At 38.6% G+C, this 57,671-nt stretch carries 53 protein-coding genes, 3 tRNA genes and 3 pseudogenes (2 of these 59 only partly in view); 26 read left to right on the forward strand and 33 right to left on the reverse strand.

Going from position 1 to position 57,671, the window contains the following annotated elements; translation table 11 throughout:
- From F3G88_RS10710 to F3G88_RS04030, 17 genes and pseudogenes are all read right to left on the reverse strand, one after another.
- Positions 1-646 (reverse strand): annotated as a pseudogene (locus F3G88_RS10710) (methyl-accepting chemotaxis protein) (its annotated part extends 32 nt beyond the left edge of the window); the annotation flags it as partial.
- A 580-nt stretch (positions 647-1,226) separates the two neighbouring features.
- Entirely contained in the window at positions 1,227-1,727 is a 501-nt protein-coding gene (locus F3G88_RS03955; protein ID WP_149715424.1) for a PAS domain-containing protein, read from the reverse strand.
- A 27-nt stretch (positions 1,728-1,754) separates the two neighbouring features.
- The gene (locus tag F3G88_RS03960; RefSeq protein ID WP_012001751.1) at positions 1,755-2,990 is read right to left on the reverse strand and encodes a type II secretion system F family protein; all 1,236 of its coding nucleotides are present in this window, start codon (positions 2,988-2,990) and stop codon (positions 1,755-1,757) included.
- A complete protein-coding gene (locus F3G88_RS03965) occupies positions 2,987-4,738 on the reverse strand; it encodes a GspE/PulE family protein (RefSeq protein WP_103558076.1) in 1,752 nt (583 codons plus the stop codon). The genes F3G88_RS03960 and F3G88_RS03965 overlap by 4 nt, the downstream gene beginning before the upstream one ends.
- The gene (locus F3G88_RS03970; RefSeq protein ID WP_009293846.1) at positions 4,738-5,277 is read right to left on the reverse strand and encodes a hypothetical protein; all 540 of its coding nucleotides are present in this window, start codon (positions 5,275-5,277) and stop codon (positions 4,738-4,740) included. Before F3G88_RS03970 ends, F3G88_RS03965 begins: the two co-directional genes overlap by 1 nt.
- Positions 5,274-6,149 (reverse strand): CDC27 family protein, encoded by an 876-nt coding sequence (locus tag F3G88_RS03975; protein ID WP_149715425.1) that lies wholly within the window; start codon positions 6,147-6,149, stop codon positions 5,274-5,276. The genes F3G88_RS03970 and F3G88_RS03975 overlap by 4 nt, the downstream gene beginning before the upstream one ends.
- The gene (locus tag F3G88_RS03980) at positions 6,142-6,969 is read right to left on the reverse strand and encodes an ATP-binding protein (protein WP_012001747.1); all 828 of its coding nucleotides are present in this window, start codon (positions 6,967-6,969) and stop codon (positions 6,142-6,144) included. The genes F3G88_RS03975 and F3G88_RS03980 overlap by 8 nt, the downstream gene beginning before the upstream one ends.
- On the reverse strand, positions 6,962-8,488 hold the full coding sequence (mshL, locus tag F3G88_RS03985) for a pilus (MSHA type) biogenesis protein MshL (protein WP_149715426.1): 1,527 nt from the start codon (positions 8,486-8,488) through the stop codon (positions 6,962-6,964). Before mshL ends, F3G88_RS03980 begins: the two co-directional genes overlap by 8 nt.
- On the reverse strand, positions 8,466-8,876 hold the full coding sequence (locus F3G88_RS03990; RefSeq protein ID WP_103558081.1) for a hypothetical protein: 411 nt from the start codon (positions 8,874-8,876) through the stop codon (positions 8,466-8,468). The genes mshL and F3G88_RS03990 overlap by 23 nt, the downstream gene beginning before the upstream one ends.
- On the reverse strand, positions 8,876-9,523 hold the full coding sequence (locus F3G88_RS03995; RefSeq protein WP_012001744.1) for a hypothetical protein: 648 nt from the start codon (positions 9,521-9,523) through the stop codon (positions 8,876-8,878). The genes F3G88_RS03990 and F3G88_RS03995 overlap by 1 nt, the downstream gene beginning before the upstream one ends.
- Positions 9,520-11,040: a PilN family protein gene (locus tag F3G88_RS04000; RefSeq protein ID WP_149715427.1), complete on the reverse strand. Its 1,521-nt coding sequence runs from the start codon at positions 11,038-11,040 to the stop codon at positions 9,520-9,522. The genes F3G88_RS03995 and F3G88_RS04000 overlap by 4 nt, the downstream gene beginning before the upstream one ends.
- A 60-nt stretch (positions 11,041-11,100) precedes the next feature.
- Positions 11,101-11,970: a GTPase Era gene (gene era, locus F3G88_RS04005; protein WP_021086219.1), complete on the reverse strand. Its 870-nt coding sequence runs from the start codon at positions 11,968-11,970 to the stop codon at positions 11,101-11,103.
- Positions 11,967-13,289, reverse strand: coding sequence for an ATP-dependent protease ATPase subunit HslU (gene hslU / locus F3G88_RS04010; protein WP_103574604.1), 1,323 nt, complete (start codon positions 13,287-13,289; stop codon positions 11,967-11,969). The genes era and hslU overlap by 4 nt, the downstream gene beginning before the upstream one ends.
- Positions 13,290-13,297: 8 nt before the next feature.
- Positions 13,298-13,831 (reverse strand): ATP-dependent protease subunit HslV, encoded by a 534-nt coding sequence (hslV, locus tag F3G88_RS04015; RefSeq protein ID WP_002940451.1) that lies wholly within the window; start codon positions 13,829-13,831, stop codon positions 13,298-13,300.
- Positions 13,832-14,278: a 50S ribosomal protein L9 gene (gene rplI / locus F3G88_RS04020; protein ID WP_009293837.1), complete on the reverse strand. Its 447-nt coding sequence runs from the start codon at positions 14,276-14,278 to the stop codon at positions 13,832-13,834.
- Between the two features lie 23 nt (positions 14,279-14,301).
- Positions 14,302-15,525 carry an argininosuccinate synthase gene (locus tag F3G88_RS04025; protein ID WP_149715428.1) on the reverse strand — a complete coding sequence of 408 codons (1,224 nt, stop codon included), beginning with the start codon at positions 15,523-15,525 and terminating at the stop codon, positions 14,302-14,304.
- Between the two features lie 181 nt (positions 15,526-15,706).
- The gene (locus F3G88_RS04030) at positions 15,707-17,245 is read right to left on the reverse strand and encodes an inorganic phosphate transporter (RefSeq protein WP_149715429.1); all 1,539 of its coding nucleotides are present in this window, start codon (positions 17,243-17,245) and stop codon (positions 15,707-15,709) included.
- Between the two features lie 130 nt (positions 17,246-17,375).
- On the opposite strand from F3G88_RS04030, the gene F3G88_RS04035 reads away from it, so the two are divergent.
- The 4 genes from F3G88_RS04035 to F3G88_RS04050 all read left to right on the forward strand — a co-directional run bounded on the left by F3G88_RS04035 (position 17,376) and on the right by F3G88_RS04050 (position 19,111).
- Entirely contained in the window at positions 17,376-18,278 is a 903-nt protein-coding gene (locus F3G88_RS04035) for a Ppx/GppA phosphatase family protein (protein ID WP_103574602.1), read from the forward strand.
- A gap of 30 nt (positions 18,279-18,308) precedes the next feature.
- Entirely contained in the window at positions 18,309-18,740 is a 432-nt protein-coding gene (locus F3G88_RS04040) for a GatB/YqeY domain-containing protein (protein WP_103574601.1), read from the forward strand.
- A gap of 194 nt (positions 18,741-18,934) precedes the next feature.
- A tRNA-Gln gene (locus tag F3G88_RS04045) sits at positions 18,935-19,009 on the forward strand.
- A 27-nt stretch (positions 19,010-19,036) separates the two neighbouring features.
- A tRNA-Met gene (locus F3G88_RS04050) sits at positions 19,037-19,111 on the forward strand.
- A 576-nt stretch (positions 19,112-19,687) separates the two neighbouring features.
- On the opposite strand, the gene F3G88_RS04060 is transcribed toward F3G88_RS04050, so the two are convergent.
- From F3G88_RS04060 to F3G88_RS04070, 4 genes and pseudogenes are all read right to left on the reverse strand, one after another.
- Entirely contained in the window at positions 19,688-20,686 is a 999-nt protein-coding gene (locus tag F3G88_RS04060; protein ID WP_103574600.1) for a hypothetical protein, read from the reverse strand.
- A 34-nt stretch (positions 20,687-20,720) separates the two neighbouring features.
- Positions 20,721-22,184 (reverse strand): annotated as a pseudogene (locus tag F3G88_RS04065) (DNA translocase FtsK); the annotation flags it as partial.
- 267 nt (positions 22,185-22,451) lie between these two features.
- A pseudogene (locus F3G88_RS10715) lies at positions 22,452-22,868 on the reverse strand (DNA translocase FtsK 4TM domain-containing protein); the annotation flags it as partial.
- Positions 22,869-22,957: 89 nt separating this feature from the next.
- Positions 22,958-25,273: a flagellin N-terminal helical domain-containing protein gene (locus tag F3G88_RS04070; RefSeq protein ID WP_149715431.1), complete on the reverse strand. Its 2,316-nt coding sequence runs from the start codon at positions 25,271-25,273 to the stop codon at positions 22,958-22,960.
- Positions 25,274-25,414: 141 nt separating this feature from the next.
- Here F3G88_RS04070 and F3G88_RS04075 point away from each other — a divergent pair, with 141 nt between their 5' ends.
- The 11 genes from F3G88_RS04075 (at position 25,415) to F3G88_RS04125 (ending at position 35,391) form a co-directional block, all read left to right on the forward strand.
- Positions 25,415-26,161: a YaaA family protein gene (locus tag F3G88_RS04075; protein WP_148784640.1), complete on the forward strand. Its 747-nt coding sequence runs from the start codon at positions 25,415-25,417 to the stop codon at positions 26,159-26,161.
- A gap of 124 nt (positions 26,162-26,285) precedes the next feature.
- A complete protein-coding gene (locus F3G88_RS04080; RefSeq protein ID WP_087584370.1) occupies positions 26,286-26,588 on the forward strand; it encodes an HU family DNA-binding protein in 303 nt (100 codons plus the stop codon).
- Positions 26,589-26,659: 71 nt separating this feature from the next.
- Positions 26,660-26,746 (forward strand) — tRNA-Leu (locus F3G88_RS04085).
- Between the two features lie 65 nt (positions 26,747-26,811).
- Positions 26,812-28,572 carry a response regulator gene (locus F3G88_RS04090; RefSeq protein WP_149715432.1) on the forward strand — a complete coding sequence of 587 codons (1,761 nt, stop codon included), beginning with the start codon at positions 26,812-26,814 and terminating at the stop codon, positions 28,570-28,572.
- Between the two features lie 94 nt (positions 28,573-28,666).
- Entirely contained in the window at positions 28,667-29,572 is a 906-nt protein-coding gene (locus F3G88_RS04095) for an AEC family transporter (protein WP_021090876.1), read from the forward strand.
- A gap of 63 nt (positions 29,573-29,635) precedes the next feature.
- Positions 29,636-29,962: a hypothetical protein gene (locus F3G88_RS04100; protein WP_021085558.1), complete on the forward strand. Its 327-nt coding sequence runs from the start codon at positions 29,636-29,638 to the stop codon at positions 29,960-29,962.
- 9 nt (positions 29,963-29,971) lie between these two features.
- Positions 29,972-30,634 carry a response regulator transcription factor gene (locus tag F3G88_RS04105; protein ID WP_002940533.1) on the forward strand — a complete coding sequence of 221 codons (663 nt, stop codon included), beginning with the start codon at positions 29,972-29,974 and terminating at the stop codon, positions 30,632-30,634.
- A complete protein-coding gene (locus tag F3G88_RS04110; RefSeq protein WP_002940530.1) occupies positions 30,627-31,796 on the forward strand; it encodes a sensor histidine kinase in 1,170 nt (389 codons plus the stop codon). The genes F3G88_RS04105 and F3G88_RS04110 overlap by 8 nt, the downstream gene beginning before the upstream one ends.
- A gap of 126 nt (positions 31,797-31,922) precedes the next feature.
- Positions 31,923-33,398 carry an aldehyde dehydrogenase family protein gene (locus tag F3G88_RS04115; protein WP_103569504.1) on the forward strand — a complete coding sequence of 492 codons (1,476 nt, stop codon included), beginning with the start codon at positions 31,923-31,925 and terminating at the stop codon, positions 33,396-33,398.
- A 126-nt stretch (positions 33,399-33,524) separates the two neighbouring features.
- A complete protein-coding gene (locus tag F3G88_RS04120) occupies positions 33,525-34,247 on the forward strand; it encodes a metallophosphoesterase (protein WP_149715433.1) in 723 nt (240 codons plus the stop codon).
- On the forward strand, positions 34,228-35,391 hold the full coding sequence (locus F3G88_RS04125) for a hypothetical protein (protein ID WP_149715434.1): 1,164 nt from the start codon (positions 34,228-34,230) through the stop codon (positions 35,389-35,391). The genes F3G88_RS04120 and F3G88_RS04125 overlap by 20 nt, the downstream gene beginning before the upstream one ends.
- 27 nt (positions 35,392-35,418) lie before the next feature.
- Here F3G88_RS04125 and F3G88_RS04130 read toward each other — a convergent pair whose 3' ends face one another.
- Both F3G88_RS04130 and F3G88_RS04135 read right to left on the reverse strand, forming a co-directional pair.
- Positions 35,419-36,240, reverse strand: a complete 822-nt coding sequence (locus F3G88_RS04130; protein WP_103573825.1) for a YihY family inner membrane protein — start codon at positions 36,238-36,240, stop codon at positions 35,419-35,421.
- Positions 36,241-36,243: 3 nt separating this feature from the next.
- The gene (locus F3G88_RS04135) at positions 36,244-36,966 is read right to left on the reverse strand and encodes a plasminogen-binding N-terminal domain-containing protein (protein WP_149715435.1); all 723 of its coding nucleotides are present in this window, start codon (positions 36,964-36,966) and stop codon (positions 36,244-36,246) included.
- A 114-nt stretch (positions 36,967-37,080) separates the two neighbouring features.
- Here F3G88_RS04135 and F3G88_RS04140 point away from each other — a divergent pair, with 114 nt between their 5' ends.
- The 7 genes from F3G88_RS04140 to F3G88_RS04170 all read left to right on the forward strand — a co-directional run bounded on the left by F3G88_RS04140 (position 37,081) and on the right by F3G88_RS04170 (position 44,954).
- Positions 37,081-38,250 (forward strand): peptidoglycan DD-metalloendopeptidase family protein, encoded by a 1,170-nt coding sequence (locus F3G88_RS04140; RefSeq protein WP_149715436.1) that lies wholly within the window; start codon positions 37,081-37,083, stop codon positions 38,248-38,250.
- A 9-nt stretch (positions 38,251-38,259) separates the two neighbouring features.
- Positions 38,260-39,627 (forward strand): magnesium transporter, encoded by a 1,368-nt coding sequence (mgtE, locus tag F3G88_RS04145; RefSeq protein WP_149701649.1) that lies wholly within the window; start codon positions 38,260-38,262, stop codon positions 39,625-39,627.
- Positions 39,612-40,196, forward strand: a complete 585-nt coding sequence (locus tag F3G88_RS04150; RefSeq protein WP_149715437.1) for an NUDIX domain-containing protein — start codon at positions 39,612-39,614, stop codon at positions 40,194-40,196. The genes mgtE and F3G88_RS04150 overlap by 16 nt, the downstream gene beginning before the upstream one ends.
- A gap of 163 nt (positions 40,197-40,359) precedes the next feature.
- Positions 40,360-42,477 (forward strand): RNA degradosome polyphosphate kinase, encoded by a 2,118-nt coding sequence (locus F3G88_RS04155; protein ID WP_223228761.1) that lies wholly within the window; start codon positions 40,360-40,362, stop codon positions 42,475-42,477.
- Positions 42,478-42,734: 257 nt separating this feature from the next.
- Positions 42,735-43,367 (forward strand): nucleoside recognition domain-containing protein, encoded by a 633-nt coding sequence (locus F3G88_RS04160; protein ID WP_021085148.1) that lies wholly within the window; start codon positions 42,735-42,737, stop codon positions 43,365-43,367.
- Between the two features lie 3 nt (positions 43,368-43,370).
- Complete coding sequence (locus tag F3G88_RS04165) at positions 43,371-43,826, forward strand: YjiG family protein (RefSeq protein ID WP_002942766.1); 456 nt, start codon at positions 43,371-43,373, stop codon at positions 43,824-43,826.
- A gap of 9 nt (positions 43,827-43,835) precedes the next feature.
- Positions 43,836-44,954 carry a M20/M25/M40 family metallo-hydrolase gene (locus tag F3G88_RS04170; protein ID WP_149715439.1) on the forward strand — a complete coding sequence of 373 codons (1,119 nt, stop codon included), beginning with the start codon at positions 43,836-43,838 and terminating at the stop codon, positions 44,952-44,954.
- Between the two features lie 58 nt (positions 44,955-45,012).
- Here the strand turns inward: F3G88_RS04170 and F3G88_RS04175 are convergent, their stop codons facing one another.
- Positions 45,013-45,435, reverse strand: coding sequence for a UbiD family decarboxylase domain-containing protein (locus F3G88_RS04175; protein ID WP_223228727.1), 423 nt, complete (start codon positions 45,433-45,435; stop codon positions 45,013-45,015).
- 69 nt (positions 45,436-45,504) lie between these two features.
- Between F3G88_RS04175 and F3G88_RS10235 the strand changes: the two genes are divergently transcribed.
- Complete coding sequence (locus tag F3G88_RS10235; RefSeq protein WP_188117461.1) at positions 45,505-45,651, forward strand: hypothetical protein; 147 nt, start codon at positions 45,505-45,507, stop codon at positions 45,649-45,651.
- 151 nt (positions 45,652-45,802) lie between these two features.
- On the opposite strand, the gene F3G88_RS04180 is transcribed toward F3G88_RS10235, so the two are convergent.
- The 4 genes from F3G88_RS04180 to F3G88_RS04195 are packed head-to-tail and all read right to left on the reverse strand — an operon-like array spanning position 45,803 to position 49,325.
- A complete protein-coding gene (locus tag F3G88_RS04180) occupies positions 45,803-46,603 on the reverse strand; it encodes a 3'-5' exonuclease (RefSeq protein WP_149715440.1) in 801 nt (266 codons plus the stop codon).
- On the reverse strand, positions 46,600-47,247 hold the full coding sequence (gene rpe / locus F3G88_RS04185) for a ribulose-phosphate 3-epimerase (RefSeq protein ID WP_103601974.1): 648 nt from the start codon (positions 47,245-47,247) through the stop codon (positions 46,600-46,602). Before rpe ends, F3G88_RS04180 begins: the two co-directional genes overlap by 4 nt.
- Before the next feature lie 9 nt (positions 47,248-47,256).
- Positions 47,257-48,630, reverse strand: a complete 1,374-nt coding sequence (locus F3G88_RS04190; RefSeq protein WP_149715441.1) for a prephenate dehydrogenase — start codon at positions 48,628-48,630, stop codon at positions 47,257-47,259.
- Positions 48,627-49,325 (reverse strand): hypothetical protein, encoded by a 699-nt coding sequence (locus F3G88_RS04195; RefSeq protein ID WP_149724235.1) that lies wholly within the window; start codon positions 49,323-49,325, stop codon positions 48,627-48,629. Before F3G88_RS04195 ends, F3G88_RS04190 begins: the two co-directional genes overlap by 4 nt.
- A gap of 199 nt (positions 49,326-49,524) precedes the next feature.
- Between F3G88_RS04195 and rpmB the strand changes: the two genes are divergently transcribed.
- From rpmB to F3G88_RS04210, 3 genes are all read left to right on the forward strand, one after another.
- Positions 49,525-49,716, forward strand: a complete 192-nt coding sequence (rpmB, locus tag F3G88_RS04200; RefSeq protein ID WP_002942221.1) for a 50S ribosomal protein L28 — start codon at positions 49,525-49,527, stop codon at positions 49,714-49,716.
- Positions 49,717-49,738: 22 nt separating this feature from the next.
- Positions 49,739-50,869 (forward strand): potassium channel family protein, encoded by a 1,131-nt coding sequence (locus tag F3G88_RS04205; protein WP_149715442.1) that lies wholly within the window; start codon positions 49,739-49,741, stop codon positions 50,867-50,869.
- Between the two features lie 127 nt (positions 50,870-50,996).
- Complete coding sequence (locus F3G88_RS04210; RefSeq protein WP_002942218.1) at positions 50,997-51,203, forward strand: DUF465 domain-containing protein; 207 nt, start codon at positions 50,997-50,999, stop codon at positions 51,201-51,203.
- A 108-nt stretch (positions 51,204-51,311) separates the two neighbouring features.
- Here the strand turns inward: F3G88_RS04210 and htpG are convergent, their stop codons facing one another.
- The 5 genes from htpG to F3G88_RS04235 form a co-directional block, all read right to left on the reverse strand.
- Positions 51,312-53,168 carry a molecular chaperone HtpG gene (gene htpG, locus F3G88_RS04215; RefSeq protein WP_149715443.1) on the reverse strand — a complete coding sequence of 619 codons (1,857 nt, stop codon included), beginning with the start codon at positions 53,166-53,168 and terminating at the stop codon, positions 51,312-51,314.
- A gap of 732 nt (positions 53,169-53,900) precedes the next feature.
- Positions 53,901-54,440, reverse strand: a complete 540-nt coding sequence (gene mog / locus F3G88_RS04220) for a molybdopterin adenylyltransferase (RefSeq protein ID WP_002940911.1) — start codon at positions 54,438-54,440, stop codon at positions 53,901-53,903.
- Between the two features lie 13 nt (positions 54,441-54,453).
- Complete coding sequence (locus F3G88_RS04225) at positions 54,454-56,106, reverse strand: ATP-dependent metallopeptidase FtsH/Yme1/Tma family protein (RefSeq protein ID WP_149715444.1); 1,653 nt, start codon at positions 56,104-56,106, stop codon at positions 54,454-54,456.
- The gene (gene mtaB / locus F3G88_RS04230; RefSeq protein WP_149715445.1) at positions 56,093-57,331 is read right to left on the reverse strand and encodes a tRNA (N(6)-L-threonylcarbamoyladenosine(37)-C(2))-methylthiotransferase MtaB; all 1,239 of its coding nucleotides are present in this window, start codon (positions 57,329-57,331) and stop codon (positions 56,093-56,095) included. The genes F3G88_RS04225 and mtaB overlap by 14 nt, the downstream gene beginning before the upstream one ends.
- On the reverse strand, positions 57,331-57,671 hold the end of the coding sequence (locus F3G88_RS04235) for a mechanosensitive ion channel domain-containing protein (protein ID WP_103573081.1). Its footprint extends 1,249 nt past the window's final position; only the last 341 of its 1,590 coding nucleotides appear in the window; its start codon lies beyond the right edge, outside the window; it ends in the stop codon at positions 57,331-57,333. Before F3G88_RS04235 ends, mtaB begins: the two co-directional genes overlap by 1 nt.

Here is a 57,671-nt window from a genome sequence, read left to right on the forward strand (position 1 = left end):
TAAATATCTCTCTACTAAGATCTTCGAGCTTTCTAAATTCAGTAACAAAATGTTTTAAATTTTTCTCGTTATAGCCCTTGCCAGCTTCTGTCAAGATGGCTTTGATGTTTTTGTTAAACTCATCAACTAAATGGCGTGATTTCTCGTATGTTTTAGTGTGGCTAAAGCTCTTTGCGCACTCATTTTCATACCACGCTACAAGATCGTCTGCATCTTTTGCTATATCATCGCCGTAACCCTGCTCATTTACCGTATCTGAATAAACACCCACTTTATAAACGATGATAGCTATCTTTGCGATGATGCCAAAGGTCTTGTCTTCTACATATTTTGATCTTTGGGCTGTCTCTTTTGCATTTTGGTTAAAGCTAGCTAAAGTTTGTTTGAAATTTTCGACATTTGCTGTGGCGATCTTTGAAATTTCATCTATCTTTTTAGAATTTTCATCTATATCTTTGGCTTCTTGCTGAAGTGTTTGGATATTTACGCCGATCTCGTGTGTCGCTTTTTGAGTGTTTTCAGCTAGTTTTCTAACCTCATCAGCGACAACTGCAAAGCCACGTCCATGCTCGCCTGCGCGTGCCGCCTCGATGGCTGCGTTTAGAGCTAGTAAATTTGTCTGCTCGGCTATATCTTTTATCAAATTTACAACCGAAGTGATATCGTCTGTTCTACTATTTAGCGTGCTTATGGCGTGGCTTGAGCCCTCTATCAGCTCCTCAAGCGAGCTCATATTTACGCTTAGCTCATTGATGCTTTGCGTCGTATCCTCGGCGATTCTAGCCGTATCTTTTGCCATGAGTGCCATTTGGCTAAGGTTTTTGATACTCTCATTTAGATCATTTCTAACATCTTCTATTCCATCGTTGCCGTTGCCAAGTGTGTCAAGCTCTTTTGAAAGCAGGCCACGAACTTTACTTTTTTGACCTTCTTTTATACCAACAACACCATGGCTCATAAAGGTAGCATTTTGTTTAAAAGTCCCCCTAAATCCCTCTGTAAAGATATTTCTATATGTTAGTCCGCTTTGAGCAGCGTCTATTGAGGTTGAAATTTCTCTTTGGAGCGCCTCAACTTGATCAAGCAAGTCATTTATGCCAAGTGCCACTTCATAAAGTGGGTCATTTTCTTTTACATTTACTATCCTAGGCTCTAAGATGCCGTTTCTAGCCGAGCCTACTACGCTTAAAATTTCATTTATAGAGTCAAGTTTTTTTCCAAACATCTTATAGCCTTTGTAGGTTATTTACAAATTCATCATAACTTAGATTTTTTTCGTTTAAAAAATCAGTTAAAAATTTCATCGAAGCATCCATGCCACCGCTCTTTTCTACCGATAATAACTTTTGATATATAGGCTCTATCACCTCAATCGCCTTTGAATTTGGCTTGCGTCTAACTGAGTAGTAACCAACCGTGTTATTGCGGTCATCAACTGAGGCTGTGATGTTTGCAAAGACCCAGTAATATCCACCATCAAAGCTTTTGTTTTTAACATAAGCAAAAATTTCTTTTTTATCTTTTATATGCTCCCAAAGTAGCTTAAAAATAGCTCTTGGCATATCTGGGTGTCTTACGATGTTGTGAGGCTTACCGAGGACTTCAGCTTGCTTTGCTCCAACTATCTTTAAAAATGGCTCGTTACAATATGTAATACGTCCTTTTAAGTCGGTCTTTGAGACCAAAAAGGCGCTCTCTTCGACCATGTGTTCTTTGTTTTCAGACATCTTCTCTCCTTTAAGATTTTAATTATTTTAGTTTTTAACGGCTTTTGATAGATCCCACATCGGCAAAAATATACCAAGAGCCAGTAAAAGCACCATGCCCGCTATAAAAACGAGCAAGATAGGCTCGATATAGTTTGAGATGTTATCAATAATATCGTTAAATTTCATCCTGTAATAGTCAGTTACTTTTCCGGTCATATCGTCTAAGCTACCGCTTTGCTCGCCAGCGCTTATCATCTGTATGAGCATATTTTCATATAAATTTGTATCTCTAAAGGCCTCCGTTAGGCTAACACCCCTACCAACAAGTATCTTAACGCCACTTAGCTTCTTTTTGATATCCTTGTTTGAGACCGTTATCACAGCCGTATCAAGGGCATCTGCTATAGGCAAACCAGCTCGAACAAGCTCTGTAAAGATGAGGTTAAACCTGCTCATATTTGAATAAAATATGATCTTGCCGATGAGATAGACTTTCAAAAGGTATTTATCGACCTTGTCTTGAAATTCTTCACTCTCAAGATAGTATTTTCTAAGCAAATATCCGATAAACGCAAGTGCTCCAAGGATATAAAAGCCGTAGTTTGTCATGACGTATTCGATATTTAGCAAAATTTTAGTTGGCAGTGGTAGCTCTGCATTTAACTGCTCGAAAATCTCTCTAAACTGCGGCACAACAAGTATCATAAGGATGACAAAGGCTATGATGATCGCACAAATGACTGTTATCGGATAGCGGATAGCTTTTTTAAATTTTTGCTGATTGTCCCAGACCTCTTGCAAAATAGAGGCAAGCTTTGCAAGCGCGTCAGCCATATTACCAGTGCTCTCACCAAGCCTTATCATCGCTAGCGTCACGTCGCCAAGCTCTTCTTTAAAATTTTCTATGCTATTTGTGAGGCTTGAGCCTTGATTTAGCTCCTCATCTATAGTCTGAAATATAAATTTAAGGCGCTTATCCTCGGTGGAGTTTGCAACCTCTTTAATGCTATCGTGGATAGAAATTCCAGCATTTGTCATAACGCTAAGCTGCCTTATGGTGGCTACTAAATTTGGGATTTTCACCTTTGGATTAGTAAAGGCCTTTGCGATCACGTTTTGTAAATTTTCAAAGTTATTTATGCTAGAAGTTTGCGTCTCTTTGATCTTGACGATCATGCCAGTGACATTTGCTTTATCTTTGATCTCACTTTTATTGTTCGCTCTTAGGCTCATCTTGTGGCGTTTGCCGTTTTGGATGTACTCAACCTCAAAGTATTTCATATCTTAGCAACCCTATAAACTTCTTCAAGCGTGGTTATGCCATTTGCTGCTCTTATAACGCCATCATGAAACATATCTATAAAGCCCTCTTCGTAAGCTACGCTTTTAAGCTCATCTTTAGAAGCGCCATTTGCGACCATGCTTGCTATATGGTCACTAATAGGTAAAATTTCACTTATCATCTCACGTCCTAGATACCCAGTTTGTGAGCATTGCGGGCAGCCGACGCTTTTATAAAACTGATAATTTTCAGGGACAAATTTCTTAACCTCGTCAAATGCCTTTTGAGATAGAGTGATCTTTTGTTTGCAGTGTGGGCAGAGCTTTCTAACAAGCCTTTGAGCCTCTATGCAAACGAGCGCGCCACTTACTAGATAAGGCTCGATGCCCATATCTATCATACGAGGAAGTGCGCTAATGGCATCATTTGTGTGAAGCGTAGAAAAGACGAGGTGACCAGTAAGTGCCGCTTGTATCGCTATGCGAAGCGTCTCTTGATCCCTGATCTCGCCTATCATTATGACGTCTGGGTCTTGTCTCAAAATAGAACGGAGCGCTGAAACAAAGGTAAGTCCAGCCTTTTCATTTACATGCACTTGTTGGATCATATTTAGCTGGTATTCGACTGGGTCTTCAACTGTTATGATCTTAGTTTTTACGCTTTTTATATCATTTAGTGCACCATAAAGCGTAGTAGTCTTACCTGATCCTGTTGGACCGGTAACTAGGATGATGCCATAAGGTGCTTTCATGCTCTTTTTAAATTTGGCAAAGTTATCAGGATGCATGCCAAGATCTTCTAAATTTATAATGACCTTTGACTTATCAAGAATTCTTAAAACTATACTTTCGCCATTTAATATAGGTAGCGTCGAGATACGAAAATCATACTCTTTGTCTAAAATCTGAGCTGAAAATCTACCATCTTGTGGGCGGCGGCGCTCTGCGATGTCCATGTTTGAAAGTAGCTTCATACGGCTAACCATCGGCGGATAGATATCTTTATCAAATATAAATGTCTCACTTAGCATGCCATCAATCCTGCTTCTTACGATGCAGTTTGTCTCGGTTGGCTCGATATGGATGTCGCTGGCTCTGCTTTGGATAGATGTTTTTAAGATGATCTCGATTAGCTTTAAAATTCCAGAGTTTTCACTGTTTTGACCTTGGCTAGCCGAGCTTGAAAGCTCTCTTCTGATCTCTGTTATCACATCTTTTATGCTCTCATTTAGTGCTAGCTTGCTTATATATTTTTCTATCTGGGTTGGCTGAGCGATGGCAACTTTTAGCAGTTTTCTATTAAATAAATTTTGCACCTTATCTTGAGCCATAACGTCAAATGGATTTTTAAAAGCGACATATACACTTATCTCATCTTCTTTTACTGGGATCGCGCTATATGTCTTTAGCTGAGCGGTGCTTAGCTTTTCGCTGATACGATAGTCGATGTCGATATCATCAAGGTCAAAGTATAAAACCTTAAATTTCTCGCTTATAAATTTAACAAAAGCCTTTATATCAAGCTCAAGGTCGTTTGAAATTTCATCGATATTTACATGCCCTCTCCTATAAATATCAGACAAAATTTCCATAAAGTCATCGTCATTTAGTAAATTTTCATCTCTTAAAATTTTAACAAGACCCTTACCTTCTTGCTCGCTTATCTGCTTTATCTTTTCTATATCTGATGTGCTTAGTTTGCCGTTTTGTTCTATATTTTTTAAGATTACATTTTCTACATTTTTCATTATCTATACTCTATTTGTGATTTCAGGTCGTTATTTTTAAAAATTTTAAGCACTAACTTTGGTATTTGTCCATTTGTCGGGCTTATCTCATATCTTGTGTCAGAATTTGGCTCTTCAAAGATAAATGTACCAAGCTCTTCGACATACTCTTTTTTTACAAATTTATCAAACAAAAATGAAAGTATATAATCACTCTTTGGAAGCCTGATATAGCTTATATCAACGCCATCTATCATAGCGTGAAATAAGAGCTTTTTCTTAAACAAGATGTCAGCAAAATAGGCAGCATTTTCTCTTGATTTTTCGCTCTTTACTAGCTTATCGATCGGAGTTGCTAGCCTGTTTAGATCGTTCATCTTTATGCAAGCGATGCCAAACATAGAAATTTGCTCTTCGTTATTTTGTGTTTTTAAAAATTCCTCAACCTTTTGGTTGCAGACTTTTGCATAGTTTGCACTGTTAAAGTCATCTCTTATCTCGGTTAGACTAACAGCAAAAACTTCACAAACAAAAACCAAAAAAATAACGAAAAATTTCATAGTGTTCCACTTTTTATCTTATTTATAAGCTCATTTATCGAAGCTTTGTTTAAGTTTTTATTATACTCCCTTAGAGCTTTGACAGCATCATCACTTTGTTTTAGCTTATATTTTGACTTTGCAAAGATGATCCACGACTCCTCTAAGCTATTATCTATATCGTTCGCAGCAAGCGACCACTTTATAGCTTCTTTGAAATTATTGTTTCTAAAATTTAATCTTGCAAGCTCAAGTGCAATAGTTGGATTATTGGTTTTTAAAAACTGCTCTCTTAGCACGCTCTCTTCATTTGATGCTGAAGTTACTTGTATATTTACACGCTTTCTGGCTGGTTTTGACTCAAGATCTATCACTTCATCTTGTGGCACACTTATGCCGTTTATGCCATTTTGTTCGCTAAGCGGCTCTTCGTCAGGGATGTTTAGCTTAAGCCAACCTTGTGAGCTTCTTTGCCTTTTTGGCTCATTTTTTGAAGTATCATTTGTTTCGTTTATTTTTACTACCTCTTCAAGCTTTTTAGCTATCTTATCAGCTAGCTCATCTTGCTTTTTACCCTCTTCAAATTTAGCCTTGGCAACCTCGCTCTTTTGCTTTAGCTCACTAAGAACGCTTGCATTTGTCTCATTTTTTTCTACCATTTTTACAGCGGTTGCATTTTTGGCTAAAACTTTATCACTTTTACTTGCAAGACTTGGAGCTTTCTCTATGCTTAGAACTATCAACGCAGCCAGCAAAATGATGATAAGCAAAAGCTCGATGATTAAAATTTTAGAGTTTTTGGCATTAAAAATTTTATGCAAAAAGCCACCATTTTTTTTCTTGTAGCTCTCATAAAGCTTTTCTAGTCTTTGAATTTCTTGTGGTTCAAGCATCGATTAGCCCCGCATCAAGTGCAGCCATGGTAAGTATCATGATATTTGCCTTATCACCGCTAAGCTTTGAAGGCTGATACTGCTCGTAGTATTCGCAAATTTCATAGAATTTATACATTATCTTGTTTAGCGTTCTTAAATTTCCACCGCAAAATGAGTAGGCGCACTCATAGTCTTTTTTCTCAAATTTAAGGTATTTGTCGTAGTTTTTTTGACTAAGCTTTCTTTGCAAGTATATGATGATCTCATTTACATCAGCGCTACTTAACTCGATACTCTCCCAAATTCTAGTCTGAAAATAATCTTTTGCCAAAATATCTTCGTTTTCAGTTTTATGTATCGTAAAGAGAAATTTAAACATCCTAGTATCAGCCATAAGCCTTATCTTCTCGATAAGCTCAGTCGGGTAGAGCTGTGCCTCATCTAAGATAACCGTCATTTGATTTTTTAAAATTTCATCTTTACTACTAAAGTCTTTTGAATAAAATTTTATAAAGCTCTCAAAGTTGTTTATATCTTCAAGCTTTTTTCCATAAATTTGCTCACAAAGTGCCTCGATAAATGTCGCCTCGCTAAAAAATGGATGCGGAAAAAAGATGAGGCTTTTATCTTCTTTTAGATCATTTGCGATCTTGTTTAGCAAAAAGGTCTTGCCACTACCTGGCTTACCATAAAACAAGATGAGCTTTAGTGGCTTTTTTAGAGCTAAAACTATCTTGTTGTAGCAGCTTATAGAGTTGTCTAAATTTACGAAATTTAAACTCTCGTCTTCATCTATGAAAACATCTTTTATATGCGTATAAATATTTTCGTTACTCATAGATCGATTTAGAAAATCCTAGATCTTTTAGCGACTGCTGAACTGGTTTTGGATCTTCAAGATCAACAACTCTTGGCGTGATGACAAAGATAAGCTCAGTAGTTCTTACGCCATCTCTTGTGCTTTTAAAGACACTTCCTATCAAAGGTATGTCGGCTAGAAGTGGCACAGCTGTGTTTTGTTTATCTTTGGTCTGTCCGATAAGTCCGCCAAGTATGATCGTATCGCCACTATTTACCTGAACTACGGTTGAGAGTTTTTTCTGAACTGTATCAGGGGCGATCTCTCTAATGGCTGTATTTTGTGATCTTGTGTCATCTTCTGCATACTTAAAGCTGCTTAAGCTTGGGTTGATGCGAAGCATGATCTTATTGTTATCTGAGACTTCTGGGAGTAAATTTAACAAGATACCGATAAATACAGAGTATTGTTTATAAGTTGTTGTAAGCCTGTTGTTATTGTTATTGTTGCTACCATTATCTGTCTCTTCCATCACGCGGTAGTTTATATTATCACCCACAGAGATTAGCGCTTGTTGGTTGTTTAGAGTGGTTACTTTTGGACTTGAAACAACCTTTGTTTTGCCATTTGTTTCAAGGAAATTTATCATACCATCAAGGCTAAAGTTTAAATTTGCAGCGATGTTTAACGTGCGTCCAAAGCCATCGCTTAAGCTATTGCCCTTGTTTGTCCAGCTTGCGCCAGAGCTTGCATTAGCAGCTGAGTTACCTATATATGAGTTAAACCCAAGCTCAAATTTACTCCAATCAACGCCTTGTTTATACTCGTTATTTAGATCAACTGCGATGATAGAAACGTCGATGATGACTTGTTTTTTAAGTCTTCTTTGCATTTCAGCTATATATTTTTCAACACGTTTTAGCTGTGACGGGGTAGCTGTAACCGTGATAAGTCCGGCATTTTGGTTTATGATAGGATCTGGCGCTGTGATGTGCTCACTGCTATTATTTAAGATAGCTTTTAGCTCAGCGTCAAGCTTCTCCCAAAAGTCAAATTTCTCAGTTGTTCTTATCAAGTTGTTTTCATTTTTTATATCATTTGAGCTAGTATCACTGCTTGAGCTACTGCCTACTTCTGACGGAGAAGCATCAACAGAAGCTTTTGTGATAGCTGTGCCTTCACGGATAGAGGTTATGTAGTCTATTTTAAAAATTTTTGTTTGAAGTGATGAGATTTTTAAGACATTATTTGAAAACTCGTAGCTTAAATTTTTCTCATTTAAAAGTAGATCAAAGACCTCGCTTAGGCTCATATTTCTTATATTTACGCCAAAGATTTTATCATCAAGCTCTTTTTTGCTGTAAGCATCTTTTGCAACGATACTAAAATCACACATTTCAGAGAGCTGATTTAAAACATCTCCAAGACTTATATCGTCTGTGATCTTCATACTAAAATTTTTACTCAAGCATGTGCTTGGTTTTGCCATTATAGGGGTAGCTAAAAATGAAGCCAACGCCGCAGTTATAATAAATTTACTTAATTTTGATACCAACATTTTTACTTCCATTTTTAAGAGTTAGTTCTTGTTTTTCATCATCTTTTACGATGATAACCTTGCTGCCATAAACACTTGTGATATTGTAATCATCAATCATATCTCCCACTTTATACCACTTGCCATTTATATTTGCTTTATTTAGCAAAATGGCCTTTAGCATAAATCCCCTTGCAGAAGAGTATTTTGTAGTGTTTTGATCGCCTTTTGGAGCAACTGGCAAATTTAGTTTGAAAGGATCTTGTAAGCTAGAAATTTCACTTCCATTAAGCCCTTTTCTTTGCTCTTTTATCTTAACAAAAACTTCATCATAGTTTTTCATCTCGCCTTCAAACTCACTGCCAAATAGACCAAGAGATAAAATTAAAAATAAACCAAATTTTTTCATCAGTACTTCATACCCCACACTGAGATAGAGAGCTTAGCTCCTAGATCTTTTTGAGTGGAATTTATATCCATTTTGTGAAGATCTACTACGAGTTTTGACTCTTCAAGTCCGTTTATATAGCTAAGCATATCTTTAAAATTTCCAAGACAAGTGACATCTATATTTAAAATTTGCTCTATCTTTTGGAAATTTGGCTCTTTTATATCGCTTTTAAGCTCTAAAATTTTTATATTATTTTGCTTTGCCAAAAGCACAATACTATCTATATAGTTTGCCCAGTTTTGATTGTCAAAAAGCAAAAAAGAAAGCTCTTTAAGCTTTGAATCAAAATAGGTATTAAATTTCAAAATATTCGTGTAGCGAAGTTTTAGATTGCTTAAATTTCTATTTTCTTCATTTATCTTAAAATTTCTATCGCCATCAGGAGAGCTTACTGAGGCTAGATAGTTTCTGGTGTTTTCTAACTTTGTAGAAATTCTCGTATGTTTATCAAGCTTTTCGTCAAAGAAATTTTGCGCAGGATCAAAGCATAGCATATAAACAAGATAAGCTATGATAAGCGCTGAGCCAAGAAAAATGAGGTTTGTTTCGTTTGGCTTTTTGCTATCAAAGTATTGATCTATTTTGCTTAAAATATCTTGTCTCATTGTCTAATCTCTATGCTTATATTACTTTCATACTCGTGTTTAGCGTCATCTGAACGAATTTTTTTAGTATTTACCAAGTATTTTTCATCTTTGCTGATATCTTTGATCAACTGGGTTATCCTTTTTTCATTATCGCTAACAGCAGTTATAGTCAAATTTCTATCGTTATTTACGATGTTTGTGATATGAACTGCGTTTAGATTTAAAATATCGGTAATTTTAAAAAGATTTAAACCCTTCATAGCGTAATTATCTTTTTTATTTTCGATCTCAGCAAGCAGACCTTTTCTGAAATTTAGCTTTTCATTCTCTTTTTGAGTCTGTTCTTTTACCGCCTCTTGTTCTCTTGAAATTTTAGCTAGAGTCTCTTTTATCTGCATCTCTTGTGCGTTTAGGACGCTATATTCGTCATTTAGTCTTGCACTGTCTTTTTCTAAAACAAGACCAGCTATGTAGTTGTAAGCTGGATATAACATACTTAGCGCAAATGCCGCAGCGCAAGTGAGCAAGAATTTGCCACTTTTTCTTTTGACAAATGGATCTGGGCGAAGCATATTTGAGAGGTTAAAATTCTCATAAAATGGCTCTTTGGTATAAAATCTACCAAATAAAGCCATAACGTTATAACGCTCGTTTATAGTATAGTTTTTGTTGTTTATCGCAACTTTTATGTTTATATACTCGGCATCCAAGCCAAGTTTGGTTGAGATGAAATTTGCAAAATTTTTGATCTCATAGTCACAATCTATGTAAATTTTCTTTATAGATATGCCATTTTGGCTATTTATAATGTTTAATATATCGTTAAAATAAAAAATATAATCTTCAAAAACTGTGTTTAGATCATAGTTAAAGCCATCATCATCTTTATTTACAAGTCCTCTTTGAGACAAAACTTCGATAAATTTTTCATCACTCAAGCGATCGCCGCTTTGCTCTAAGAATTTATCTTTAAGGTAGTTTAGGTTATAGCGGATTTCTCTAGCTGTAAAAAAATCACCATCTAAATATATGCTTAAAAATGATTCATCTTTTCTAAGCGCGATAAAGCAGTCTGCTTGAGTGCTAGGCAGCAAGCCTTTTTTGTAAATAGCAGAGTAGATCAAAGGCTCAGGCGCAAGGTAGTCGATATATGGGACTTTTTTTGCAACCGCTTTAAAGGTCGAATTTATATCTTCATTCGTGATAGCAAAAACAGTAAAAATTCTCTCTTGAGTTTTTGTAGTGCCTTCTGAGAAAAATATCTTATTATCAAGCGCAGGATCTAGTGAAAGCTCTGCATAGACCTTTGAATAAAGCTCCTCGTAAAGGGTGTCGTTATCAACGCTTCTAGGGATAAAAATAGTTGTTGTTTTTAAGTCTTTAAATTTTATGTATGAGATGAAAAAGTCGCGTTTATTGACTGTTTTTGAAAAGTTAAAAGCTTCTACATTGCTGTTGTGATAACGAAATCCTTTATAGTCATACGGATCTAGTGCAACTATAGAAATTTCACTATTTTTTTTAATATTCATCATGAATCAAAAAACCTTCCTAAACGCTTATATTGGGTATTTTAATATCTTTAAAATAAAAAATCAATAGCCGATTATCTGATTTAGGCTCTTTTCTTCTTTGCTCCACCCTTTTTTAACGACTACGTCGAGCTTTAAAAAGACCTTTGTGTTGGTTAAATTTTGTATTAACTTTCTTGCAAAAATTCCTATTCGTTTAATAGTTTCACCATTTTTTCCAATGATCATACTTTTATGGATGTCACGCTCTGTGATGATGCTCGCATAAATTTCAGTTATACCTGTTTTTTCTTTTACGCTTTTTATGATCGCATCACTAAGATATGGTATCTCGTCGCTTAAATTTTCATAGATCGCTTCAAGTATAAATTCTCTAAAAATTTCCTTCTCGTTTGTCGGCGTAAGAAATTCTGGATCATAAAAGTACTCATGCTCTGGCAAAAGCTTGCAAATTTCATCAAGAAGCGGCTTTTTATATGTAGGCTGCTTGGTGCTAAAAGTAAGCAAAGCTGCAAATTTATCTTGAAATTTCTGATACTGAGTGATCTTTTCAAGCACTTTTGCATTTGAGCTCTCATCGACTTTTGTTAGCACTAAGATATGTGGTTTTTCGGGATTAAGAGCTAGAAATTTCTCATAGTCGCTTGTATCATCATGGATAGGTGCTAAAAATACGATGAGATCGCAGTCTCCCATCGATTTTATAGCTTGGCTGATTAACAGTTGATTTATCGCCTTGTTGCTCTCGTGAAGCCCTGGCGTGTCGGTGAAGATAATCTGATCTTCGCCGTTCATAACGATGCCATTTATCTTTCTGCGAGTTGCGTTTTGCTTGTGCGAGACAATGGCGATCTTTTCGTTTAATAAGGCATTTAAAAACGAGCTTTTGCCAGCATTTGTGCGTCCTATGATGCTAACAAAGCCTGATTTCAAAGTATATACCTCGCTAGATCTTGATCCTCAACCACGTCTTTTAGGCGCTCTTTTACAAGCTCTTTTGTCACGTTTATCTTCTCGCCGCTCTTTTCGCTAGCCTCAAAGCTGATATCTTCTATCACGCGCTCGATCACCGTATGAAGGCGTCTAGCACCGATATCTTCCATCTTTTCATTTGCCGCATGAGCGATCCTAGCTATCTCTTTTGTCGCTTCATCGTCAAATTCTAGCTCGACATTTTCGGTTGAAAGAAGTGCGATGTATTGCTTTAAAAGCGAATTTTTTGGCTGAGTTAAAATTTGATAAAGCGCGTCCTCATCAAGACTATCAAGCTCGACCCTTAGTGGAAAACGGCCTTGAAGCTCAGGGATGAGATCGCTTGGCTTGCTTATATGAAAGGCACCAGCTGCGATAAATAAAATGTGATCTGTCTTTAAATTTCCAAATTTAGTATTTACATTCGAGCCCTCAACGATAGGTAACAAGTCTCTTTGCACACCTTCTTTGCTAGGATCTTGCCTATTTGAGCTACCTGAGCCAACGGCTACCTTATCGATCTCGTCTATAAAGATGATGCCCTCGTTCTCAGCTCTTCTTAAAGCCTCTGTTTTTACGCTCTCAAGGTCTAAAATTTTATCATTTGCCTCGCTTTGAAGGGCTTTTTTAGCGTCTTTTACCTTCATCTCTTTTTTGATATTTTTGCCACCGATGCCAATTATCTTTATAAAGCTCTCTTGCATCTGCGCCATATCAGGTGGCACGTTTGAGCCAGCTTCAAGTGGGTTTTGCTGCACCTCTATCTCGATGCTTAGCTCATCAAGCTCGCCATTTCTTAGCCTATTTAGCATCTTGTCATAGCTCTTAGCGTATTCTGCTTGCTTCTCTTCACTTGCACCTTTTGGAAGTGGCGGAAGTAGCTTTGAGACGATCTTTTCTTCGATGTAGGCATTTATCTTGTCTTGATTTTTCTCGCTTTGCTCGTTTTTTACGAGATTATATGATGCCATTGCAAGGTCTCTTACCATGCTTTCAACGTCGCGACCAACAAAGCCAACCTCGGTATATTTGCTGGCCTCGACCTTTATAAAAGGTAGCCCCATCATCTTTGAAAGGCGCCTTGCGATCTCAGTTTTGCCAACGCCAGTTGAGCCGATCATCAAGATATTTTTTGGCATGATGTCATCTTGCAGGCTCTTTTCAAGCTTCATACGGCGGTAGCGGTTGCGAAGTGCGATCGCTATGATCTTTTTGGCGTCCTTTTGACCGATCACATAGTCATCTAAAAATTTAACAATTTCTCTTGGTGTTAAGTTCATTTTCTCTCTTATTCTAAAACATAAGTTTTGATGTTTGTATTTGTATAGATACAAATTTCGCCAGCTATCTTAAGGCTCTCTTTGACTAGCTCCTCTTCATCGATATCGGCAAATTTATCTAAGGCACGAGCCGCTGAAAGTGCGTAATTTCCGCCACTTCCGATAGCTGCTATCTTGCCATCTTCTGGCTCAACAACATCACCTGTGCCACTAAGTAAGAAAATTTTATCCCTATCAAGCACAAGCATCATCGCCTCAAGCTTTCTTAGATACTTGTCTTTGCGCCACTCTTTGCTAAATTCTATCACCGCCTTTAGCAAATCACCCTTTGTATGCTCTAAATTTTTCTCAAACATATCAAAGAGGTTAAACGCGTCAGCGGTGCTACCAGCAAAGCCAGCCAGGACTTTGCCGTTGTGAATTTTGCGGATTTTTACGGCGTTGCCCTTTAAGACGGTGTTGCCAAAGCTCACCTGTCCATCGCCGCCGATGACCGCTTTATTTTTGCCTTTGTAGGCTAAGATGGTTGTCGCATGAAACATCTACTCTCCTTGCACATCAACCTTTAAGGTCGCATTTATCGAGTGGCCAAGCTTTATAGAGACATCATAAAGACCAACTGCTTTTAGGTGAGTGTCCAGGTCGATAGCCTTTTTCTCAACTACCAAATGATGCGTCTTTTCAAGCTCTGCTGCGATCTCCTCTTTTGAAACTGAGCCAAAAAGAGAGCCATTTGCGCCAAGAGTTTTCTTGACGACGACTGTCACTTTTGCAAGCTCTTCTTTTAGTTTTTCTAAATTTGCGATCTCATATTTTAGCTCTTCAGCCTTTCTTTTTTGAGCTGCCTCGTATTGGCGAAGGACATCTGGAGTAGCTGCTTTTGCAAAGCCTTTGCCGATTAAGAAGTTGTTGCCGTAGCCATCTTTTACCTCTTTTATCTCGCCAGCTTTTCCAAGTCCTTTTACATCTTTTATTAATAATACTTTCATTTTTATCCTTTTAAATTTTATTTTTAGTCAAATTTTCGCCCATTTTTGCGTGCGATTATAAAGCGAAGTGCATTTAGCTTGATAAATCCAGCTGCATCTTTTTGATCATAAACGCTATCTTCTTCAAATGTGCAGTATGCCTCGCTAAATAGATTATCATCTTTGCTGTTTCTACCAAGGATAGTCACGTTGCCTTTATAAAGCTCAACTTTTACAGAGCCATTTACGTGCTCTTGGCTCTTGTCGATGAGCGCTTGGAGCATATTTCGCTCAGGTGACCACCAGTAGCCGTTATAAACTAGCTCGGCATATTTTGGCATGATCTCATCTTTTAAGTGAGCTGCACCGCGGTCAAGCGTGATGCTCTCGATCGCTCTGTGAGCTTTTAGCATTATCGTTCCACCCGGAGTTTCGTAGCAGCCGCGGCTCTTCATACCAACTGAGCGGTTTTCTACGATGTCAAGTCTGCCGATGCCATGTTTTGCGCCAAGGCGGTTTAGCTCGGTCAAAATTTCAGCTGGGCTCATTTTTTTGCCGTTTATGCTCACTGGATCGCCTTTTTCATAGCCTATCTCGATGATCTCACTCTCATCTGGGGCATCTTTTGGGCTTACTGTCCATCTCCACATATCATCTTCTGGTGCGTGGCTCGGGTCTTCAAGTACTAATCCTTCATAGCTTATATGAAGTAAATTTGCGTCCATTGAGTATGGGCTTTTGCCTGGTTTTTTGGTGATATCTATGCCGTTTTTCTCAGCATATGCTAAGAGCTTTTCGCGGCTGTTTAGATCCCATTCGCGCCATGGAGCGATAATAGTTAGATTATCGCCAAGCGCGTAGTAGCCAAGCTCAAAACGAACTTGGTCGTTGCCTTTGCCTGTTGCTCCGTGGCTCACGCCGTCAGCACCAACAAGTCTTGCGATCTCGCTTTGGCGTTTTGCTATTAGCGGGCGAGCGATTGATGTGCCAAGCAGATATTCGCCCTCATAGATGGCATTTGCTCTAAACATTGGAAATACATAATCACGTACAAATTCTTCTCTTAAATCTTCAATAAAAATATTTTCAGGTTTTACGCCAAGCGCTAGGGCTTTTTTGCGTGCAGGCTCTAGCTCTTCGCCTTGTCCGATATCAGCTGTAAATGTGACTACTTCGCATTTGTATTCGTCTTGAAGCCACTTTAAAATAATACTTGTGTCAAGTCCGCCTGAGTATGCTAAAACAACTTTTTTTACATCTTTTTTCATAGCTGTCCTTTTGTTGAAATGGTCGTATTTTAGCCTAAATTGATTAATCTTTAATAAATTAATCTATTAAATAATGTAAGTAAAATTTTATTTTTCTGATAGTTTTTGTCTGCGAAAATTACAAATTTTAGTTTAAGTGAGATTTACTTGCAAATTTTAAATTTACAAGCAAAGTGTTTTTCTAAACGCCTAGAAATTTAGCAAGGGCAAAATAAAATATAGCCGATGAGATAGCAGCTGCAGGAAGCGTGATGAGCCAAGCTAGGATGATAGGTCTTACCATTTTCCAGTTTGCATTTTTATTTACGATGCCAATGCCCAAAACAGCGCCTATTAGGATATGCGTTGAGCTAACTGGTATGCCAAGCTTTGTTGCTAGAAGTATGACGATACTTGAGGCAAGCTCCGCGCTAAAGCCAGTCGTCGGCAAAATTTCAGCTAGTTTTGAGCCAATAGTTGTGATCACTTCTTTGCCTAAAAACCAGAGTCCAACAACAAGTGAGATGCCAAAGGTTACCATTGCGATGCTTGGTATGGGTGAGCTTTCGTTTATAGAGCCAGTTTTTAGCACGTCAAGCACGGCTGCAAATGGTCCAACTGCGTTTGCGATATCGTTTGCGCCATGTGAAAAAGCAAAAGATGAAGCGGTAAAAATTTGAAACCATGAGAAAATTCTATTGATGCTCTTTTCGCTATCGTTTTTGCTCATGACGTTTATGATAGCAAGGCTTGCAAGATACGCTAGAGCGCCGATGACGAAGATGATCCAGACTGTTTGGATGATGCTAAAGGCTAAATTTATATGCTCAAGCCCTTTAAAAAGCATCATTGATGAGATAACCATCGCGGCAAATCCAGCGATGATAGGTATGTGCTTTTTCATAGCCTTAAAAGTATCTATCTCTTTTTCGCTATCTTTCATAATGCGAATTTTTGAGCGGTACTCGCTGTATTCAGTAGTTTCGATCTCGTCCTCATCGATAACTGCAATCTTTGAAAGAGTGGCTATCTGCTCCTCAGCTGGCTTTGTTTTGAGCGCTTTTATAAAGCTTTCTTTATAGGCTTTTCTCTCAGCTTTTAGCGCTTTTAAATTTGTCTTTAGCTCGTGTGTTGGCTCGATTATTTTGCTCTTTACGTAGCCAAATATAATATAAGACATCACGCCACCAAGCAGTGGCGAGATGACCCAGCTAACGGCGATCCTGCCGATCTCACCCCAAGAGACCATATTAAGTGGCTCAGGATCTTTTATCATAAATCCCATAGCAAGTCCTGCGCCAATGATGCCACCAACGATCGAGTGAGTTGTTGAGACTGGCAAACCCTTTTTAGACGCATAAAATAGCCAAAGACCAGAGCTTAGAAGGGCCGAGATCATAATGATGACAAATTTCATCGGGTTTATGTCGCTTGGAAATTTCACGATCTCGTTTCTAATGGTATTTGTAACCTCAGATCCTGCGAATATCGCACCGCTAAGCTCAAAAATGGCGGCGATAACGAGAGCTTGTTTTAGTGTGAGTGTTTTTGCGCCGACGCTTGTGCCAAAGCTATTTGCAACGTCATTTCCGCCGATATTAAACGCCATAAAAAGACCAAACATACCAGCGATTAAGAATAAAAAGTAGTTATTTGTCGGTATGTATTGATAGCCCCAAACGAAAAATCCAACGCTGCAAATCGCAAAAATAACTAACGCCAAGAAGTTATCTCGAAGCAATCAAGCCCCCTTGTAAGAGTTTTTAGCAAAATTATATCTTGAAAATTATTAAAGTTTTTAGAATTTTCTCACTTTAAATGATACTAAATTATCATATGTTAGAATTTGGCAAAAATATTAAGGATAAATTTTGGTTATAGCGATCGATCTTGGCTCAAACACCTTTCGCGTGGCACTTATAAAAAAGGTGCAAAAGGGCTTTAGCAACGAGCAAATTTATGAAAAGATAGTTGGAGCTGCAAGGGGCTTAAACGAAAGTGGCAAGATAGGCTTGGAGGCTAAAAATAGGCTTTTTGAAGCGATAGCTGAAGCTAAAAGCAAATTTGACTTTACTAAATTTAAATGCGTGGCAGTCGCGACTGAGGCCTTTAGAGTGGCATCAAATAGCGAAGAAATTTTTAGTGAGATAAGAGAGAAATTTGGCATAAATTTTCATATCATTGATGGGCAAGCTGAAGCAAAACTTACATTTTTAGGCGTGCAAAATGCATTAAAAAAGCTTGGCATAAATGATAAATTTAGCCTGATCGACATCGGTGGTGCAAGCTCCGAGATAGGCGAAGAGGGAAAATTTATAAGCTTTAAATTTGGCATCATCACCTTTTACGAGAGGTTTAAAACGCTTGATCTGATGCAAGAAAATGCAAAAATTTATACAAAAGAGGCAAGGGAATTTTTAACAAGCCTTGACAATAGACTTATCGTGCTAACTTCTGGCGTGCCGACCACTATCGCAGCACTAAAGCTTGGGTTAAACTACGAGAGCTATGATCCAAAAAAAGTGAGTGGATATGAGCTTAAAAATGACGATCTTGTTCGGTTTATAAATGAGCTTTTAAAGATGGATGAAAAAAGCGCTGACGTGGCGGTTGGAATAAGTAGAAAGTATCCGCTCATCGCTGGGACACTGCTCTTAAAAGAGATACTAAACGGGCAAGAAGCGAAATTTATAGTTATCGACGATGGGCTTAGAGAGGGCGTTGGAGCTGCTTATTTAAAAGGCATATTTCAAGAAATTATCACAAAATTTTAGTTATGATTTCAAAAATTTAAAGGAGAAAAAATGAGTATAAGAGAGCAAATTTTAGCTGATATAAAAGAGGCTATGAAGGCAAAAGATGAGTTTAAAAGGGACACTTTAAGAACACTAAATGCAGCACTTAAGCAAGTCGAAGTCGATCAAAGGATCGAGATGACCGACGAGGTCGTGCTTCCGCTACTTCAAAAAGAGATCAAAAAGAGGGCTGACTCGGTTGAGCTCTATCTAAAGGGAGCAAGAGAGGATCTAGCCAAAAAAGAGCAAAGCGAGATCGAGCTTATCAAAGCATATCTGCCAGCTCAGCTAAGTAATGATGAGCTAAAAGAGAAGATCAAAAGTATCATCGAAAAGGTTGGTAAAAATTTAGGTGCTGTAATGAAAATGGCAAAAGATGAGATCGGAGCGAGCGCTGAAGCAAAACGCATAAGCATGATCGCAAAAGAGCTTTTGGGTTAAAAACAGATAAACCCATGCAAATTTTCGCATGGGTTTTAAAAGCTATAGTTAAATTTTAAATGCTATAAAAGCATTTCATTTATTTTTAAATTTTTAAAAAGCTACTTTGAAAAATAAAATAAATTTACATATTTTTTTTAAAAAACCTTGACAAATGGCATTAAAGTCTATATAATTACAACTCTTAAAAACATTGGGGTATCGCCAAGCGGTAAGGCAACTGGTTTTGGTCCAGTCATTCAGAGGTTCGAATCCTCTTACCCCATCCACACTTTAAAATCCCAAATAACTCTTATCGCGGAGTAGAGCAGTGGTAGCTCGTCGGGCTCATAACCCGAAGGTCGGCGGTTCAAATCCGTCCTCCGCAACCAAATACCAAGTACTTTTACCACCTTTTAACTAAACACCAACTCCCATACCATCACGTATATCATCAACATTTAGATGCACGTAATGCAGGCTACTTTTAATATCCGTGTGACCCATAAAAGCCATCAGTTTATGAGCATTAAATCCCTTCAAACTCACTAACCTAGAAGCCACTGTATGGCGTAATACGTAAAGTCCGTGAGTATTGCTAGTCCCTAAATATCCAAGATGGTTTCTCACAGCCCACCACATACGATTTGCACTATCGTGATTTAGGTGAGTTATAGGACACTTATCTAGGGGTAAGTCTTTGCAGTTATCATAAAGCTAATTTAAGGTATCAAATTTATTTCAGCAGTGAGGCATTACTTTTTGCAGTTATAATAAAGCTCATTAAGGCATTAAATAGCGTGTATGTGAGGTGCGCCACTATTTTTACTCTAAAGAGTTTAAATATTTCTAATTATGTTTTTTGCTGTTTCAAAATTTCATTTTAAAATTTTTAACGATAATTTTAATTTGTAAAATTTCATTAACCATCAAATTTAGTAGATAAATTTAAATTAACACAAGGCTTTTTATATCTTATCCGCGACACATCTAGCAAGTTCATCTTCATTATCGCCCAGATATTCATCACTCCAAAAATCAATCTTCAAAATTTTTCCTAATTCCTTTGAATTTTGCAAATCATCCAGCCAACGACCATCTATATAATCAACCTTTTTAACTTCTGAGAGTAGAATTTTTTGCGTTTTTAGCTCGTAAGTTTTTCTAATCAATATTGCATCATAATCATCCTTTTCTTGCGCATCATCAAAAGATCTGTACTTTTCTATACACTCTTCGTATCTCTTATACTCTTCATTGCCCTGGTATAGCAAATTTGCACTTTTTTCTAGCTTATGATTTATAAAGTCCATTTGCACTATATGCTTTGGTTTAGGACCATTATTATCACTACTAAAATACTTTATAAGTTTAAAATCTTTTCCATCTAATGCAAAAACATACCCCCAGTATCCATACCTGCCATGGCCATATAAAAATTTTAGTTCGTTATTTTCTATCTCTACTGCAAGCTCTGGTGGATAATAAACGCCACCATCTTCATTTGGGCTCTCAAAGATATCTCGCTTAGTTACTACGGCCTCATATTTATCACCATTTGAGAGCAAGATCACGATACCACGACGATTTTTATTTACTATTTGACACCATTTGTCGTCTTTAGTACTCTCGTCGCAACCTTCACTAAAAGGTAAAAATTTATCCTTAAATGTTTCTTGAATTACCACAGCTACATCCTCTATGCCATCTTTATTTAGATCACCTTTAATGGCATCATATAGCTCGGTTTGTTTTGGCAATGATGCTTTTACAGCCGCTAGCATCTTACCATCTAGCTTGGATAAATTCTCTATTTCATATTCATCGCCAGAAAAAGGTATGCTCATCTGCTTTAGAGTTTTTAGCATAGATGTTGAGTTTTTCTCTACAATACTCGTATTAAGATCTTTAGCAAAACAGAAATTTAGCATAAAAAGAATACAAAAGATAGCTCCAAATTTAAACATTTTTACTCCTTTATCTTTACATTGCTATATAAATTCAGACCAAAATTTCTCTTTGGCCTTTTGCATTGACTGGGCTTAAAACGCCCATTTTCTCCATCTGTTCGATTATATTTGCAGCTTTGTTGTAGCCTATTTTTAGGCGTCTTTGTAAGTAGCTGATCGAGGTTTTTTGCTCGCTTAAAATGATCTCTTTTGCCTCTTCATAAAGCTCATCAAGCTCTTCTTCACCTAGCGCACCAGCAGCCAAGCCTGCGCTAGAGCCCTCTTCTGCTAGAAATTTCTCATCATAGATCACATCTTGTTGCTCTTTTAAGAAATTTACGATCATCTCGATCTCTTTTTCACTAGCAAATGGCGCATGCAGCCTGATCACTCCAGGGCTTCCAGGAGGCGTAAATAACATGTCTCCTCGTCCTAGCAAGCTCTCAGCTCCCATTTGATCAAGGATGACCTTACTATCGATCCTTTGCCCTACTCTATAGCTTATCCTGCTTGGTAAATTTGCCTTTATAAGGCCAGTCACGACGTCGACACTTGGACGCTGGGTAGCCACTATCAAGTGTATGCCACTAGCCCTTGCCATCTGTGCTAGACGGCCTATGTAAAGCTCCACATCTTTGCCGCTAGTCATCATAAGATCGGCTAGCTCATCGATGATCACGACGATGTATGGAAACTGCTCGCCGCCCTCGCTCTTCATCTTTTCGTTGTAGCTCTCTATATTTTTTGTGCGAGTTTGGCTCATTATCTTGTATCTTCGCTCCATCTCAGCGACCATGTTTGAAAGCGCTGTGATCGCCTTTTTAGCCTCTGTGATAACAGGCGTCAAAAGGTGTGGGATGTCGTTATATATGCTAAACTCAAGCATCTTTGGATCGATCATCATTAGGCGCAAAGTTTGTGGGCTGTTTCTATAAAGCAAGCTTAAAAGCATCGCGTTTATACCCACACTCTTGCCTGATCCAGTTGTACCTGCGATTAGCAAATGTGGGAGCTTTTTAAGGTCAGTAACAAAAGGGGCGCCCACGATATCCTTGCCAAGAGCCATGGTTAGCGGACTGCTCGCGTTTTTAAAGACTTCGCTTTCTAAAATTTCTTTTAGATAGATCGTCTCTAAATTTTGATTTGGCACCTCGATACCAACGACGTCTTTGCCAGGGATTGGCGCTTGGATACGGATAGTTTGGGCCTTTAGCGCCATCGCTAGGTCATCTTGTAAAGTGAGAATTTTACTCACCTTGATGTGTGGGGCTGGGCGAAACTCAAATGTCGTGACGATAGGGCCAGTATAAGTTCGCACCACGTCGCCATCTATCTTAAATTTACGCAGTTTATCGAGTAAATTTGAAATTTGCTGGTCGATCTCCGCCTCATTTATATTGTGCGAGCGCTTTGGCGGGTCGTTTAGAAATTTAAGCGGTGGCAAGACAAAGTCTTTTGGTTTTTCGACCTTGCCGCGCTCTATCTGATCAAGAAGTTTTTTATTTTCAGCCACTTCATTTAAAATTTCAACCCCACTTATAGTTGCAGGTCTGCTCTCTTGTGCCGGCTCCATCTCTTGCTCTGGCTCACTCTCTAAATTTGGCTCATCATCATTTAGTACCTGAGCATCTATAAGCTCTTCTTCTCTTATCTCTTCGGCTTTTGGCTTTTTGCGCTCTATCTTTGGTATCTGCCTTGCCCTTACCTCTTTTACGCCTCTGCTTTTTTCTTCATAGCTATTTGGCTCTTTATCTACAAAAGCCTTTCTTAAAACGATGACAAAATTTTCTCTAAAAGCAAGCCCAAGAGAGATGATAAATATCATAAGTATAGCAACAGCAGTGCCGATAGCGCCGATGACTTCTTTTAGCGCTGAGACTATAAAACCACCTATCACGCCGCTATTTGCTCCAGAAGTGGTTAGCGCTTGAAACATCAAAAATGCAATAAAAAATAGAAAAACCCCAACCACAAACTGGGCAAAATCAAAGTCAAATTTCTTAAAATTTTTATATACAAAATAGCCTAGAACGATAAGTAAAAATGGATAAACATAGGCGATAAGTCCAAAATATTTAATGTTAAAAACGCCAAGGCTTTGTCCAAGCAAGCCTACAAAATCAGCAGTCGGAGCAGCCGTAGCGATACCAAAATATATAAAAAAACAAACAAAAATAGTAAATAATATATGTCTTAAAATTTTAGATCCTTTTGTTAAAAAGGCTTATTATAGCACGCTTGAGTTTAATTTTTAAAAAATCAGCAAGCTAGGCCTGCTGATTTATCATTTTAGTTTAGGTAGTTTAGCAAGCTTAGTTGATTTATTTTAGCGCTTGCTTGAAGAGTAGCTTGATATGAGAGTGAAAGCTGTGTAAATTTAAGGTATGACTCTGCATAGTCTGCGTCTATAACGTCATTTTTAACAGTTAGTACATTTACTTTCATGACCTCTGCACGCTGATTTGTCGCCGTTAGAAGCTTTGTTTGTGAGCCTATCTTTGTAAGCTCTTTATTTGCATGATCTACCAAGTGATCTAGCCTTTTTAAAGCGCCTTGCATGCCGGTATTTCGTGGGTCGTGATTGTTAGCGTCTGCTCTATAGTAGCCATTTCTAACGGCAAATATCATATCATCAAGGTCTTGAAAGACACTTGTGCTTGGCTCATCGATAGTTAAAGCATTATTTTCGTTAAAGCTAAATACTGAGCCCTTACCTTGAGCGTGACCAGCAGCACCAGCGGTGTTCATGCCAGTGCTATCTCCGTCAAATATATCTCCATTTTTCGCATCATACATAGTAAGCTCTATATTTGTGACAGATTTTGTCTTGTCAGTTAGTACCATCCTGCCACGATCGTCTAAATTTACCTCTACTGCGCCTTTAGTCTTTGACAAAGCGTCTTTATAGGCGTTGTAGTTTTGATCTCTTCTTACCTTTTCGATATCTGTATCAAAGTTTGCATTTTCTACGTTTTGAGGATCAGGGATATTATCGCTTGCAGCCATTGCTACGATATCCATTAGCTGACGATATGTAAAGTCACTTGCATATGTTCTGTAGCTACCAAACTCATCTGAGTTATAGACGGTCAAATTTCTAGTTGGTGAAACCACGCCAGCAGCAGTTGTAGATGTTATTTGAAACTGCACTGGGGTATTTACTCCACCTGCTTCACCCATTTTTACTTTGATGTCATACATTGTGCCAGTGATTGATTTTACTTGAAGACCTATCTCTTGATTATCTATATTGTAAAGCTCTCTCTTTCTTGCATCAACATCTTTTGGGTATAAATTTCTATTGTAACTCTCTTTTGTACCAGAAACCTCGCTTAGCTTTGTCTGATCGGTTGCAAACTCGCCTGTTCTTCTAGCAACTTGTGGTAAATTTGCGATTAGCTCATTATCCTTTCGCTCAAATCTAACCTTGTCATAGTCAAATGCGTTTGTTAAATTTCCATCTTTATCAAGATATTTGCTCTTTGTAAATTCAGTTATATGAACCGTTTTTGGCACAGCATTTGCCATATTTTCAAGACTTTGTAGCGAATTTATCGTATCAAGTGTATTATTTGGAGCTATCGCACCACGATTTGCCGCCACAGAAGTAGCTGCAACCATGTGAAAGTCTATCGTTTGATTGCCTTTTGTGAGGTCTTTTATGTTAAATTGTCCGTCGTTATTTATGCTTACATCAACAACTTTTGTCGTCTTTGTGTTGCCAAATTCCATACCGATCTTCTCCATCAAACCAGCCATTGACGTATCAGCACTCATCTTAAATTTACTTGTAAATGTCGTGCCGTCTGGCTTTTTACCCTGCATAAAAAAGTATGTGTCAGGGAAATTTACATTTGAAGTATCCAAAAAGTCATAATCTGGCTCGATCGTGCCTTTATAAGAGCCGTCACTTCCAACAACTGAGTCGCTAGCGTAGTTTAGACCGATCATATTTTTTATCTTACTATTTTCGTCAAGATATTTTGGCGCATAGGAGATGTCGGTTCTAGTTTGATCAGCTAGCATCACGTTTGTTGTTAAAATTTTGTTGTAGTCGCCATCTTTTCCTAAAAATAGATCAAATCCCGGGATATTGTAAGGAAGCTCTACCTGCGCGCCAGCTGAAGTTTTCATATAGTCGCGGTTGCCTTGATATTTACCTGAGCCATCGATCGGCTTAGTATCTACAGCACTACCTGAGAATAAAAACTGCCCATTTATAGAGGTATTTGCGATATTTACAAGGTGGTTTTTGATGCCCTGAAGGTCGTTTGCCAAAGCTTCAAGAGATGTTGTGCTATGCACGTCACTGGCTGCTTGAACGACTTTTGTTTTAAAATTTTCAAGCTGTTTTTCAAATTCTTTCAGCGCATTGTCCGTGTTTTTTGCAAAATTTACTGATTTACCAGTAGCATCTGCCACTTGAGTGAGAGTGGTCGCTTCATAATCAAGCCTCATAGCATCGTTATAAACCGCAGCACCGTCGTATGGATCTTGGATTTTAAGTCCGTTTGAGAGCTGCTGGTAGCTTTTATTTACGCCAACCATATTTTTTTGATAGTCGTGCAAAGTCTGACTAAAACGTAGTTGATTTGTAATTCTCATAATTTTTCCCTAAATTTTTATTCACTCTAAGCAAGATTAATTCCGCTTTGTGATATATCGGTGAAAATTTGATTTTTTTTAGTGCAAAAAAGTTTTATTGTATAATCTGCCAAAATTTACATATATAAAATAGGAAAGAAAATGGCGTTAAAAATCCTCTTCTCACCAAGCGAAAGCAAAATTTCTCTAAACACAAGCGATAAATTTGATGGTAAAAATTTAATATTTTCTCAGCTTTTTGACAAAAGGGCTAAAATTTTAAAAAGATATGATGAGTTTTTAAAAAGTGCAAATTTAGACGAGATAAAAAAGCTTTTTGGACTAAAAGAGCTTGAGGATAGCGAGCAACTGCGAGAAAGCCTATCTAAAAAAGGTAGCATAAAAGCTATCTTAAGATATGACGGAGTTGCCTATAAGCACCTAAACTACCGCGGACTAAGCAACGACGCTCAAAAATATATAGATAATAATGTTTTGATATTTTCAAATTTATTTGGGCCTATTTTGGCAAAAGACGAGATAGCTGAGTACAAACTAAAGCAAGGCGAAAAGTTAGCTGGCTTTGATATTTGTAAATTTTATGAGCAAAATTTTAGCAAGGCAATCGATAGCTTTTTAGAAAATGATGAAATTTTAGATCTTAGAGCTAAATTTTATGAGAAATTTTATGTGGCAAAAAAAGAATTTACGACATTTTGCTTTTTGAAAAACAAAAAGATATTAAGCCACCATGCAAAAGCATATAGAGGTGAGGTTTTGCGCCAGATCGCAAATGCTAAAGTGACAAACAAAGATGAGCTAATGGCTCTAAATTTTGAAAATTTAAAGCTTGTAGATATGAAAAAGATAGGGCTAAAAAACGAGCTTACGTTTGAAATTTGTGAGTGAAAGTTCAAATTTTGGTCTTTTTTACTAAAAAAATGCAAAAAAAGAGCTAAATTTAGGGAAAAAGTATTGTATTTTTTTTTAAAAGAGTGTAGAATTGCCGCATAACTTCTTAAAAGGATGGTTCATGAAAAAAGCTGAATTTATTCAAGCGGTTGCCGACAAGGCTGGTCTTTCGAAAAAAGATACTCTAAAAGTTGTTGATGCTACTTTGGAGATAATCCAAGCGGTTCTTGAAAAAGGCGATACAATTAGCTTTATAGGCTTTGGTACTTTCGGTACTGCTGACAGAGCTGCAAGGAAAGCTAGAGTTCCTGGAACTAAGAAAGTAATCGACGTTCCTGCTAGCAAAGCAGTCAAATTCAAAGTTGGCAAAAAACTTAAAGAAGCAGTTGCTGCTGGCGCTGCTAAAAAAGGTAAAAAGAAATAATTTTCTTTTTCGGGGAGCAAGTCTCCCCTTTTTCTTTCTTCTCACAAATTTAAAAACTCAATCTTAACTTAGCCCGAGTGGTGAAACTGGTAGACGCGTCAGACTCAAAATCTGATAAGGGCAACCTTGTGTCGGTTCGAGTCCGACCTCGGGCACCATTATAAGCTTAAACATTTTATAAATTTAACCGATATTAAGTGCAACATCTTTAAAAGGATTTTAGATGAATGTTGCACTGCAAAAATATGATTTTATAAATTTAGATGATTTGCAAAATCTCTCCAAAAGATTTTCAAATCATGGCGATCAAAATAGCTCAAAAGTAAATTTAAGCCAGTTTAACGAGCTTTATGAAGCAAATAAAACAGATACCATCTACATAACTGAGGCTGATATCAAAGAATACAACAAACATCTAGCAATACAAAAAGCAAAAGAAATTTTAAAAGATTACTCGCAAAATTTAATAATTAGCAACAATAAAATTTACTCAGACGAACCTTCTAATGGCTTTAGCAAAAACACCTACTTTAAAAATATAAATGTCACAGATGATGCCGCCATGCTACCTGTCTTAAAAAGTGGCTACTTAGAAAATACGAAATTTAAAAATTTAAACGACTATGCTCACTCAAACACTCTAAAGACAAATTATGGCGAAGTTGAAGTTTTTCTTGACCTTTATGGCGATAACGATGAGTTGGGCGTTGGAAAGCTAGAAAACAACAGCGCACTTTTTAGCTTTGATAGCAATAATGACGGCACGCTAGATCAAAAAGATATGCTCTTTGACAAGCTAAAAGTAAGAGGATACGACAAAGACGGAAATGAAAAAATAGCAAATTTAAGTGACGTCACGACTAGAGTTGATCTTAGGCAGTTTATCAGCACAAATGTCATAAATCACAATCAAATAACAAGAGAAGAGCTAAACCATAAAGCAATAATCACAAATAGTCCCGATCTTTACGTAGATACAAAAGAGATCGATCACAGGCACTCCTACTACGCCTCAGATCCAAATACCTTGTTTGCTGCCGAAAATAGATATGAAAAGATAGGCAAAAATGATATAAATAATTTCTTTAAAAAATATGCTCAAAATGACGGTTGGGTCGATCTAAGGCACAATAATATCTTTGGCAAGGATAGCTCTTTTAAAAATTTTGCTTACACAAAAATAGGCTTTGATGAGAGCGCAAGACTAAGCGAGTTTAATCCTATTGTTGAGCCAAGCAAAGAGCATAAACAAGATGAAAATTTCTCATATACAAAATTTCAAAAAGATAGTTTTATGAAATTTTATAATGACTACAACGCTGAGCTTGATGCGCATAAAAAGATGATAGAAAATCTTAGCGCTAATTTAAAGAAATTTGACGAAAATGCGGACGCTTACATATCAAAGCTTGAAGATACAAAATCCGCCAAAATGATCGCAATGGAAAATGAATTTAAGCAAGTAACTGGGCTTGATTTTAGCATCTCAAATCTAAAAAAGGTAAAAAAGGCTTTTAGCACAAATGAAGCCACAGCTGCCACTGCACTGCGAGATAGCGATAGCGTCATAGCTATGAAACTAAATCAAGATGGCACGATAAGACTAAAATTTGATAGCGGCAGAGAGCTAGACGTAAATGGGCTTTACAATGACACTGGTAAGCTAAATACGCCAAGCGAGCTAAAAACTAGCGTAAATTTAGAGGCAAAAAAGATGGACAATGCGCAGCTAAATAGCCTAAATTTCAATGATATCGGCGTCATGCAAAATGGCAAGATCACAAGCCTAAAAGATGCTGGAGCGATCGCTATCATCAACCTATCAAATAAATTTGAGAGCAAATTTTTAATCAGCCTAAATAGCGGCAAAAGCATATCTGCAAAAGAAATTTATAATATCAGCTATCTTGAAAATGATCTAAAAAGTAAAGAAAAGATAGATGAAAGGGATAAATTTTACAAAAAGGTTGATACTAGGGTTTAAATTTGAGGGTAAAATCCAAAAAAGTTTATTGTAATTTAATCTTTTGGGGCATATAATCAATTTTTTGTAAATTCCAAACTTAAAAGAGACTGCTATGAATTTCACACCACTTTTTGCAATATTTTTTATAATCGCAACTGGTTTTTTTGCTAAAAAAGTCGGCATTGTTGAGCAAAAACACTCGATCCCATTTGTGGATTTTGTCCTTTGTTTTGCAATGCCTGCGCTAATCTTTGACAAAATTTACCACGTAAATGTCGATGCCTCGCTTATAAACACGATCCTTATCGGCTTTGCCTCAACCGCCATTAGCGCCGCTTTGGCATTTGTCATAGGCAGGGTTTTTAAATTTACCAAAATAACAACAGTTAGTATGGTCATGCTAAGCCTTTTTGGTAATACCCTATTTGTCGGTATGCCTGTCATTCAGGGCTTCTTTGGCGATGCGATGGTAAATGAGGTCATCTTTTACGACCAGATAGCCACTGGTATTCCACTTTCGATCCTTGGACCACTCATCCTATCTTTTGCCGCGCCTGAAAAGGTTTCGCTATTTCAAAATACAATGAAAATTTTAAAATTTCCACCATTTATAGCGCTTATTATGGGTCTTATCTTAAAAGAAGTCCCGCTTCCAGATTTTATCTTTGCGCCACTTAGGATGTTTGAAGGTAGCGTCACTCCGGTTGCACTTTTTGCGATCGGCGTTGGTCTTAACTTTAGCAGTATCACAAGCTCATATAAAGGCGTTAGCGTCGTGCTTTTGTGCAAGATGATCTTGCCAGCTATCGTATTTTTCATAATATTAAAAGTCTCAGGTATCCAGATGAGTAAAACTTGGGTCGTTGGTCTCTTTCAATGTGCGATGCCAACATCAGCCCTAGCAAGTGCGATGGTCATAAAAGCTGGACTTGATAGCTCGCTAGCCATCTCATCAGTAGCCATAGGCGTGCTTTTTTCATTTATCACGCTTCCAGTTATCTATTTTGTATTTGCGTAAATTCACACTTATTTCACACTAAGTGACTACAATTGCAACATAATTTAATTTAAAGGAGACTTTATGAAAAAGTTAATCTTAGTTGCACTTGGTGCTATGTTTATGTTTGGCGGTCTTGCAAATGCTACTGAAATGATGCAAAAGGACAAGATGGGCAAAGATGAGATGATGAAGAAAGAGCAGATGATGAAAGATGATATGTCTAAAAAACATCCTGTCAAAAAACACGAAGCTAAAAAAGAAGACATGGGCATGAAAGACGAAATGAAAAAAGATGACATGGGTATGAAAAAAGACGACATGGGCATGAAAGACGAAATGAAAAAAGATGACATGGGTATGAAAAAAGACGACATGGGCATGAAAGACGAAATGAAAAAAGGCATGTAAAGGCACTTGATGGTCAGAATTTTGCTTGTTGAAGATGATGAAACATTACTTGATCTAATAAGCGAGTATCTGGGCGAAAATGGTTACGATGTCACCACTACAAACAATGCCAAAGACGCACTAGATCTTGCATACGAGCGAAATTTTGACCTACTTATACTAGACGTCAAACTCCCGCAAGGCGACGGCTTCTCCCTACTTTCATCGCTACGTGAGCTTGGCGTCACAACACCTAGCATATTTACCACCTCGCTAAACACCATAGACGACCTTGAAAAAGGCTACAAAAGCGGCTGCGATGACTATCTAAAAAAGCCATTTGAGCTAAAAGAGCTACTTATCCGCATGCAAGCTCTCATAAAAAGAAATTTCTCACACCAAAACGGCGAAGATATCAAAATTTTAGATGATCTTTGCTTTCACCCACAGAGCAAAACTCTAAGTAAAAACGGCGAAAATGTAAATATCTCGAGCAAAGAGAGCGACCTGCTCGCCCTATTTTTGCAAAACAAGGGCAAAATTTTAACCAAAGATGAAATTTTTAATAAAATTTGGAAATTTGACGAGGAGCCAAGCGAGCTTAGCCTTCGTGTATATATCAAAAATTTACGCCAAATTTTAGGCAAAGATGCCATTTTAAACAAGCGTGGAGACGGCTACATCTATGTCTGAAAAGACGCAAATTTTATTTAAAATTTTATCCCTCTATCTTGTTAGCTCCGTGCTCTTTCTGGGCTATTTTTTCATAAATGACTATAAAAATAAAAAAAACGCGCTCATCTTAAACGAGGTCAAAATGCTAAAAGAGATAAAGATGGGCATTTACATGAAAGCTAGAATGAATGGACTTGACTCAATCTCAAGTCTAACAAAAGAAAAAGGCGTGAATGCTTGCATCGTGCTAAAAAATGATGAGAAAATTTACAAAGACTTTGACTGCCAAAAGATAGACAAAAGCAAAAATGTAAATTTGATCGGCGGTAAGGTCTCGATATTTGAAAAGATCCAATACATGGATGACAACGCCACAGACGAGCTATCGCACGCTGATATTTTTCTAGTTGGCAAAGATATCAAGGTTGAAATTTTATCTTTGCAAATTTCAACCACACTAAAGGCGCTCTTTTTCCTTTTCGCCCTGCTCTTCATCGCCTTTTACCTCGCAAAACTAAGCCTAAAGCCACTTTATAAAAAGATAGAGACGCTAAACCGCTTCATAAAAGACTCAACGCACGAGATAAACACGCCTCTAAGCGTCATTTCTATGAGCATAGAAACGGCCGATCGCAACAACCTAAATGAGCGAAATTTAAAGCGTTTTAACAACATCAGCCTTGCTGCAAAGAGCCTAGGTAGCATCTATGACGCGCTCGTTCATCTAAGCTTCAACCTAGATAAACCAAGCAAAAAAGAGCTAATCGATCTAAAATTACTAACCACGCAAAGGCTTAGCTACTTCTCGCCATTTTTTGCTAAACGCGGACTTAAGATAGAGGCTAGCCTAAAGCCAAGCTTCATAAACGCAGACCTTGAGGATGTGAGTAAAATTTTAGATAATCTCCTTAGCAACGCCTCCAAATACGCAGCGCCAAATTCAAAGGTTAGCATCGTTTTAGAGCCAAATTTCTTTAGCATAAGCAACACTGGACGCGGCATCAGTAAAGAGGACCAGATGAAAATTTTTGATCGCTACACGAGATTTAACGACGATCAAGGCGGCTTTGGCATAGGGTTAAATTTAGTCAAAGAGTGCTGCAAGAAAAATAACATCACCGTAAAATGCCAAAGCGAGCTTGATGGCGAGACTACGTTTTCACTCTCTTGGCAGAGTTAAATTTAAAACCACCCTACTCTAAATAATAAAATTTATTAAAAAAGAGAATTTATATCCAAAATTTATTTTTGATAAATTTTATTAATATTATAATCCTTTTACAAAATCTTAATCAAGGAGAAAAGTATGAAACTACTTGAAAAATACGGGCTTTTCATAAATGGTGAGTGGCGTGACGCAAAAGACGGCGCTACACTTGATGCCAAAAATCCAGCAAACGGCGAGCACCTTGCAAAGATCGCTGATGCTACCGAAGAAGATGTAAATGACGCAGTTCGTGCTGCACGTGAGGCTTTTAATAAATTTAAACACACCACAGTTAGCGAGCGCGCAAAGCTGCTAAACAAGATCGCTGATATCATCGATGAGCACAAAGAGCACTTAGCAAAAGTTGAAAGCATGGACAACGGCAAGCCAATCCGTGAGACGCTAAATGTCGATATCCCTTTTGCAGCCGAGCATTTTAGGTATTTTGCTGGCGTTATCATGGGCGAAGAAGGCAGCGCAAACGTGCTTGATGAGAAGCAACTCTCTATCGTTTTACGCGAGCCAATAGGCGTCGTGGGTCAGATCGTGCCTTGGAATTTTCCATTTCTAATGGCGGCTTGGAAGCTAGCTCCAGTGATCGCAGCAGGCGACGCGAGCGTGTTTAAGCCTTCAAGCGAGACAAGCCTAAGCGTGCTTGAGCTTTTTAGGCTGATAGATAAAATTTTGCCAAAAGGTTTGATAAACATAGTAACCGGCAGAGGTAGCAAGAGTGGCGAGTGGATCAAAAACCACCCAGGCCTTGACAAGCTAGCATTTACTGGCTCAACCGAGATCGGCCGTGATATCGCCATAGCTGCGGCTCGCCGTATCATCCCAGCCACACTTGAGCTTGGCGGCAAGAGCGCAAACATCTTCTTTAGCGATGCAAATTTAGACAAGGCACTTGACGGCCTTCAACTTGGAATTTTGTTTAACCAAGGTCAAGTTTGCTGCGCAGGGTCTAGAATTTTCGTAGAAGAGAGCTTTTATGACAAATTTATAGAGGCTGCGGTTAAGAAATTTAGCACTATAAAAGTTGGAGATCCACTAGATCCTAGCACTCAAATGGGCTCTCAGATCAATAAAAAACAAGCTGAGCAAATCTTAAACTACGTCGAGATCGGTAAAAAAGAAGGCGCTAAAGTGGCAGTAGGCGGCAAAGCCTACACCGCAAATGGTTGCGACAAGGGCGCATTTGTCGAGCCAACGCTGCTAGTTGATGTGACAAACGATATGAGAGTGGCTCAAGAAGAAATTTTTGGACCAGTTGGCGTTGTCATCAAATTTAAAGATGAAGCCGAGCTTATCAAAATGGTAAATGATAGCGAATATGGCCTTGGTGGCGGAATTTTCACGCAAGACATCACAAAAGCACTTCGCGTTGCAAGGTCTATGGAGACTGGCAGGGTCTGGATCAACACTTACAACCAAATCCCAGCAGGCAGCCCATTTGGCGGATATAAAAACTCAGGTATCGGCCGTGAGACGCACAAGATCATCCTTGAGCACTACACTCAGATGAAAAACATCATGATAGATCTCACTGGCAAGGTTAGCGGCTTTTACGCACAATGATTTTAGGGGGCTTATGCTCCCTACTGCTTTAAATTTCATAAATAAAATTTCATTCTAAATTTATCAGCAATTAACAATCTTTATTTTTAAGTTTAATAGACTAAAATTTGGCACAAAGGAGAAAATTTGAGCGAGCAAATTTACATTATCGGCGACGTTCACGGCTGTTTTAACACGCTTTTAGAGCTTATCAAGCAGTTTCCAAACAAAGAAAAATCTCAAATTTGCTTTGTTGGCGACGTGATAGATCGGGGGCTTTTTAGCTGCGACGTGGTCGAACTTATCATGCAAAATGACTATAAAATGGTAATGGGAAATCACGAGCGAAGGCTACTAAACAATAAATTTGAGTTTTTAAACAACAAAGTGCCATTTGACAGGAGCTGGTTCTTTGGAAATGGTGGCGAAGCGACATATAGATCATATCTTGGACAAAGCACAGAGTTTAAGCAAAGGCATGTGGATTTTTTAGAAAGCAGGCCAGTTTATCTGGAATTTAAAGACCATAAAACCCAAAATGGCGAGCATCTGGTAGTCTCTCACTCAGCCGTTGGTAATATGTGGGAGCTAAGAAACGATAAATATGCTAGCGAAGAGTTTAGAAGGCACCTGCTCTCAGGCAGAGGCGATGAGCTGCAAGTTAGTGGCATATTTAACGTCTATGGGCACACGCCAGTAAGAGAGGTAAAATTTTATAAAAATAGCGCAGATATCGACACAGGCTGCGTTTTTAACGAAGTTGGTTTTGATAAACTAAGTGCGTTAGAGTTTCCATCGATGAAAATTTATACGCAAAGAAATGTAGAAAATTTTAACAAAAAGGATAAAAATGTCGTCTTCTCAGGATAATCTTACTTTTTTAAACAGGGTTGGTAATTTTTGGAATGAATTTGGCAAAAATTTAGGCACTATAGAAAAGCACTTAAGAAATAAAAATTTTAGGACTGCAAACAAAATAATGGAGCAGTATCTAAAACTATGTCTAATTGATCAAAAATTTAAGATATCTCTTATTGGTGATAAGGTCGATCTTATGCTTAGAACAGAATCCATCAAAGAGAAGCTTTTATGGCTTAGATTTATGAAATCGCGCATGCCAAAAGAACTTGAATCAAAGCTTACTTTAACGATCGGTAATGTACCTGATAGCAATGCCTCTATAGTGGTAAACCGCACTAGGATCAACGCGAAAGATTTCATATCATATACAAAATTCAACGATAAAAGTGTATCCATTTACATTTACAACAATGCCATTAACAGATTTGCAGAAGAAGAAGACGATTATGAAGCAGAGCTTTTATCTTATGCAATTTGTGAAAAAGTCCTTGGCGAGATGATAATGATAAATGTAGTAGAAAGCGTTAGTATCTGCTATGAGCCGTCAGAAGAAGATATGAAAGACGATGATGAAGATTATGAAGAAATAAAAAATGACGATGAAGACGAAGAAGTAGAAGATGATATCTTTGATGAAATACCAAAAGAAAATGCTATTGCGCTCAATGAGCTTGGTGCTATAATAGTTGAAAAATTTGGCAAAGAGATATTAAGTGACACTTTTAATAAATTTGAATCCTACAAACAAGAACCTTCTGCCAACGCGTTAAGAAAAGATATCTATAAAGGACGCACACTTTTATATAGTCTTTGTAGTGAATATATCAATAAGCAAAAATACACCTATGAGGATGGCTTAGAATATGGTATAAATTTTTGCTTTTTAGCACTACCTTACAATGGAGACATAAAGCATAGTATTGACTATAGAGACAAGATAGAAAAAGAGCTACAAGAGAGCAACTTTTGTGTAGTTATAGGCACTGCAGAGGGCAAAACATATACCTATATAGATCTTTGCTGCTATGATAAAAATGAGCTTGCAAAAGCTGTAGATAAAATTAGAAAAGATCTTGAAATAAATATAGAATTATGCGAATTTAAGCCTTGGACTTTCTTTGGATTCCTTTTTGGTCTATTTGGAGATAAGTAATAAATTTATTGCCAGCTGGCAATAAATTTATCCTTTAAATTTAGAGCTGTTTGAGAGATAGGCGCAAAATTTAAGCCCATATAAAAAGATGATCCACGAGATGTAGATCCACACAAAGAAGAAAAGCACGGCTGAAAATGAGCCATAGACGCTTAAATAGGTCTTGTTGTAAAGCACATAATAGACAAAGGCTGACTTGCCAAGATACCAAACAAGCGAGGCGGCAAACGAGCTAAAAAACGCGCTTTTAAATTTTATCTCGTCATTTACTGAGATGAGATATGTGACGCAAAATATCACCCAGATGATGAGATATGGCACTATGCTTAAGAAATTTATCGAGCTTGTGATCACGTTTGAATTTAACATCTCTTGAATAAGGCTTGATAGATAAAAGCTACCAGCAAGTCCGAGTGGCGCAAGCGTGATGAGCGTCCAGTACGAGCTAAGTGCCGACCAAAATCCCCTAGCCTTGCTAGCTCTTGTCACTTTTAAGACTACGTATTCATAATCGCTAAAAAACATAGCCGAAGTAAATATCATCGCCACAAAGCCAACTATGCCTAAATTTCCGCTATTTTGGAGGAAATTTTGCAAGTAGTTTGAGATGATCTCTTGATTGCTTGGCAAAAGAGCTGAGAAGACAAAGTCTTGAATTTTGGCGTAATAATCCTCAAAGCTAGGCAATTTTATAAAGATAGAAAACGATATAAGAAGTATAGGTATGATCGATAAGATCGTATGAAAACTAAGGCTTGCTGCGTAGTGAAAGAGCTCTTTGTCCTTAAGAGCAGCTAGCAAATTTAAACCACTCTTTAAATCGCTCTTGCTTAAGGACAAACGGCTCATTTATCAGTTATCTTCTTCAAAAAGTTTTTCGTAGTGAGCGTCGTAGTTGTTGATGTGCTCGCTATTTAGCTTCCAAAATACAGTGTCTATGTCACTAACTCTTGTATAAAATGGTAGTTGGTAATACTCAACTTCGCCAGTTTTAAACTCTTTTAGCACTTTAAAGCTTTGGCAATCAGCAAAAACGCTTCTTCCATCCATCGCGACAAAGATAAGACCAGCTGCACTTTGAGCGCACATTTTTCTAAAGTCGTCTCTGCTTGGATTTGGCTTGTATTCGTAGCTTAAGTATGCTCCAACAAGGTCTGGATGGATAAATATCATATTAGGAAATGCGCCCAAAACCTCTTCATAAATTTCTTTATTTGGCACGACGATTAGTGAGCGGTTATAAAGGTAGTTTAGCACGACTATATCGCCACTTGTAGGTGCGATGCCAGGGAGTGGAAGAGCCTTTTGCTCGAGCAGGTCAAACACCTCAAATCTAACCTTCGCAAAGCCGGCATTTTTAGAGACAACGCTCACTCTTGCGATGATAGAGCTATCTACGTCAAATTTATGGAGCACAACACCGCTTGATCCGATCAAAATTTCAGGACTATCAACTATCGTTGCTGTGCCGTCACTCTCGACGCTAATAAGAGGAGTTCTATACTCGTTTAAAGAAAAATCAGCCCCAAAAGCAAAGCCAAAAAACAGCGATAAAATCACGATTATACGTTTCAAAAATATCTCCTAAGTTTAAATTTTTAGAGCGATTATAGCCTAAAATGCTTTATCTTTTGCAAAATTAAAGCAAGTTTTAGTTAAAATCCCATCCAGCTTTTTAAAAGGATATCGATGCCTCGTATATTTGTGATTTTTGCAATATTATGTATAAATTTATATGCCATAAAACCAACTGTCGATGAGCTTAGTTGGCCAAATGGCAGCAGCTTTTTAAATTTTCTTGAAACAAATAAAATCCCACTTTCACTTTACTACAACCTAGCAAGCGAAGATCAAGAGCTAACAGAAGAGATCATCGCTGGCACAAAATATCAAATTTACAAAGACGATAACGGCGAGGTTAAACAAGCTCTCATCCCCGTTAGTGACGAGCTTCAGATACATATTTATAGAGACGACAAGGGTAAATTTCAGCTTGAGTTTATCCCGATCTTATACCAAAGCGAAGATAAAGTTTTAGCCCTAAAAGTCGATAAATCAGTCTCTGAAGATATCTTTGACTACACTGGCTCTGGCACGCTAGCACTTGGTTTCAAAGAGGTTTTTAGCGGCAGCGGGATCGATTTTAAAAAGATAAATAAAGGCGATACGATCACTATTGTCTATAACCAAAAACTACGCATGGGACGCTCTTTTGGCACACCTGAAATTTACGCAGCGATGATAGAGACAAAAAACAAACGCTACGTGATGTATAAATTTGAAGATAAATTTTATGATAAAAACGGCAAGAAAAATGACAAATTTTTGCTCGTTCGCCCTCTTGCAAACGCTAAGATCACATCAAATTTCACTCTAAAAAGATGGCATCCGATCCTTCAAAGATATAGAGCGCACCTTGGGGTTGATTATGGTGCTCCAAAAGGCACACCGATCAAGGCTGCAGGCGATGGCACGGTCAAATTTGTCGGACAAAAGAGCGGTTATGGCAGAACCGTCATCATCTCTCACGCTGGTGGCTATGAGACACTTTATGCCCACCTAAACGGCTTTGCAAAGGGCATAAGAGGCGGTCTTAGAGTAAAACAAGGCACACTAATAGCATATGTTGGTACAAGCGGCATGAGCACTGGCCCTCACCTACACTTTGGCCTCTATCTAGGCGGCAAGCCGATCAATCCAGAAAGCGCTATCAAGGTCGTAAAAAATATAGAAGACAAAAAAGAGTCTGCTAAATTTAAAGCAGTCATAAATAGAAATGATGAACTGATAAAACAGGCTCTAAGCAACGACAAAGAGTATCACAAGGTGGAATTTTTCCCTAACGTAATAGATTTTTAAAGGTAAAACTTGAGCCAAGAACTAGAAGAAGCAAAAGAGCTGATAGATCAGCACTTAGATGAAAATTTAGAAGACGGCGAGCTCTCTGCATACGAGCTTGCCCAGCACCTAAAAACACTTAAAAAGCATGACGAGGAGCTTTTTGCCAAGTATCTTGAAAAGCTAGATCCTGAAATTTTGGGTGACGTGGCGATAGAGTTACCTGATCACATGCTAAAAGACGTGATCGATACGCTCCCAGCTGAAAAGATCGTAGAAGCGCTCGAAGAGCTAGAGAGTGACGATGCTACCGATCTACTCCAATACATCGAAGATATCGACGAGGACAAAGCTAGAGAGCTTTTTAACGAGCTAGATAAAGAAAATCAAAACGAAATTTTAAGACTTAGAAGCTACGATGAGGATAGAGCTGGTGCACACATGCAAACAGAGCTATTTTCAGCTCATCTTGAAGAGAAGCTTGGCAGCGCAGTTGCAAGACTAAGACAAGAGAAGCAAGAAGGAAAACTAGAAAACGTCTCACAGCTTTTCATCATCGATAAAAATAGCGTCTTGCAATACGCCATCCCGCTTGAAGATCTCATCCTCTTTGACTTCACAAAGACGCTAAAACAAAATATCGAATCAACCCAGATCGACCACTACAAGCCTCACATGGCAAACGATATGGATCTCATGCAAGATGTCGCTGATATGTTTCAAGAATACGATCTAAACGTTATCGCAGTTACAAGTAGCACTGGAATTTTGCTTGGTCGTATCACATATGATGATATCCACGACTACATCCAAGAGAGCGCAACAGAGCAAATTTATAACCTAGCCGGCGTTGATGACGAGTCAGAAGAGGATGATACGCTATTTAAAGCGGGTCGTGGCCGTGCGGTTTGGCTTGGTGTAAATTTACTAACAGCACTCTTTAGCTCATCTATCATCGGACTTTTTGACGAGACGATCGCAGCATACGTCGCACTTGCTGTACTTATGCCAATAGTTGCTTCAATGGGTGGCAACACTGGCACGCAAGCACTTGCCGTTACGGTTCGTCGTTTGGCACTTGGCGAGATAGAATTTAAAGATGCAAAGAGCGTTTTAAAGCGTGAGGTGACGATCTCACTCGTAAATGGCCTCATCTTTGGCGTCATCATGGGTATCATCGCCGCTGTTTGGTTTGACAAAGGCATGCTTGGCGTGGTTATCGGCCTTAGTATGATCACAAATTTATTCTTTGCTGGCTTTTTTGGCACAATCATACCTTTGACGCTAAGGCGCTTTAACATCGATCCTGCTGTTGGCTCGGCGGTCATTCTTACTACATTTACTGATGCGATAGGATTTTTTAGCTTTTTAGGACTTGCAAAATGGATACTACTATAACAAATTTAGAAATTTTACCTCTTGGTGAGTCAAAATACCTAAAGCCATTTAAGATGAAATTTAAACAAAATGGCTTGCAAAGAGACTGGGACTGCGTCAAGGTGATGAATAGCGTTAGTATATTTTTATATCACGAGCAAAAAGATGCATTTTTGTTTGTCAAGCAGTTTCGTCCAGCCGTTTGGTACTCGCAAGAAAAAGAAGGTATCAAAACAAACGAGAAAGGCTTTACTTATGAGCTTTGCGCAGGGCTTATGGATAAGGGGCTAAGCGAGGAGCAAACAGCTAGAGAAGAGGCAGTCGAAGAGGTCGGATATGAGCTAAAAGAGATGGAGCGTATCACGATGACGTATGGCGCTTTTGGCTTTGGTGGCAACACTCAAACGATGTTTTACGCAAAGATCGATGAGAGCATGAAAGTAAATGCAGGCGGCGGCGTCGATGGTGAGGATATCGAGCTAGTTTTTATAAAACGAGAAGATATGATGAAATTTACCTTTGACGAGAGCAAGGTCAAGGGCTTTGGGCTCATCTTTGCCTACTTGTGGTGGGAGAAATTTAAAGGCTAAAAAGAGACCTTTTTGATGAGCGCAAAGACAACAACCGCCACAACAAAAATGCCAACTAATATAATGTAATCCGACATAAAAAACCTTTACGTTTAAAATTTGCGCTATTGTAACTAAATTTTTAACAAAATAAGAACTTTATAACCGCACATATCATAAAATAATCAAAAATCATAAGGAGAAAATGATGAGCGAAAACGAAACTCTTTTTATCAACCGCGAATTAAGCTGGCTACGCTTTAACTCAAGGGTGCTCGCTCAGTGTGAAAAGGATATACCTTTACTTGAAAAGCTAAAATTTATAGCCATTTATATGACAAATCTTGATGAATTTTATATGATAAGAGTGGCTGGTCTAAAGCAGCTTTTTGCAGCTGGAGTGACGACAAGCAGTAGCGACGGCATGAGCCCACTTGATCAACTACGTGAGATCAGAAAATATCTTCAAGATGAGCAAAATTTAGTCGAAGCTCACTACAAAAGCACCGTGGATGCGCTTAGTAAAGAGGGTCTTTTTATCAAAAACTACGACGAGCTTGATGATAGCTTAAAGCAAAAATGTGACGAATACTTTTTCTCAAACATCCTGCCAGTAATCGTCCCTATCGCTGTTGATGCGACCCATCCATTTCCGCACCTAAACAACCTTAGCTTCTCGCTTGCTGTAAAGCTTGCTGATATCGAGCACCCTGAAATTTTAAAATACGGCATGATAAGAATTTCAAGAGTTTTGCCAAGATTTACCCAGCCAAGCAGCAATGTTTTCGTGCCAATAGAAACGATCGTGCACCGCCACGCAGAAGAAATTTTCCCAGGGTATAAGCTACTTAGCTCAGCTGCCTTTAGAGTGACAAGAAACGCTGATATCGTCATCGAAGAAGAAGAGGCGGATGACTTTATGATGATACTTGAGCAAGGGCTAAAGCTTCGTAGAAAAGGGGCTTTTGTGCGTATGCAGATAGACAAAGACGCTGACGCTGATATCTTAGAGTTTTTAAATTTTCATATGAAAATTTTTCACAAAGATATCTACTTTTCAAGCATCCCGCTCACACTTAGCTCTCTTTGGGAGATAGCTGGGAGTAAAAATTTTAGCCACCTAGCAAACCCACCCTACGCCCCAAAAACACTGCCTCCATTTGGCAACGGCGTCTCGATTTTTGACGCCATAGACAAAGAGGACGTGCTGCTAGTTCATCCATTTGAGAGCTTTGATCCAGTCGTTAGCTTTATAAAGGAGGCCAGCAAAGATCCAAAGGTGATCTCTATACGCATGACGCTTTACAGAGTCGATAAAAACTCGCCGATAATTCAAAGCCTAATAGACGCTGCAAGCGACGGTAAGCAAGTAACCGTGATGGTCGAGCTAAAAGCGAGGTTTGACGAAGAAAATAACTTGCACTGGGCAAAGGCGCTTGAAGATGCTGGCGCACACGTGATATATGGCATCACAGGCTTTAAAGTCCATGCAAAAGTTAGCCAAGTGATCCGCCAGATCGGCGATAAACTCAAATTTTACATGCACTTTGGCACTGGCAACTACAACGGCAGCTCGGCAAAAATTTACACCGACGTTAGCCTATTTACCAGCAAAGAGGAATTTAGCCAAGATACGACCTCGTTTTTTCATATCCTTTCAGGATATAATAAAAATCGCCGTCTAAACGCCCTTAGTATGTCGCCATTTCAGATAAAAGAGCGCATCATCGAAAAGATAAGAGTGGAGGCTAGCAAAGGTAGCGAAGGCAGGATCATCGCTAAGATGAACGCGCTGATAGACGAAGACGTGATAAACGAGCTTAGCCGCGCCTCAAACGCAGGCGTGAAGATCGATCTCATCGTCCGCGGTGTGTGCGGGCTAAGGCCAGGCGTAAAAGGCAAAAGCGAAAACATCAGAGTTCGCTCGATCATCGGCAAATACTTAGAGCATGCTAGAATTTTATATTTCAAACACGCCGATCCAAAAATTTACATCTCAAGTGCTGACTGGATGCCACGAAATTTAGAGCGCCGCTTGGAGCTCATGACGCCTATTTTTGAGCCAAGACTTCAAGAGAGACTACTTGAAATTTTAGAGCTTCAGCTAAGTGATAATGACTTAGCATTTGAGCTACAAAACAGCGGTGAATATGTAAAAGTAGCTAGACGCGAGGGCGAAAAAGTGATCTCTTGCCACGAAGTTTTAGAAAACTACATCTCTAAAATTTATAAATCCGTCAAGAAAGACACTGACAAAGCAAAAGCAGATATGCTTGCAAGCAAGCTTTTAAAAGAGAGCTAAAAACTAAATGGCTTTTAAATTTAAGTTTAAAAGCCATTTTTACCATAAATCACAAATCATAAATCCAAATTTTTAAAATTTCATATACTTTAAATTTACATTGCAAACCTCTAAAATGCTAACTTTTATCGCATAATAATTTTTATATATAAATTACTCATAAAAAATCATAACTAATTATCAAATTTTATATTTTAAATATTACATAAGCATAGGCGTTATAATATTTAAACAAATTCCAAATCAAAGGAGGCTTTATGAAAGAGAGTAGTGATACTAAAAAACTCGTCATCGGCACGATCACACTTGCAATTGCGATCGTTTTCTTTGGAGGTTTTTTACAAAACACCTATGGTGGTATCTTTGACTTTAGCAAACTTGCTGGTCAATTTCCAGAATGGTTTAAAACAGGAAGTGGCACTAGCGCAAAAGGCGGCTTTTTATTTGCCCTTAGCCTTGCCCCTGCTGTCATGCTCGCACTTGGCTTTGTTGCTATTTTTGAGAAATACCATGCACTTTATGCAGCATCAAGACTGCTAACGCCAGTTTTAAAGCCACTTATTGGCATACCAGGATGTTGCTCTATCTCTTTGATAGCAAGCACACAAAGCACCGACGCAGGCAGCTCAACGGCTAAATTTTTGCGCCAAGATGGCCTCATCTCACACAAAGAGCTTCTCATCTTTGCAGCGTTTCAGTTTAGCGCTGGTGCGATGATCACAAATTTCTTATCTTCATTTGCGCCTGTTTTACTAGTGACTGACAAAGCTGGCAACACAGCCCCTGCCACCATAGCCATGGTGCTTGGCATAGTCTTTGTCTTTAAAATTTTGGGCGCAAATTTGATGAGACTTTATGTCAAAAAATTTGTCAAAGATGATGAGGAGTAAGAGATGACTGAAAATAAACTAATAACCGACGTATTTGTAGAGGGCGCTAGAAAAGGCTGGGACATCGCCGTAAAAAACACCATCCCAAACGTGCTTATGGCCTTTGTTATCATCCACATCTTAAAAGTATCTGGCGCACTTAGCGTGATAGGCAAATTTCTAGGATTTATCATGCTCCCGCTTGGTCTTCCAGGTGAGTCCATAGCCGTTTTCATGGCTGCATTTTTGAGCTGGGGCGGCTCAGCAGGCGTGCTAGTTGCGCTTGTGGGAGATGGTACGCTAAATGCAAACGATATCGCCGTCTTGCTTCCTGGCATGGCGCTAGTTGGCTCGACTGTGCAGTACATGGGACGAGTTTTAGGCGTGCTTGAAGTACCAGGCAGACACTATCTAGTACTTTTTGGAATTTGCATCCTAAATGCCTATTTAGCGATGTTTGTGATGAGCTTGCTCGTATAAGGATCAAAGATGAAAGATAGCGAAATAGACAAATATTTAGCTGACTTAAAAGAGCTAACCGACATCGAAAGCCCAACTTCGAGCATCAATGGCGTAAATGAAGTTGCGGCTTGGTTTAAAAAAAGAGCCGAAATTTTAGGATTAAAAAGCAGGAGTATAGAGCTTGACACCGACAAAGTTGCTCCTTGCCTTTTTATCTCAAACGACCTTGAGGCAAAAAGCTACGACTTTTTATTTATCGGACACATGGATACCGTTTTTCCTGTCGGCACAAAGGCTGATGTGCCATTTAGCAAGATAGATGAGCGCATAAACGCACTTGGCGCGATCGACGATAAAGGCGGCAGCTTGCTCTCGCTCTACGTCATCAAAGAGCTTGATCTTAGCAGGCTAAAGATTGGCCTCTTTTTAAACTCACACGAAGAGACTGGCTCAAATTTTGCCAAAGACACCATAAGAGAGCTAGCCAAGAAGTCGCGCTACGCCCTAGTTGTCGAGCCTGCAAGAGAAGATGGCTCGATGGTGGCTACTAGAAAAGGCGTGATCTCTTATGTGCTAAATTTCCGTGGCGTTAGTGCGCACGCTGGCAACCACCCAGAGCGCGGCCGTTCGGCTGTGGTGGAGGCTGCAAATTTCATCGTTGAGCTCTCAAAACTCACTGATTTTAAGGCAGGCCATACATTTAATAGCATAATGACAAAAGGTGGTGACGCCCAAAACGTCGTACCAGACTTTGCCAGCGTGACATTTGAGATGAGATATCGCCACGCTAGCTCGGTGGAGTTTTTGCATAAGAAAATGGGCGAAATTTTATCTCATCCGATAGTGCCAGAAGTGAGCTGTGAGCGCATCCTCATAAACGAAGAAGCTCCGATGATAGACGAGGTAAATTTACCAAATATCAAAAAAGTCTTTGACGAGGCTGCGAAGGCCACTTACACAAAAGTCACTTGGGTAGATGCTGGCGGACTAAGTGATGGCAATATCAGCGCATCGGCAGGATGTCCTACGATAGATGGCCTTGGTCCAACTGGCGGCAACATGCACACGAAAAACGAATATCTAGAGATAAACTCGGTCGTAAAAAAGTGCAATCTCATAGTTGAAGCTATCAAAAAACTTTCGTAGTTTAGGCAAGCTATATGCTTGCTTAATTTTAAATTTATAACGTTATAGTAGTCAAAACCTATCCAAATATCTCAAATTTATGAAAAAGCTCTGGCTCATCTTTCACCACGCCACGCTTTACAAGCTCAGCCACCACTTCTCGCCCGCAGTCAGTTTGCATAGGCCAGCCGCGAGTATAGCCCTCTAGCTCACTCTTGCTCGTCGCATCCACGCAGAAATTTTCGCCCTCGATGTAAATATCACGCAAGGCATCTATGTTATTTGTCACACGCCAAAGCAGCATATATTGGTTTTCTAAGTAGTTTTGCATATCCACTACTATTAGAAGCTTAAAAAACTCCCTAAATTCCAAAAGCTTAGAAAAAAGCTCTTTTACAGGGCGATCTTTCTTAAATTTCACCACACAAATAGGCGTTTTACTCTGCTTTTTAAACTGCCTAAGCTCTTTAATATTTGGCGCAAGGCTTTGAAATTTAGCCAAGAGTTCATCGCCGCTTAAAATAGCAGGGCTAAATTTAACTCCAAATTTATCACGCAGTAAATTTTTTCATTGGCACATTCTCTAAATTTGCTACAAAAGCAAAACCGCCTAACAAACTGTGTCATAGACAGAGATAGCTTTGGCTATGCACATACAAAAACTGGCATTCACGAGAAATTTATCCACAATGACAACGTTGTTTTAGGGATTTTGTAAAGATTAGCGCTTGCAGGGCGGATAGACTGCGGCGTTTTTGAAAGCACAATGATTGCAAACCGTGCTAATATAGATAGTTTCTTTTAAAAGCCCTCAGCCAAATCAAATTTCTAAATTTCCACTCAAGTGGCTTAAATTTAAAACCGCCCTACTACAAAGCTTTTAAAACTGGCTCTGGTTTTAGCTTTACGCTTGGGGCATTTTTACTAAAGCTTATGAGATCCTCTGTAGTTTGGATACTAAATGGCAGGCGAGTTAAGCAGACTTTGAAAATTTCAGCTGCTGCTACCGCGTCATTTAGGGCTCTGTGGTGGGTGTTGTTTATACCAAGGAGTTCTTTTAGCGAGCCAAGGCCGTATTTTTGCGAGGCGATGGTGCGGCGGCTAAGATCGATGGTGCAGAGTTTTCTATTTAGTAGCATACCAAGGCCGATCTCATTTAGGCTGTGCGAGATAAATCCGTAGTCAAAATTCACGTTGTGTGCGATAAAAACGCTCGTTCCTAGAAAAATTTTAAACCGCTCAAGCACATTTAGCAAATTTGGCGCCCCGACTAGATCGCTCGCCCTTATGCCAGTTAGCTCTGTGATATTTTCAGGCACCATAGAAGCTGCTATAAAGCTTTCAAAGCGCCCTATTTCGGTGCCATTTTTCATTTTTATAGCGCCTATTTCGATGATCTGGCCATTTGTCGTGCCACCAGTCGTTTCGATATCCACGACGCAAAATTCCTGCTCGCTAATATCTCTAAATCTCGTGCCAAGCTCGATCTCGTTGCTTTCATTTCTAGTGATGTCAAGCCCAAGAGTTCGCCACATATCAAGGTCACGCACGTCAATGAGCGATGAAATTTCCTCGATATCACTAAATTTCAAGATAAACTCGTGATAGCCTAAATTTTGCCTAGCTAAAATTTCAATGCTATTTTCTAAACGCTGTTTTTTTGGTTTCAAAACTCAAGCTTTATGGCGCGAATGGCTTGTTCGTAAGAATTTGATGAGAAGATATAGCTGCCAGCCACCAAGACATCAGCCCCGGCCTCTTCAAGATCAGGCGCATTTAGTCCATTTACGCCGCCGTCCACTTCAATGAGACACTTGGCGTTTTTGCGCTCTATTAGCGCCCTTAGCGCCCTTGTTTTCTCAAGCACGACTGGCATAAATTTCTGACCGCCAAAGCCGGGATTTACGCTCATTAAAAGCACCATATCAACTTCATCTATGATATGCTCGATCGCACTAACTGGCGTGTGCGGATTTAGCACGATGCCAGGACTTACGCCGTTTTTTCTGATGTGGTCTATTAGTCTCATGGGGTGCTTTTCTTCTTCTATGTGAAAGGTTAGAAATTTTGGCTTTAACGGCAAGAAAAGGTCGGCAAAAAACGAGTTATTTTCAACCATTAGATGTATGTCGAGTGGCTTTGTAGCAGCCTTTGCAACGGCACTTACCACGACTGGTCCGATGGTCAAATTTGGCACAAAATGCCCATCCATAACATCAACATGCACCAGATCGCACCCAGCCTCGCAAATGGCTCTTATCTCAGCTGCTAAATTTCCGAAATCAGCCGACAAAATACTAGGTGCAACGTACATTTTAAATCCTTATTTACTTATAAAAATCACGCCAGTTTGGCTCTCTTTTGCATTTAATGTGGCAAAAATTCCACTGCTTGCTCTGTCAAAAAACATCTCATTTTCGTAAAATTTAAAGTTGCTAAGCTTTACCTTTAAATTTCTCTCGATGAAAATGTCTAAAATTTTGCTTGCAATGATACTAAAAATTTGAGAAAATCCGCTTAAACAGCCACACTCCAGATCGCCATTATCTGAAAAAATGGAGCAAATTTTGCTAAGCTTGTCCTTTTTAACACCAAGCAAAATTCTCATCTGTACGTCGCCATAAAAGAGCACGCAAGCCCGCAAATAGTCATTTTCACCCTCTACATTAAAGTTGCTAATCTTTGCATCAAGGCATAAAATTTCACTCTCTATCAAAGGTGAGAGCACGTCTGTGACGCTTGAGATCACAAGTGGCAAAAACTCAACCAAGTTTTTATTCATCTTTGTTGGCTCAATGTCGATAAGGCGCTTTTTAAAATAGAGCGTCGAGTCATCTTTGAAAAAATCATCCATCTTTTTATATAAAAGTATCTTTGCCGCTTTTAAATTTGAGGCAAGTGTCTCTGAGATGTTGCCCTCATTTAAGCCGCAAATCGCCAATATACCGCCACTTTTTTGGCTCAGCTCAGATAGCTTTATCAAAAAACTAGCACCTATGGTATTTAAAGCACCGACCGAATCAGACCAAAAAACAAAGAATTTAAAGCCTATCTTTTGTAATCTTTCGTGAAATTTATAGTCAAAATTCTGCACAAAAGAGCTATCCATGAGCCCTACTGTCTTGTAAATAACGACGTCGCCTCTTACAAAGGTGCTAAACTCTTTTTTGCCTAAAACGATGTGATTTAGAGTGCTGATGGTATATTTGTAAGCTTGCTTGGCGGCGTTAAATTCTTCCACGCTTTTTACAAATTTACACTTGTAGCACTTTTGCTCCAAAAGCGAGTTGATGTAGTCTTTATACTGCTCATTTTTGTTATAAATCACGATGGCTTCGCTACTATCTGCTAGCATATCGTTTAAAAATAGCGTCGCAACTTTTTCATTTTCAAAGAGTGAAAATCTCAAAATATTTTTTGAAGTCTTTGCGACAAGCTCGTAAAAAGTATCGTCATAGTCGCAGACTGCAAACTCAGCGCCTATTTCTCTGGCGATGCTTGATAGATGCTCGCATGTGCTATTTAGCCAAAGAGGACTAAAAAATGTGACATTTTTTAATGAAAGCAAAATAGCACTTATCTGCCTTGCGCAAATTTGCTCTACTTCGGCCTTTTTGATGCTTGAAGGGGTGATATTAACCTCTAAAAATCCAAATGGCCTAACAATGGCTAAAGAGCCCTCAAAAGTTACTTTCATTTTCTAAGAGCCTTTTTTAAATTTATAACCATATCAGCCGAAGCATGGACGCTAACATCGGTGATCCTATCTATGCCAAAGTCAAAAAATTTAGCAGTGCTTGCCTCATAAGAGAGCAAAATTTTAAAGTATTTTAAGACCAAAACCTCTTCTCTAGTGAGCCTATCGCTCTCCCATCCCGCAAGCTTTAAAAGCACTCCAAATAGCGAAATATCAAACCTTCGCTGCAAGATCCTATCAAAGCTCATATCAGAAAAACCAACGATATGTTTAAGCGAGTGTGGATACTTCAAAAAGATCAGCTCGCAAAATATAAGAAGAATGAGCGCGTAGGCAGCTAGAAATAAATTTTTTTGATTTTTTAGTCCAAGGTAGTTTAGAAGTTTGCTCCAGTCAGATAGAAATTTGGCATTAAACTCCATCATAGAGTGTAAATTTACACCAAAATTTTTATATCTTTTTGGAGATTTGATAAAAACAAAATAAGAGCAAATTATCATTTTTAGGTTGTCTATGCCTAACGGATAAGCCATCGCATAGATATCTCTAGTGTGGTTTTGAACGCCAAAATCGCCTAAATTTACTATCGTTGCAAAGTACGCTTTAAAAGTCTCACTCCCCCTAAAAAGCTCCATAGCAGTAGTGATGTCGCCCTCATCCAAGTGCTTTTGGCACTCATAAAAAACATCGGGCATTGTATAGATAAAATTTGAAATTTCATCTATTTGATTTTTAGTTAGCATTTTTGTTTTACCGATTTTTTATTTTGGGGCTATTTTAGCCTTAATTAAATAAAAAATCAACAAAACTTATAAATATAAATGTTCATTTTAAGCAATACTTTGGTTTTGTTTAGATAAAATCAGCAGAAATTTTTGTTTATAAGGAAAAAAAATGTCAAAAAGATGTGCGATAACTGGCAAAGGACCAATGGTAGGCAACAACGTGAGCCACGCCAACAATAAAACTAAAAGAAGATTTTTACCAAATCTTAGAACTATCCGTGTTACTCTAGAAGATGGCACAACAAGAAGAATAAAAGTTGCTGCTTCTACTCTAAGAACTATGAAAAAACAGTCAAACTAAGAGATAAAATGAAGAGGAATTTATGTCTTTTCTCTCAAGACTTTTAAAATTCCTCAACTGGTCAAACTCCGCAAAACCAGAAATAAGCCTAGATACTGAGCTTTACGAACAACTAAAACCTTTTAGATTTCCACTAATTTCAGTCGTACTACTGTTACTTTTTGGAACACTAGGTTATATCTTTATAGATAACTTCTCTCTCATAGATGCCTTTTACCAAGCAGGTATGACCTTCACGACGGTTGGTTTTACCGAAGTTGCACCCATTACTCCAAAGGGGCGAATTTTTACTATAACATTTATCCTTGTTGGCTTCATTATTTTTACGCTATCAATCGGTATAGTTGTAGAAGTTCTAAAAAGAGGCACATTAATTAGCATTTTAAAGGAAAGGCGCATGCTTTACAAGATCGCAAGACTAAAAAATCACTTCGTTATTTGTTATCACAACCTCTACACGATCGAGCTTAGCGCTCAGTTTCGTGAAAATCACATACCATTTGTAGTGGTTGACGACAGAGAAGATATCGCAGAAATAGCTCAAATTTACAAGTATCCATACTTCATAAAAGCTCAGCCTCACACTCAAATCGCCTTTTTAAAAACGCATCTTTCAAGCGCAAAAGGACTAATCACCCTTAGCCCAAATATCGCTGATAATATCGCACTTATCGCTTCTGTTAGACTTTATGAAAAAGAGATAAGCCGCAAAAAACCTTACCACATCATCACAAACTCCGATAGCGAAGATGACACACAAAGGCTAAAAAAACTTGGTGCTGATAACGTCGTAAGCCCATCTCGCCTAGTCGCACAGCGCCTAAGTGCCATGAGCGTAAGACCTGATATGGAAAATTTACTCGAGCAATTTCTATACACAAAAAGCTCGCCTATCGACATAGAAGAAATTCTTGTGCCTGATTACTCTTGGATCAGGTTTAAAAGACTAAAAGAGACACACCTAAGAAATATCACGAATGCTGACGTGGTAGGCATTAGAGACATAAATAACAAATTTATCCCTATGCCAAATGGCGATACTCTAATCGGCACTGGCACAAAGCTTTTAGTCATCGGCACAGTTGATGGCATACGCCTAACCAAACGCCTAGTAAAGAGCAAACACAAGCCAGAAGAGCTGAAATACGTTTAGTTTTTTGCATTTTGTGATAAATTTGGCTTAACCACTATACACCAGAAGCTTTTATATATCTAAATTTAGATAGCCAAACATTTACAAAGCCTTGTTAGAATTTATAAATTTTTTACAGGAGCTACGTATGTTACACGAATACACTGATCTCATAAATGAGTTGAAAAAAGTTGATGTTCATTTTGCCGCACTTTGCAAAAAGCATGACGAGCTAAATGAAAAAATAGACAGTAAAGCTGCACAAGCCTCTGAGCTTGATGCCTTGAAAAAAGAAAAATTAAAACTAAAAGACGAAATTTACGCCCAAATTTTAAAATACAAAGAGCAAAAATAAGTAAAATTCAAACTAATAGTGGAGCCAAATTTCGCTTAGCTTGCATTATTTTGAGCTTTTACTAGACTACAAATTTAAAAAGCCCAAATTTCTTTGGGCTTACAAATTTTATATAGCTTTTATCATTACCTTTGTTAAAAGTTCTGAAAATTTAGCTGGATTTTCTAGGCTCATACCTTCATTTAGCCTTGCCATATCAAGAAGCAAAGGTGCTATATCATAAACCATCGCCTCGTTTTTCTCAAGTTTGGCAAAAATTTCATGATCGGCATTGATCTCCAAGATCGGCTTGACTTTTGGTGCATTTGCGCCTTGTCCCATCTGTTTTAGCATCTCTTGCATAGCGTAATCAGGGTCGTTTTTGTCATATATTAACACCGCAGCCGAGCTTGAGAGCCTTGAGCTTAGCCTAACGTCTTTAACCTCGTCTTTTAGGATCTCTTTCATCTTAACAAGCGTGTTTGCAACCTTGCTCTCATCGACCTTCTCGTCACTCTTGATCTCGTCATTTATATCAGCGTGTGAGACTGATTTTAGAGGTGTTTTATCAAATTCATTGACCATTGGCATGACGATCGTATCGATCTCTTCATCCATTATTAACACTTCGATATCGTTTTTCTTAAAGCTCTCAAGAAGCGGCGAATTTCTTAGCATATTTTCGTTGTTGCCGCTGATATAGTAGATCGACTTTTGATCCTCTTTCATCGCCTCTTTGTACTCTTTTAAGCTGATAAGCTCGTCTCTTTTTGAGCTTTTAAATAGGCAAAGATCTAAAATTTGCTCTTTTTCAGCGTTAAAGCCATAAAGCCCCTCTTTTAAAACCTTGCCAAATAGTTTGTAAAATTTTATGTATTTTTCGCGGTCGTTATCTTTTACTTTTGCAAGTTCGCTTAAAATTTTCTTTACACTTTGCTCTTTAACGGTTCGCATGATCACATTTTCTTGCAAAATTTCGCGGCTAACATTTAGCGGTAGATCCTCAACATCGATCACGCCTTTGATAAATCTTAAATACGGCGGCAAAAGCTCTTTTGCATCGTCAGTTATAAAAACCCTCTTCACATAGAGCTTCACGCCACTTTGATAATCAACCCTAAAGAGGTCAAATGGCTCAGAGCTTGGCACATAAAATAGCGTCGAGTACTCGATCTTGCCCTCGGCCTTTGTGTGTATATAAAGGAGCGGAACACTGCTGTCATGTGAAATTTGCTTATAAAAGTCGTTGTAGTCTTGCTCTTTGAGGCTTGATTTGCTTACTCTCCAAAGCGCATTTGCCTTGTTTATCTGCTCGTTTTTGCTCTCATAAGTGCCTTCTTTTTCGCCTTCTTTTGGTGCGACGTAGCTCTCTTTATCCATAAATATAGGATAAGGGATGTGGTTTGAGTACTTTTTGACTATCTCCTCTATACGCCAAGAATTTGCAAACTCATCGTCGTTTAAATGCAGGATTATATCCGTACCAAAGCCATCTTTGCTAGCCTCTTCGATCTCGTAGCTTTTTGCGTCAGATGTCCATTTATAGGCCTTCTCGCCAAGCGCACGTTTGCTTACGACTTCGATCTTGCTTGCCACCATAAATGCTGAGTAAAAGCCCACGCCAAACTGGCCAATGAGCGAGCTATCTTTCTTTGCATCGCCACTTAAGCTTTGCATAAAGCCCTTTGTTCCACTTCTTGCAATGGTGCCTAAATTTGCGATAAGCTCATCTTTATCCATGCCGATACCGTTGTCGCTGATGGTTAAAATTTTGGCTTTTTCATCGACCTTTATGTCGATCCTTGGAGTGTAGCTTAGGCTTTTATACTTTTCATCTGTCAAGCATAGGTAGTTTAGCTTGTCAAGCGCGTCGTTTGAGTTTGATATGAGCTCTCTTAAAAATATCTCTTTGTTTGAGTAAAGAGAGTGGATCATTAAATTTAAAAGGTCATTGACCTCGGTCTGAAATTCAAATTTATCTGCCATTTTCTTTTCCTTGTTTTAAAATTTTTGGCAGATTATAGCACAAAGTGATAAAAATATACTTAACCTTGATAGCATTACTATCAAGGTTTTTAACAATTTTTTAGGCATATATGGCAATTTATAAATAAAATAAAAATGTATATTTAATTTTTATTATTTAAAATGCTAATTTGTATAGTATTTATTTAAAATAATGCAAATTTAGCTATAAATCTTTTAGAAAATGTTGCTAGTCTGTCTTTCAAAATAAGAAACAAATACCGATATAAATAGATAACAAAGATCAAAAACCAATAAATTTAAACGCTTGGCTTGAAGTTTCAAACGTTTTATCCATCTTTTAACGCTACATGAGGTGACAAATTTGAGTTTGAAAACTAAAAAATAGCTCTGTGATATTTGGCTTTAAAGGCACATTTAAATAAAAACCACTTTTAAAAATTTAATTCACCAATAATCACCATGCAAGAAATCTTTAGCGCCATGCTTTGCAAATTTTTCATCACTCTAGCTTTAATCGCAAAATATGACATAAAAGCTATTCTTCATCAAATTTAACAACAATAACAAATCAAAACAAATAAGCAAGCTAAAAACTAGTCAAAAAACATGCATACAAAAGCAAAAATTAAAATAACAGCTAAAAAGCATCAAATTTAAAGAGGTAGTAGTATATAAACCACCTCTTCATAAAAGTGGTGGTTTAAATTTCAGTGGTTTAACAAATTTTGTTTATGAAATTTTCTTTTGTTTTGGGCGAAAAACTTTCATCACGTTTTCGTCAGTCTCGATAAACGCACCCTCGATCAGGTCTATGCAGTATGGCACCGCTGGAAATACCGGCTCTAAGCACTCTTTTATCGCCTTTGGCTGACCTGGTAAATTTATGATGAGCGCGTGGCCTCTGATGCCTGCTGTTTGGCGTGATAGGATCGCTGTTGGGACGTATTGCAAGCTTGCAGCTCTCATTAGCTCGCCAAAGCCTGGCATCATCTTCTCACAAACTGCCTCAGTAGCCTCTGGAGTGACGTCTCTTACAGCTGGTCCAGTGCCTCCGGTCGTTAGCACAAGGTCGCATCCTAGCACGTCTATCATGTGCACGAGCCTCTCTTTTATGAGATCAAGCTCATCTGGGATCACCTCGTAAAAATACTCTCTCTCGCTTACTATCCAACCGTCAAGTACCTCTTTGATCGCTGGACCTGATTTGTCCTCGTATGTGCCCTCACTTGCGCGATCTGACATGGTCAGAATTCCTATTTTTGCTTTCATTTTTTCTCCTTTATTAGTAGTTTTCATTTAAAATTTTAGCAAGCGTCTCTTTATCCACACTTTCATAAGCAAGCAGATACGAGCTGATCTTTGCGATTTGCTCGTTTGTGCCCTTTAAAAATGACATTATCTCATCTTTTGCTTGTTTTAAAATTTCTTCCACGTCGTTTGGATTTGGCACGAAAGAATTTCCCATACCATACTCATAAACCATCTTTGAAGCGATCTCTTTTGCTAAATTTAGATCGTTGCTTGAGTTTGAAAAGATGTCATTCTCATCTATCTCAAGCTTGCACATGCCAGAGATAAGCACCTTTATGCGTGAGAGCATCTGTGACTTTGACTCGATCTCTTGCTCAGTCGCCATAAAGCGGTCTTCTATGAGCGAAATTTTTTCAAATTTCACGTCAAACCAGTAAGCACTTAGCGCTTTTGCGCCTTGATAGATGGCTTGAATTTTCTTCTCGCTCTCGCTGTAGCTTAGCACCTTTTTTTTGCCGAGCAAAACCTTGTTTAAAACAGCTTCAAAGTCTCTCATCCTAAGCACGCTCTCGCCGTTTCTTAGGGCATTTATCGCGGCTTCATTTACAAGCGTGCTAAGAGCTGCACCAGAAAAGCCAACGCTCATCCTAGCGATATCTTCAGCTGGCACTTCGCAGTTTTTATCTTTTAGATATGTGTTTAGGATCGCCACCCTGTCGTTATAATCAGGCATTGATAAAAATATACGCCTATCAAAGCGGCCCGATCTAAGTAGCGCCTCGTCAATCATCTCGATCCTATTTGTAGCAGCTATGACGATGACGCCAGAATTGTCCTCAAAGCCGTCCATCTCGGTTAGCAGCTGATTTAGCGTGGCTTCTCTCTCGTCGTTTCTAGCCCCACCCCTGCTCTTGCCAACGGCGTCTATCTCGTCGATAAAGATGATTGAAGGTGCGTAGGATTTGGCTCTGCTAAAGAGCTCTCTAACCCTTTTTGCGCCCATGCCGACGTAAATTTGAACAAAACTTGCACCATTTTGATAAAAAAACGGCACATTTGCTTCACCTGCAACTGCCTTTGCCACAAGCGTCTTACCAACGCCTGGAGGGCCTATCATTAGCACGCCTTTTGGCATTTTGATACCAAAATTTCTATATTTTTGCGGATTTTTAAGAAAATCAACTATCTCACTAAGCTCGCTTTTGACCTCGCTAATGCCTGCCACATCGCTAAATCTCACGTTTGAGATAACTGGCATCGCATTTTGGTTTAGCACGCTTTCTATCTCAAAAGCGCCGTCTTTTTTGTTTAAAAGGCTCTCCTCTTTTTTCTTAATAGCCCTAAAAATATAGGAGTACCAAAGCACAAGGCAAACAAAGATGATGCTTCCCCAGACCATGCCAGGAGTGATATACTGCACGCTTCGCTCGACTGGGACCTTTTTGATGAGCTCTTTTATGTCTATGCCCTCTTTTATGATGGCAAAGCGGTTATTTTGCGCATAGAGGATGACCTCGTCTTCGTCGATGACCGCTTTATCGATGAAATTTCCATCCATTAGTTGCATATATTGCGAGTAGGTGATGTTTCGTGGCTCTTTGCTCACAGCAAAAAGTAGCGCTAGTATCAAAGCCGCAGCGGCTATCACTAGGATATTTTTCTTGTTAAATTTAAATTTTTGCATAATTGGTATCTGGCTTAATTTCATATTCGCTTACCTCCAACCACTCTTTTGTTATGTCGTTTTGACTAGAAATTTTAGCTTTGTTGTAAAACTGGTCAAAGCCCTCGTAAAAGTCGCCGTTTTTTTGCTCGACTAAAATTTTTAAAGTCCCGTTATGTTTTTTTCTAAAATTTTCATTATTTTGCAAAGCAATGCCTTGTAAAACTTTCAGCCTTGCCTTTGCCACATCACCGCTTACATCGCTTTTTAGCGTCGCTGAGTGCGTATCACGTCTAGGCGAATAGACAAAAGCGTGCAGATGCGTGATAGGAAATTTCTTGAAATTTTCCACCGCCTCTGCCCAAATTTCTTCACTCTCACCTGGATGGCCCACGATATAGTCAGTCCCCAAAGCAAAGCCAAGTGAGCTTAGCTCATTAAAAAGCTCTAAGTCGCTAAATGCGTTATTTCGCCTGCGCATGATCTTTAGCATCGCCTCGCTCGTGTGCTGAAGTGCGATGTGTAGATGACGCTCCAGCCACTCCTCTTTTAAAATTTCTCTAAAGCTTTCATCTATCTGGCTTGGCTCGATACTGCCAAGTCTTATGCGTCTGATGCCTGAAATTTTGCCTAAATTTGCTAGCAGTTTGCCAAGAGAGCTATTTGTATCTTTGCCGTAGCTGCCTATATTTGTGCCAGTTAGTACGAGCTCATTATAGCCATTTTGAGCTAAAATTCTAGCTTCTTTTAATATCATCGCCTCATCCATGCTCCTAGCTCTGCCACGCACTGATGGGATGATGCAGTAGCTGCAGTTAAAGTTGCAGCCCTCTTGAATTTTTATAAATGCCTTTGTGTGATTTTCGTAGTTTGTGACGATGTTTTTATCGACTGAGTTTAAATTTCCAAGCTCAAAAAAGGGCTTTTCTTGTTTTAAAAGCTCGTTTAGATCGCTCTTTTTGCTAGCTCCCAGCACTCCGTAAATTCCGCTATTAAACAGCTCTTTGCCTTTGCTAACTGCGCCACACCCTGTTAGTATGACCTTTGCACCACGTCTTTTTACGCCGTTTATGTAGTTTCTGACGCCGCTATCAGCCGAGTTTGTCACGGTGCATGAGTTTATGACTACGATATCAGCGCTCTCTTCGTCGTTTGTGATCTCATAGTCTTTGATGTAGCTCTTTAAAAGCTCGGTGTCGTAGATGTTTGTGCGGCATCCAAATGTTTTAAAAAATATCTTTTGCATTAGATATTTTCGCCCTCTTGCTCAGCGTGAGCTACATGATCGCTTGGCGTTTCTTTCTTGCCTATAAACATAGTTTGCGTTGGGTAAGCTATCTTTATATCATCGTGAGCTAAAAATGCCTCTATGATCTCAGCGCTTATCGTGCTTCTTAGAGCGAGCGTAGCGTATGAGTTGGACATATACCAGCATGAGATATTGATACCATAAGGCTCAAAAAATGTATAAATTCTTGGCTCTACGTTTGGATTTTTGATGCTATACTGGCTTCTTAGCTTGTTCATCTGACGTTTTGCGATGTCAGTGTAGCCTTTTGAATATTTTTTAACGATATTTTTTGCTA

The organism is Campylobacter concisus (assembly GCF_902460675.1).
Classification (GTDB): Bacteria; Campylobacterota; Campylobacteria; order Campylobacterales; family Campylobacteraceae; genus Campylobacter_A; species Campylobacter_A concisus_AJ.

What these genes read in the sequence shown, in the direction of transcription:
- F3G88_RS04140 (WP_149715436.1), top strand. Translation starts at nt 37,081, where the DNA reads ATGCCTCGTATATTTGTGATTTTTGCAATATTATGTATAAATTTATAT.
- F3G88_RS04080 (WP_087584370.1), top strand. Translation starts at nt 26,286, where the DNA reads ATGAAAAAAGCTGAATTTATTCAAGCGGTTGCCGACAAGGCTGGTCTT.
- F3G88_RS04040 (WP_103574601.1), top strand. Translation starts at nt 18,309, where the DNA reads ATGAGTATAAGAGAGCAAATTTTAGCTGATATAAAAGAGGCTATGAAG.
- F3G88_RS03995 (WP_012001744.1), bottom strand. Translation starts at nt 9,523, where the DNA reads ATGAGACAAGATATTTTAAGCAAAATAGATCAATACTTTGATAGCAAA.
- htpG (WP_149715443.1), bottom strand. Translation starts at nt 53,168, where the DNA reads ATGGCAGATAAATTTGAATTTCAGACCGAGGTCAATGACCTTTTAAAT.
- F3G88_RS04165 (WP_002942766.1), top strand. Translation starts at nt 43,371, where the DNA reads ATGACTGAAAATAAACTAATAACCGACGTATTTGTAGAGGGCGCTAGA.
- F3G88_RS04225 (WP_149715444.1), bottom strand. Translation starts at nt 56,106, where the DNA reads ATGCAAAAATTTAAATTTAACAAGAAAAATATCCTAGTGATAGCCGCT.
- rplI (WP_009293837.1), bottom strand. Translation starts at nt 14,278, where the DNA reads ATGAAAGTATTATTAATAAAAGATGTAAAAGGACTTGGAAAAGCTGGC.
- F3G88_RS04060 (WP_103574600.1), bottom strand. Translation starts at nt 20,686, where the DNA reads ATGTTTAAATTTGGAGCTATCTTTTGTATTCTTTTTATGCTAAATTTC.
- mog (WP_002940911.1), bottom strand. Translation starts at nt 54,440, where the DNA reads ATGAAAGCAAAAATAGGAATTCTGACCATGTCAGATCGCGCAAGTGAG.
- F3G88_RS04025 (WP_149715428.1), bottom strand. Translation starts at nt 15,525, where the DNA reads ATGAAAAAAGATGTAAAAAAAGTTGTTTTAGCATACTCAGGCGGACTT.
- F3G88_RS04160 (WP_021085148.1), top strand. Translation starts at nt 42,735, where the DNA reads ATGAAAGAGAGTAGTGATACTAAAAAACTCGTCATCGGCACGATCACA.
- F3G88_RS04100 (WP_021085558.1), top strand. Translation starts at nt 29,636, where the DNA reads ATGAAAAAGTTAATCTTAGTTGCACTTGGTGCTATGTTTATGTTTGGC.
- F3G88_RS04130 (WP_103573825.1), bottom strand. Translation starts at nt 36,240, where the DNA reads ATGAGCCGTTTGTCCTTAAGCAAGAGCGATTTAAAGAGTGGTTTAAAT.
- F3G88_RS04150 (WP_149715437.1), top strand. Translation starts at nt 39,612, where the DNA reads ATGGATACTACTATAACAAATTTAGAAATTTTACCTCTTGGTGAGTCA.
- F3G88_RS03975 (WP_149715425.1), bottom strand. Translation starts at nt 6,149, where the DNA reads ATGCTTGAACCACAAGAAATTCAAAGACTAGAAAAGCTTTATGAGAGC.
- rpe (WP_103601974.1), bottom strand. Translation starts at nt 47,247, where the DNA reads ATGTACGTTGCACCTAGTATTTTGTCGGCTGATTTCGGAAATTTAGCA.
- F3G88_RS03980 (WP_012001747.1), bottom strand. Translation starts at nt 6,969, where the DNA reads ATGAGTAACGAAAATATTTATACGCATATAAAAGATGTTTTCATAGAT.
- F3G88_RS04095 (WP_021090876.1), top strand. Translation starts at nt 28,667, where the DNA reads ATGAATTTCACACCACTTTTTGCAATATTTTTTATAATCGCAACTGGT.
- F3G88_RS04190 (WP_149715441.1), bottom strand. Translation starts at nt 48,630, where the DNA reads ATGAAAGTAACTTTTGAGGGCTCTTTAGCCATTGTTAGGCCATTTGGA.
- F3G88_RS04070 (WP_149715431.1), bottom strand. Translation starts at nt 25,273, where the DNA reads ATGAGAATTACAAATCAACTACGTTTTAGTCAGACTTTGCACGACTAT.
- hslU (WP_103574604.1), bottom strand. Translation starts at nt 13,289, where the DNA reads ATGAACTTAACACCAAGAGAAATTGTTAAATTTTTAGATGACTATGTG.
- F3G88_RS04075 (WP_148784640.1), top strand. Translation starts at nt 25,415, where the DNA reads ATGGCGTTAAAAATCCTCTTCTCACCAAGCGAAAGCAAAATTTCTCTA.
- F3G88_RS04170 (WP_149715439.1), top strand. Translation starts at nt 43,836, where the DNA reads ATGAAAGATAGCGAAATAGACAAATATTTAGCTGACTTAAAAGAGCTA.
- hslV (WP_002940451.1), bottom strand. Translation starts at nt 13,831, where the DNA reads ATGTTTCATGCGACAACCATCTTAGCCTACAAAGGCAAAAATAAAGCG.
- F3G88_RS04125 (WP_149715434.1), top strand. Translation starts at nt 34,228, where the DNA reads ATGTCGTCTTCTCAGGATAATCTTACTTTTTTAAACAGGGTTGGTAAT.
- F3G88_RS04195 (WP_149724235.1), bottom strand. Translation starts at nt 49,325, where the DNA reads ATGCCCGATGTTTTTTATGAGTGCCAAAAGCACTTGGATGAGGGCGAC.
- F3G88_RS04000 (WP_149715427.1), bottom strand. Translation starts at nt 11,040, where the DNA reads ATGATGAATATTAAAAAAAATAGTGAAATTTCTATAGTTGCACTAGAT.
- F3G88_RS04090 (WP_149715432.1), top strand. Translation starts at nt 26,812, where the DNA reads ATGAATGTTGCACTGCAAAAATATGATTTTATAAATTTAGATGATTTG.
- F3G88_RS03970 (WP_009293846.1), bottom strand. Translation starts at nt 5,277, where the DNA reads ATGAAATTTTTCGTTATTTTTTTGGTTTTTGTTTGTGAAGTTTTTGCT.
- F3G88_RS04105 (WP_002940533.1), top strand. Translation starts at nt 29,972, where the DNA reads ATGGTCAGAATTTTGCTTGTTGAAGATGATGAAACATTACTTGATCTA.
- F3G88_RS04115 (WP_103569504.1), top strand. Translation starts at nt 31,923, where the DNA reads ATGAAACTACTTGAAAAATACGGGCTTTTCATAAATGGTGAGTGGCGT.
- F3G88_RS04205 (WP_149715442.1), top strand. Translation starts at nt 49,739, where the DNA reads ATGTCTTTTCTCTCAAGACTTTTAAAATTCCTCAACTGGTCAAACTCC.
- F3G88_RS03960 (WP_012001751.1), bottom strand. Translation starts at nt 2,990, where the DNA reads ATGAAATACTTTGAGGTTGAGTACATCCAAAACGGCAAACGCCACAAG.
- F3G88_RS04210 (WP_002942218.1), top strand. Translation starts at nt 50,997, where the DNA reads ATGTTACACGAATACACTGATCTCATAAATGAGTTGAAAAAAGTTGAT.
- F3G88_RS03990 (WP_103558081.1), bottom strand. Translation starts at nt 8,876, where the DNA reads ATGAAAAAATTTGGTTTATTTTTAATTTTATCTCTTGGTCTATTTGGC.
- F3G88_RS03955 (WP_149715424.1), bottom strand. Translation starts at nt 1,727, where the DNA reads ATGTCTGAAAACAAAGAACACATGGTCGAAGAGAGCGCCTTTTTGGTC.
- mtaB (WP_149715445.1), bottom strand. Translation starts at nt 57,331, where the DNA reads ATGCAAAAGATATTTTTTAAAACATTTGGATGCCGCACAAACATCTAC.
- mshL (WP_149715426.1), bottom strand. Translation starts at nt 8,488, where the DNA reads ATGTTGGTATCAAAATTAAGTAAATTTATTATAACTGCGGCGTTGGCT.
- F3G88_RS04110 (WP_002940530.1), top strand. Translation starts at nt 30,627, where the DNA reads ATGTCTGAAAAGACGCAAATTTTATTTAAAATTTTATCCCTCTATCTT.
- rpmB (WP_002942221.1), top strand. Translation starts at nt 49,525, where the DNA reads ATGTCAAAAAGATGTGCGATAACTGGCAAAGGACCAATGGTAGGCAAC.
- F3G88_RS03965 (WP_103558076.1), bottom strand. Translation starts at nt 4,738, where the DNA reads ATGAAAAATGTAGAAAATGTAATCTTAAAAAATATAGAACAAAACGGC.